Origin of the sequence: Actinomadura darangshiensis (genome assembly GCF_004349235.1) — a bacterium.
In the GTDB taxonomy this organism is placed as follows: domain Bacteria; phylum Actinomycetota; class Actinomycetes; order Streptosporangiales; family Streptosporangiaceae; genus Spirillospora; species Spirillospora darangshiensis.
In genome coordinates, this window is sequence record NZ_SMKY01000008.1 from 1 (window position 1) to 54,904 (window position 54,904).

Here is a 54,904-nt window from a genome sequence, read left to right on the forward strand (position 1 = left end):
GTCCCCCGGACCCGCGCCGTACTCGCCCCTGTCCGCCGTCATGCACTGCCCCCCGGACGTCCCGCGCTGCCCGGCCCCCTTCGACCGGCGCGGCTCGTGAACAACGGTGCGCCACATTACGGTCGGCGACGGCCCGATCACCGGGACGACACACCCGGGAACGGGTTGATGGCTGCTCCGCGAAGGAGTTTGGAACGTCCCTTGACGTGCGGAAGGCCCGATCGGCCCGGACGGCGGAACGCCGGGGCCGGGGGTCGCCCTCCGGCCGGGCGGCGCGCATAATGGCGGTCACAGTCCGTGGCGGCAGTGCCACGGACGGGTGGCCAGGCGGGTGCGAATCGTATGGCGACGCTCAATCCGGCGACCAGGGACCCAGTGCGGGCCGCTCTCGCGCCACTGCTCGCCGCGCATCGCGCCGCCCACCCGGGTTCCGCCCTCCCCGGCTCCGCGGAGGCCGAGCTGCGGCACGGGTACGCGGTCGCCGAGCGGCTGCACCGCGGTCAGCTCCGCAAGTCCGGCGCACCGTACATCACCCATCCGCTGGCCGTCGCGCTGATCCTCGCCGGGATGGGCCTCGACACGACGACGCTCGTCGCCGCGCTCCTGCACGACACCGTCGAGGACACCCCGTACACGCTCGGCGAGGTCCGGGCCGAGTTCGGCGACGAGATCGCGGTGCTGGTGGACGGCGTCACCAAACTGGACGGCAGGCGCTGGGGCGACCGCGCCGAGGCCGAGACGCTCCGCAAGATCGTGCTGGCCGCGGCGGCCGACCTGCGCGTCCTGGTGATCAAGCTGGCGGACCGGCTGCACAACCTGCGGACGCTGCGCCACCAGCCCGAGCACAAGCGGGCCCGGTACGCCAAGGCGTCCCACGAGCTGCTGGTCCCGTTCGCCGACCGGCTCGGCATCCACGTCCTCAAGCGGGAGATGGACGACCTGGCCTTCGCCGCCCGCCACCCCGCGGCGCACGAGGCGACCCGGCGGGCCGTCCGGACGGCGCTCGGCCAGGCCGGCCGGACGTTCGGGCCCGCGACGGCGCTGCTGCGCACCTCGCTCGCCGAGCACGGCGTGAAGGCCCGCACCCAGCTCAGGCAGTCCCACCTGTACGCGGTGCACCAGTCGTTCGGCGGCGACCTGGCGGGGCTACGGCCGTGCGAGGCGGCGCGGCTCCTCCTGCTGGTGGACGGCGGCGAGAGCGACTGCTACATCGCGCTCGGCGCCGTGCACGCCGCGCTGCACCCGGTGGCCGGGCAGGTCCGCGACTTCATCGCGACGCCCAAGGACAACATGTACCGGTCGCTGCACACCCGGGTGATCGGCCCGGCCGGCGACCCGTTCGAGGTGATCATCCGCAGCGAGGCGATGCACCCGGTCGCCGAGTACGGCATCGTCGCGCACATCCGGGACGCGGGCGGCGACCCCGCCACCGCCGTCGCCGGCCGCCGCGACCTGGTGTGGCTCAGCCGGCTGCTGGCCTGGCAGCCGGACGCGCCGTCCGCCGAGTTCCTGGACCGGCTGCGCGCCGACCTCGCCGCCGGGCACGTCGCCGCGTTCACCACCCGCGGCGCCATGGTCCCGCTGCCCGCGGGCGCGACCGCGCTCGACTTCGCCTACGCGCTCGGCCCCGGCACCGGCGACCGCTGCATCGGCGCCGTCGTCAACGGGCGGCTGGCGCCCATGTCGGTGCAGATCCGCAGCGGCAACGTCGTCGAGGTCCTCACCGACCCGGCGGGCGCCCCGTCCGAGGACTGGCTCGGCATCGCCGTGTCGGTGCCCGCCCGCGTCCACATCCAGCAGCGGCTCGCCCTGCGCCGTGCCGAGGAGGACGCCGACGCCGGCCGGCGCCGCCTCGTCCAGGCCCTGGCGGAACGGGGCGTCGACCTGCTCGCGGCCGAGGCCCGCGGCGACTCCCTCGCCGTCGCCCGCGACCTCGGCCACACCGAGATCGACGAGATGTACGCGGCGCTGAGCACCGGCGCGGTCGGCCTCGGCGACCTGCTGGCCCGCTTCACCGGGCCCTGACCCGGTGGCTACGCTGGGCGCGGGGTGATCGGATGGGACCTTTCGAGTACGGCGTCGACGGGCCGAAGGTGATCGTCGCGGGCGTGGACGGCTCCGAGACGTCGCTGCGCGCGGGCGCGTACGCGTGGGGTCTCGCGCGCCGCGGCAGCGCCCGGCTCATCGTCGTGCACGTGGCGCAGGTCGCCGCGCTGAGCACCCTCACCCCCGGCGGCGCCGCCGCCGTGCGGGAGACCGCCGACGAGATCGCCGCGGAGCTCCGCCGGGAACTGGAGGCGGCCTCCGGGCGCGAGCGGGGCGACTACGAGTTCGTCACCGAGACCGGCGACCCCTACTCCGTGCTGGCCCGCATCGCCGACGAGTCCCGCGCGGACGCCGTGATCGTCGGCGCGTCGGCGCAGGCCGGGCACCGGCTCATCGGGTCCGTCGCCGTCCGGCTGGTCCGGACGGGACGGTGGCCGGTGACCGTGGTGCCCTGACCGCTCCTGGTTCGGACACCGGGATCCAGGGAACGGGCTTCACAGGACATAGCAGGACGAGCCGGAGGCGGCGATGTCGGATCCATGCCTGACGGAGGTCGGCTGGACGGGGTCCGCGCTCCGGCTCGCCGGGCGGCTCAAGCCCAACGGCGCCGTCCCCGAGATCGAACTGCTGCTGCGCGAGCGCGACGGCGACGGCCTGCTGCGCATGCCCGCCTCGGTGGAGCGGGGGGAGGGCCACGTCCTGTTCAAGGCGCAGGTCGACGTCTCGTGCGCCGTGGGCGGGGACCCGCTGCCCGGCGGGCTCTGGGAGGCGGCGCTGTCGATCGGCGCGCCGATGGAGCGGTCCGTCGTCCCGCTCGGCCGCGACCGCGCCCCCGGCCTGGACGCCTCGCCCCGGCGGCGGTTCCTCCCCGGCTCCTGCACGGTGATCGTCTACTTCGGCGCCGACGGGGACCTGACGATCGACGTCGGCGGCCGCTCGCACGTCGCCGGGTCCGTCGCCGCGGACGCGCTGAGCTGGGACGAGCGGCGCGAAGAGATCATCGTCGGCGGGCACCTCGGCCTGCGGGAGCTCAGCGCGCCGGTCTCGGCGACGCTGATCCTCGCCGAGCGCCACTCGCGGCACACCTACGAGGTGATCGCCATGCTGGAGGACCGGCCCGGCCGGCTCGGCTACACCGCCGCGGTGCCGGTGACGCGGGCGTTCATCGACGACCCGCTGCCGCGCGGCACCTGGGACGTCTCGCTGTGCCTCGGCTTCTCCGGGATGCACCGCGAAATGCGGCTGCTGGCGCCCGGCGAGCCGGTGGACGTGCAGGTGTGGCGGCGGCTGCGGCACGTCCGGGTGGTCTCCACGTCCGCGCCCGGCCCGCTGACGATCACCGTCGGGCGCGTCTGAACGGGCCGTCCCACGGGAACGCCCGGGAGGCCGCGACCACGGCGGCGAGCAGCACCACCACGGCCGTCCCGCCGGCCAGGTTGATGCCGGCCGTCGCCAGTGCCGCGTCGAACGGGCCGTGCAGCGTCAGCGGCAGGAGTGCCAGCAGCGCGACCGCCACCCCGCCGATCCACGCGAACGCCCGGACCGGGCGCGCCGCCGACGACAGCAGCAGATGCATCAGCGCCGTCGCCTGGATCGTCGCCGCCGTCGCGCACAGCGCGTAGCTGGTGGCCGCGGGCGCCGCGCCGGCGTGCTCGCCCGCGAAGACCGGCACCTCGACGCCGAACATCGTGCGCAGCCCGATCACCGCGGCGAACGCCAGCAGCCCGCCGAGCAGCGCGGCGGAGATCCCCGTCCACCACAGCGCGCGGTACGGCCGGCCGGAGCCTTCGGCGGAGACCTCCTCGTGCAGCGCGACGAAGTCCTCGTACCGCCTGGGCGGCGCCTCGACGGGACGCCGCCGCGCCGTGGAGGGACAGCGGAACGAGCGTTCCCAGGGCCGTGGCGCTGGGCGGCCGGCGTGCCTGCCGGGCAGGCCGCCGGAAGACCGCCCGAAGGGCGAATCGGGCATGTTCCCTCCCCCGGTGCGAACGTAGAGGTGCTACCCGGCACCGATGGGTGGAACTCGCCCAAGCCCACCATTTTGCAGATGTTTGGCCGCGTTCCCTGCTAAGGCAGACCCGGACGCACCCTGGGAGACCCGAACGCGAAGATCCCCGGGGGCGCGGCGCCCCCGGGGATCTCGCCGGACGGTCAGACCTGGCCGGCCTTCTCCAGCGCCGCGCAGCAGGTGCCCGTGATCAGGCGGGCCACCACGTACGGGTCGATGTTGGCGTTGGGACGGCGGTCCTCGATGTAGCCGCGCTTGTCGACCTCGACCTGCCACGGGATCCGCACCGAGGCGCCGCGGTCCGACACGCCGTAGCTGAACTCGCTCCACGGGGCCGTCTCGTGCATGCCGGTCAGCCGCCGCTCGATGTCGGCGCCGTACCCGGCGACGTGCTCCCGCACCTTCTCGGCGAGCGCCTCGCACGCCGTGATGATCGCGTCGTAGCCCTCGCGCATCGCCTTGGTCGAGAAGTTGGTGTGCGCGCCGGCGCCGTTCCAGTCGCCCTCGACCGGCTTCGGGTCGAGGGTCGCGGACACGTCGAAGTCCTCGGCGATGCGGTACAGCAGCCACCGGGCGATCCACATGTGGTCGCCGACCTCGACCGGGCCCGCCGGGCCGATCTGGAACTCCCACTGGCCCGGCATGACCTCGGCGTTGATGCCGGAGATCTTCAGGCCCGCGTCCAGGCAGGCGTCCATGTGCCGCTCGACGATGTCGCGCCCGAACACCTCGTCGGCGCCCACACCGCAGTAGTAGAAGCCCTGCGGGGCCGGGTAGCCGCGCTCGGGGAAGCCCAGCGGGCGCCCGTCCTTGAAGAACGTGTACTCCTGCTCGATCCCGTACCAGGAGTCCTGCGCCTCGTACTGCTCGGCGACGGGACGCAGCGTGGCGCGCGTGTTGGTCTCGTGGGGCGTCCCGTCCACGAGGAAGACCTCGCACAGGACCAGCTTGCTGCTCCCGCCGCGGATCGGGTCGGGGCAGGAGAAGACCGGCTTCAGCACGCAGTCCGAGTGGTCGCCGGGCGCCTGGTTGGTGCTGGACCCGTCGAAGCCCCAGTCCGGCAGGTCGGCGCCGTCGGCGAGGATCCTCGTCTTGGACCGCAGCCGCGCGGTCGGCTCGGTGCCGTCGATCCAGATGTACTCGGCCTTGTAGCTCAACGTCGGTCCCTTCGTCGCTGCCGGGCCTTGCGGGTTCGGCCTTACAGAACGTGCCAACCGGGCATTTCACCTCTGTTGCCCGTTTGTGAACGGCATGTAACACGCCACCTGACCTGCAGTGACGTGCGTCACGCCCGCGGGCCCGGCACGCTGGGCGCGGACCCCCGACGCCCGAGTTGCCCATTTCGTTTACCGGTGCCGAAAGATTGGCGCGAACCGGCCATTCTGTTTGCCTGCCTCACCGCCTGACCAGGTGCGGACATAAACGATCATACGCCGCTCAGAATGCGGCGTGTACCGGCAAATGGCCCGGGTAAGGCAGAAACCCTCTCAACAAGAGACGCAATATCGAAAAGGAGGAATGCGTCTATGAAAAGGGTTGTGCTCAGCCTGTCCGCGCTCATGGTCGCGCTGCTGACAGCGCTCGCGTTCACCGTCGTGCCCGCCTCGGCCCAGCAGGCCGCGGCCCCGCCCCCGCTGGACAGCGTCCCCGTCTCCGGGACCACCGAGGACGGATCGACGTTCACCGGCACCGTGGTGCCGACCGCCTTCACCTCGCAAGGCCGGCAACTGCTCCTCAACGGCACGCTGACCGGGACGATGCGCGACGCCTCCGGCGCCACCACCGGCACCGTCAGCGACACGCCGGTCTCCCTCCCGGTCGCGCTCCCCTCGGGCATCTGCCCGATCCTGCACCTGACCCTGGGCCCGCTGGACCTCAACCTCCTCGGCCTCAAGGTGCACCTGGACCGGGTCGTCCTGGACATCACGGCGATCTCCGGCCCGGGGAACCTCCTGGGCAACCTGCTGTGCGCCATCGCCGGGATCCTCGACGGAACGGGCGATCTGGCCCTGCTCCCCGGGCTCCTCGCCCAGCTGAACGCCCTTCTCGGCCTGGGCCGCTGACCCGCTCCCGGTAAGGGCCCGCCCCGTCCGGCTCCGTTCCACGGCATTTTCCGGAACGGGGCCGGACGGCGTTTGCCGAAATGCCCCCCGACTGTTTACTCCACCGGCATCCGCGGATTACACCGGCCGTTCCAAGATGATCGAGGAATACCGTCCGGCGCATGCCGCGACGTCCGGAAGAACAGAACGGGAGAAAAGGAATGAGGCGAATTTTGGGGGCCTCGCTGAGCACGGTCGTCGTGCTGGCGGGACTCGCCTCCCTGGCACCGGCGAGCCAGGCCGACGCGCGGAAGGGCCGCACGCATGTCGTCAAGCCCGGCCACTCGGTCCAGGCGGCCGTCGACCGCGCCAAGCCCGGCGACACCATCCGGCTCAAGGCGGGCCACTACGCGGGCGGGATCCTCGTCCGCAAGCGCCTCACCATCCGGGGCGAGGGCAACAAGACCGTCGTCAGCCCCGGCCACCGCGACCACTGCGCCAAGGCCGGCGCGGCGGGCATGGGCATCTGCGTGATCGGCCGGGCGAAGCACCCGGTCAAGGGAGTGACGATCCGGAACCTGACCGTCCGGGACTTCAAGGGCACCGGCGTGCACGGCATGTACACCGACCGGCTCGCCGTCATGGCCGTCCTGGCCAAGAAGAACGGCGAGTACGGCATCGCGGAGTACCGCTCCACCCGCGGCAGCTTCCGCTGGAACTGGACCCTCGACAACGCCGAGGACGCCGGCCTGTACGTCGGGGACACCGCCAACGCGCACGGGACGGCCGTCGCCTGGAACCACTCGTCCGGCAACACGCTCGGCGTCCTCGTCCGGCACGCCCACCACGTCAAGGTGCACGACAACGAGATCACCGCCAACTGCGTCGGGGTCGCACTGATCGACGACGGGCAGAAGGGCGGGCAGGGCCAGAACACGGTCTGGAAGAACAAGATCTCCAAGAACAACCGGAAGTGCGGCGCGCACGGCCCCGTCCCGCCTTTCAGCGGCACCGGGATCCTGCTCTTCGGCGGCAGCCGCAACACGGTCGAGAAGAACACCGTCAAGGGCAACCGGGGCAAGCTGCCCTACTCCGGCGGCATCGTCCTGTTCCCGGGCGTTGCCCCCGAGCACGGCTCCGCCCGCCCCGCCCGGCACAACCTGATCAAGGCCAACACCGTCCGCGGCAACGCCCCGTACGACTTGGTCGACAAGAGCGGCAGCAAGACGAACCGCTTCCACCACAACAAGTGCAAGACCTCCAGCCCCAGGTCCCTCTGCCACCGCTGACGGCACGGAACCCCGTCCCCGGCCAGGGGACGGGGTCCTCGGCGTTCAGGAATCGCCTCCACGGCGCAGAAACCGCTCCCCGAGCGGCGTCAGCGCGTGATGGACCGTCTTGCCCCGGCGCTCGCTGGTGATGAGGCCGGCGCCGCGCAACGCCGTCGCATGCTGGGACGCGGACGCCGCGCTGACCCCGAGCCGGGCCGCCAGCGCCCCGGTCGTGAGCTCACCGTCCGCGCCGACCAGCTGGATCACGGCCGCACGCGTCCGGCCGAACACCTGGGGCAGGGCGTCGAGGGCGCTCGTCCCGGCGAACGGCCGGGACACGGGAACCACCACGGCCGCCGGGCCGTCACCGGAGATCAGGACACGCGGCCCGGTGACGAACAGCGAGGGCATGAGCAGGAGCCCGCGTCCGCCGAGGCGGACGTCGCCGCCGCGCAGCGTCTCGACCTCCAGAACCGGGGACGCCCACCGGATGCCGGCGTGCAGGCTGCCCAGCAGGCCGCCGACCCCTTTGCCGGCCATCGTCCGGGCGTGACCGGACGCTTCCGCGGACAGATGAGCGCCCAGGTCCGGCCACAGATCCGCGAGCGCGACCCGATGGAGATCACGCAGCCCGCAGACCAGCGTCCGCATGGTCTCCCGGTCCCCGGCGGCGAGGCGGGGCAGCCACGGGGCCGGCGGCCGCGGCCCGAAGGACCGCTCCAGCTCGGCGCGGATCCGTTTGGCGGGCGTCGAGGCGACGGCGTCGAGCTCCGACTCGAATCCGGGCACCTCCGTGTACGGCGTCAGGAAGTCGGGGACCCAGCGCCCCGGCGGCACCAGGTCGAGCAGCAGACGGGACGCGCCGGTGAGCCGCGTGCGCGTGCGCGCCCGCCACGGCCCGGGGATCGGCTCCGGTCCCGCCCCGCGCAGCGCCTGGGCGCCGAGAACGGTCTGGGCGATCGGCGAGAGGCCGGAGATGATGCGGATCCGGGCGAGGTCCTCGTAGTCGAGCCAGAGCCGCAGCATGGCCGAAACATATGACATTTAGGCTATTTCCGAAATCATTGCACCCCGCCCGGAGCCTCGGCGAAGGTGCCGGTCATGAACCGACTCCGCCTGCTCTGCCGCGCCGTCCCGCTGATGGTGTTCGCCGCCGCGACCGCGGTCGCGCTGCCCGCCCGCGCAGACATCGACGGGGTTCCCTACCGCGTCGAGGTCCCCGCCCACTGGAACGGAACGCTCCTCCTGTGGAGCCACGGCGCGTACAGCCTGGAGTCCCCACCGCCGTCCGACGTCGAGCTGACGAACCACCCGGCCACGGAGAAATGGCTGCTCGACCACGGCTACGCGCTGGCGGCCTCCCAGTTCCGCGTGCCGCGCGGCTGGGGTGTGGTCGAGTCGGGCCTGAAGGACCAGATCGACCTGCTCGACTGGTTCACCGCGCACATCGGCCGTCCTCGGCGCACCATCTCGGCGGGCGCGTCCGCCGGCGGCCTCACCGCCGTCCTCCTCGCGGAACGCAACCCCGCCCGCTTCACCGGCGTCGCCTCTCTCTGCGGCGTGGTCGGCGGCACAACGGGCCACTTCAACAGCGCCCTGGACTCCAACTTCGCGATCAAGACACTCCTGGCACCGGACCTCGACCTGGTGCGCATCAAGGACCCGCAGACGAACACGACCAACGCCCGCCGAGCACTGGGTACCGCCCTGGACACCGCACCGGGACGCGCCCGCCTCGCCTTGGCCGCCGCGCTGGCCGACATCCCCGGCCGCTACACCTCACGCGCGCCCGCCCCGAACACCACCGCCGGCCAGATCGAGCAGCAGACCTACTACGCCGCCTACGATCGGGGCGCCTTCTGGGGCCTCAACCGCACCGACATCGAGCAGCGCGCCGGCGGCAACCCGTCCTGGAACACGGGTGTGGACTACCGGACGCTCCTGTCCCGCTCCACCCAGAAGAACCTGGTGAAACGCGCCTACCGCGAGGCGGGCATGAGCCTCCGCGAGGACCTGGCCCGCCTCAACGCGGCACCAAGAATCAAGGCGGACCCGGCGGCCGTCCGCTACCTCAACCGATACGGCACCCCCACCGGCCGCACCCCCTGGCCGGTGGTCACCCTGCACTCAACAGGAGACGGCAACGTCCCCCCGGAAAACCAGCGCCGCTACGCCACCAAGGTGCGCAACCCGGCGAACCTGAAGCAGCTCTACGTCGACCGCGGCTACCACTGCACGTTCACGGCCTCCGAAGAGCTCGTAACCCTGCGGACCCTCCTCACCCGCATGGACACCGGCCACTGGCCCAACACCCGACCGGCGACCCTCAACAACACCGCGGCCACGCTCGGCCCCGATTACCAGACCGTGTTCGACACCGACCCCGAACCGGGCCTGCACCCGGCAACCCCGTCCTTCACCCACCACCGCCCAGGCCCCTACCTACGCCCATGACCACCGGTCAGAGACCATGGTCCGCGGGGGCGAACCATGGCCTCTGACCTTCTTCCCAGGTGAGTTCGGCCAGAGACCGATGAGTTCGGTGGACCTACACGGTCTACACCTGCAAACCACGAACCTCGGAGGAGACCATGACAGCCAAGGCACTGCCGCCCGTCGTCGACGCCCGAACCTGGCAACACCACCTCGACGAACTGCGCACCCGCGAGAAGGCCGCGACCCGCGAACTGGACGCGATCGCCGCCCAGCGCCGCCGGATGCCCATGGTCGAGATGCCCGAGTACACCCTCGAAGGCGAGGAAGGCCCGGTCAGCCTGGCAGACATCTTCGACGGCAAGTCCCAGCTCATCGTCTACAACCACATGTGGTTCCCGGGCGAGAAGTGGCAGTGCCCAGGCTGCACGGGCTTCACATCGCAGTTCACGCGCCTGGAATTCCTGGACGCCTACGACGCCAGGTTCGTCATCGTCACCCAAGGCCCGATCGACGAAGCCCTCGCCTACAAACACCAGGTCGGAAACAAGATGACCTGGTACTCCACCGCCAACAGCCCCTTCGGCACCGACGTAGGCGCACCCCCCAACGCCGGCTTCGCCGTCAACGTCTTCCTACGCGACGGCGACACCGTCTACCGCACCTGGCACACCGACGGCCGAGGCACCGAGCAACTCAGCCACACCTTCCCCTTGATCGACCTACTCCCCTACGGCCGCCAGGAGGAATGGCAGGACTCCCCAGAAGGCTGGCCCCAGTCCCCCACCTACACCCGCTGGCAGGGCTCCGAAGAAGTAGCCGCCCACTACGGCCCCCACACGTAAACCCGGAGGAGGCTTGCCGGTGTGACCAGGTGGTGATGAACTGCAGGCGATCATTGGTAGCGCCAAGATCCGGACTGGGGCCAACGTGATGAAGGACAAGGAACCTTCGACCACGGGCACATGCGCGGCATGCAGGCGCACCTTTGAGTTTGATCCTCAGAGCGTCTCGACCGTCCTCATCGACCCGGACACCGGCCTGCCGCCGGGCATGACCGTCCTGGCCACGCTGCGACAAGCGACACCAGAGGCCGTCGCCAGATCAACCGACGAGCCGATCTGCCCGCAGTGCGTCACCAGGGCACAACAGTTCCAGGCAGAGAGCGCCTCCACACCCACCTGGGACACGTGGCCGTGAACTCCTCGGCTCGCCCCAGCCCCAAGACTGTTCCATGATCGGAAGCAGAGTCCTCCACAGGTGGGCGCGGACGGTTTCGAACCGCCGACTCCTCGCTTGTAAGGCGAGTGCTCTACCCCTGAGCTACGCGCCCGCGTGCTCGTTGCCCGGAAAGCGTACCGGGTTCGGTGGGGCGATCGCGAAGCGGTTTCGGCGGGGGCGGTGGTCAGGGAGCCCGTGGGCCGTCGCATGGAGGACGTCACACGGGTAACGTCGAAGTAGCCAGGCGGAGACGCGCTCCCACCCGGACAGGCGGGCAGTGGACGACAGGATGCGGGCAGCGGACGTCCAGGCGGCGATCGAGAACCTTGCCCGTGCGGACGGGGCGTCGCCGCCGCTGATCAATCACGTGTGCCTGACCTGCGTGCAGAGCGTCGGTGCGGTGGGAGTGTGCACTTCGGTGCGGGGTCCGACCGGCCTGTACGAGCCCTTGTGCGCGGTCGGACCGGCCGGTGAGGCGCTGGCGGAGTTGCAGGTCACCGTGGGCGAGGGGCCCGGGTGGGAGACGGTGGACGGGGACCGGCCGGTGCTCATCCGCGACCTGGACGCGGTCAGCGCCCAGCGGCGGTGGCCGTTGTTCGCGGCGGCGGCGGCCGGGCTGGGGACGGCGACCGTGTTCGCGTTCCCGCTGCTGGTCGGAGTGGTCGCGGTCGGTGCCCTGGAGATCTACTGGGCGCGGCGCCCGCTGAGCAACACGGCGTTCGCCGACGGGCTGCTGTTCGCCGACGCGGCGCTGCTGACCCTGATGACGGGAATCACGCCGGACGGAGACGGCGCGGACCCGGCCGATGACGGCTTTCGCGCCGGAGGCCCGGGCGACCCGTTCTTGGATCGGTGGCCCCAGGTGCATCAGGCGGCGGGAATGGTGTCAGTGCAGTTGCAGGTAGAGCCGGCCGAGGCGTACGCACGGTTGCGCGCCCACGCCTACGCCAACGATCAAAGCTTGCGTGAGGTGGCCCGCCGGGTTGTCGAGCGAACGTTGACTTTCTCCCCGGACCGGGACTCGGAGTGAATCGCACCATGGAAGAGATGGCCCTCGTCATTGGAGGTGGTGGCCGACATGCTGGAGCGACGACTAGGTGAGATGTTCGTTGAACTGGCCGATACGCTGGTCGCCGGATTCGACGTCATCGAGCTCCTGCACTCGTTGTGCGAGCGGTGTGTGGAGTTGCTGGAGGTGGACGCGGCCGGTGTCCTGCTGGCCGACACGCGCGGCGCGCTGACTTTGGCGGCCGCGTCTACCGAGCAGGTCAGGCTGTTGGAGCTGTTCCAGTTGCAGGACGAGGAAGGCCCGTGCCTGGACTGCTTCCACAGCGGCGTCCAGGTGGCGTCCAGCGATCTCGGGGTGGAGCCTCAGCGCTGGCCCCGCTTCAGTGCCGCCGCCCGCGACTGCGGGTTCACGGCGGTGACCGCGCTGCCGCTGCGGCTGCGGGACGAACGGCTCGGCGCGATGAACCTCTTCCGCAGCGACGCCGGGGCCTTGGACGAGGAGATGGTGAGGGTCGCCCAGGCGCTCGCCGACGTGGCGGCCATCGGGATCGTGCACGAGCGGGCCTTCGGGCGCAGCGAGCTGGTCGTGGAGCAGCTGCAGGGTGCTCTCAACAGCCGTACCGTCATCGAACAGGCCAAGGGCGTCCTTGCCGAACGCGGACGGATCGATGTCAGCGACGCGTTCGCGGTGATGCGCAGCTACGCCCGGGACAACAACCGGCTGTTGTCGGAGGTCGCCCGTGCGGTCGTCCTGCAGGCGCCCGAGGTCGCCGACATGCTCTCGACGAAGACTCGGTCCGACTCCTGAACCCCGGCATCTTCGCCAGGACTCCGCATGAGGGCCTTGCCAGGCCTGGCGCCGAGACTTACGTTGTGCTTTACGGGCCTATGCCTGCCCCGCTGGCGTAACGCGCTTCGATCGGCGGGGCGGGGTCCTGACGGATCGGCCACCCCGGACCCTGGTGGCACGTCGTCCCTTCGACGCGCACCCGGGAGCCATGATGACCGTTCCACGCCCGTCTGCACCGCGATCCGCGCCGCCCCCCGATTCCGTCGCCGTCCCTGACGAGGGCGACGTGCCCGAGGACCTGGGCGCCTTGGCTCTGCGGTCCCAGAGCCGGTCCGACGACCGGGCGGCGAGCATGCTCGAGCAGATGGCCGACTCCGACCCGCTGATGCGCGGCCACCACCTGGCGGCGGCGGCACGGTTCCGGCAGCGCGCCGGCCTCTGCCGGGACCAGGTGGACGATCAGCACCCCGTCCCGGCGGACGACACGGATGGCGACGGTGCGGTCTCCGGAAGGGTCAGGACGCGGGGGTGAGACGGGTCAGCGCGGCGGCCAGCCGGTCGGAGGCACCGCGGCCGCGCGGCGCGGGCAGCCCGCCGACCGCCTGGAGGGCGAAACGCATCAGGGATGGGTGGGAGAGGCCGTGGCGGGTGGCCAGGCGCATGATGCGCGGGTCTTCCAGGGCTCGGGTGAAGGCGCGGCCGAGGGTGAAGGGGCTGCCGTTCGCGCGTTGGACGGCGTCCGGGTAGCGGCGGAGGACGTGTTCGGGGAACGGGGAGTGGAACGCGGCGGTTATGACCTCGGCGGCGATGCGGCCCGCCTCCAGGGCGTAGGCGATGCCCTCGCCGTTGGACGGGTTGACCATGCCGCCGGAGTCGCCGGCCAGGAGGCAGCCCGGCAGGTAGTGGGGGCGGCGGCTGAAGCCCATCGGCAGGGCCGCGCCGCGTAGTGGGCCTTCGGCGTTCTCCTCTGTGAAGCCCCAGGTGGTGGGCAGCGAGGCTAGCCAGCGGGAGCACAGGCTGTGGTAGTCGGGGTGTTGGCTGCGCAGGAGGGCGACGCCTACGTTGCAGGTGCCGTCGCCCATGCCGAAGACCCATCCGTATCCGGCGGGCGCCAGGTCCAGCCAGACTTCGAGGTGGGCGTCGTCGTGGCGGGGGCTGCGGAAGTAGCGGCGGCCCGCGATTCCGATGGGACGGTCCCGGCGCGGGCGCAGGCCGAGTGCGACGCTGAACCGGGACGAGGCACCGTCCGCCGCGATGACCAGGCGGGCCTTGTGCGTCTCGTCGGCCGTCCGTACGCCCGACACCCGGCCGTTGGCCAGTAGCGGGGCGGTGACCTTGGTGTTCTCCCGCAGGGTCGCGCCGGCGGAGACGGCCTGGCGCGCCAGGATCTCGTCGAAGTCGGCGCGGGTGCGGGTCAGGCCGGTGCCGGACGGCCACGGCAGTTCCAGGGTGCGTCCCGCGCCGATGAGGCGGATGCCCTTGTTCGGGAACCAGCCAGGGCCGGAGGTGTCGATGCCCAGAGAGTGAAGCTCCTGGACGGCCCGCGGTGTCAGCCCGTCCCCGCAGATCTTCTCGCGCGGGAACGACGTCTTCTCCAGGACCAGGACGTCGAGCCCCGAACGGGCGAGGTGGTTCGCGACCGAAGATCCCGCGGGGCCGGCGCCCACCACGATGACGTCGCGCATCACAGATGCCGGTTGAACCAGTCGGCGGCCTGCATGGTGACCTCCTCCAGCGCCCCCGGCTCCTCGAAGAGGTGGCTCGCGCCGGAGATCACGTGCACCTCGGACGTGTCGAGCTCCTTGCGGGCCCGCTCGTTCAGCTCCAGTACCTCGGTGTCCCTGCCGCCGACGATGAGCAGGACGGGCGCCTGCACGCGGGCGAGGCAGGGGCCCGCCAGGTCGGGGCGTCCGCCGCGGGAGACGACCGCGGCGATCGTGGGGCGGGCGGCAGCGGCGGCGAGGGCGGCAGCGGCGCCGGTGCTGGCGCCGAACAGGCCGATGGGGAGGCCGGCGGTGTGCGGGGCCGATTCGAGGCCCTCCGTCAGCCTGTCGATGGCGCCGATGAGCCGGAGCGTGAACAGTTCGATGTCGAAGCGGAGGGTGGCGGTGACGCGGTCGACCTCGTCCTCGTGCTCGGTGAGGAGGTCGATGAGGAGGGTGCCGATCCCGGCGGCGTTCAGGCCGCCGGCGACGGCGCGGTTGCGGGGGCTGTGCCGGGAGCTGCCGCTGCCGTGCGCGAAGAGGACGACGCCCGTGGCGCCGTCCGGGATGGCGAGGTCGCCGGCGAGTTCGGCGTCCGGCAGCTTCAGCGTGATCATGTGTTGGGCGGTTCCGCGCTGATGTCGGCGAGGGCGGAGCGCTCGTCGCGCTGGACGGCGAGGTCGCCGATGGACACCATGCCGATGGGCCGGTCGCCGTCCACGACGGGGACCCGGCGGACGGCGTGCCGCCGCATCAGCCGCACGGCCGCCTCGGCGTCCTCGTCGGGCGCGACCGTGATCATGTTGGTGCTGCAGATGTCGGCGACGGTGGTGCCGGACATGTCGCGGTGCGCGGCGACGGCGCGGACGACGATGTCCCGGTCGGTGACGAGGCCGCGCAGCCGTCCCTCGTGGACGACGAGGACGTCGCCGATGCCGTGCTGCCGCATGAGGACGCCGATCTCGACGAGGCTGGTGTCCGGCGACACCGCGACGGGCACCGGCGTCATCACCTCGTTCACCTTCTGGGCCATGCGAAACTCCCCCTCGGGGCGTCGCCTACCCAGCGGCGGACGGGATATGTCTACCCGGCCGGGTCGGGCCCCTCCCGCTCGGCGAGGAACTGCTCGAACTGGGCGCCGAGCTCGTCGGCGGTGGGCATGTCCTGCGATTCGGCGAGCAGGTTGTCGCGCTCGGCGGCGCCCGCGAAGGCGTCGTACTGCTGCTCCAGCGCCTGGACGACCTTCTCGACCTCGTCGTTGCCGTCCACCTGCTCGGCGATGTCGGCGTCGGTGGCGGCGGCCGCGTCGCGGAGCCGGTCGACGGGCAGCACGAGCCCGGTGGCGCCGACGACGGCCTCCAGCGCGGCGACGGCGGCGGCCGGGTAGGCGGACTGGGCCAGGTAGTGCGGGACGTGCACCGCGAACCCGACGGCGTCGCGGCCCGCCTCGCCGAGCCGCAGCTCCAGCAGCCCGGCGGCGCTGCCGGGCACCTGGACCTTGTCGAACCAGGAGTTCCGGGTGATCAGCTCGGGCCGGGTGGCGTGCGCGGTGGTGCCCACGGGGCGGGTGTGCGGCACGCCCATCGGGATGCCGTGGAAGCCGACGACCAGTTCGACGCCGAGCCGCTTCACGAGGTGCAGCACCGCGGCGGTGAACCCCTCCCACAGCCGGTCGGGCTCCGGCCCGGACAGCATCAGGAACGGGCTGCCGGCCTCGTCGCGCAGCAGCCGGACGACCAGTTCGGGCTCCTCGTAGGACGCCCAGTGGTCGCGGTCGAACGTCATCGGCGGCCGGCGCGCCCGGTAGTCGATCAGCGAGTCGGCGTCGAAGCGGGCGATGACGCGGTGCTCAAGTGACTCAAGGAGGTGCTCCCGCACGAGCTGCCCGGTGGACCCGGCGTCCACGAAGCCGTCGAGGCTGTGCAGCAGCACCGGACCCGTCATCTCCGGCAGGTCGGCGTCGAGCTCGTACAGATCCTCTGGGTTAAGCAACTTCTCCCCCACCTCCGCATGTCCTATGGCCAACATTAGGACATGCGGAGCGGAATCCCCGGATCGGACGTGACACCGGTCACGTGAACACGCGGCTGTTCAGGAAGTCTTCAGGGTGGAGGGTGGTGAGGGCTTCGCGGTCCACTTCCGCGCCGGCGGCGAGGAGCCGGTTGGCGTGGCGGAGGCGGGCGCGTTCGATGGCGTTGCGGACGGACCGGGCGTTGGCGAAGCGGGGCTGGGCGCGGCGCCGGGTGAGGTAGTCGCGGAAGACCGGTTCGGTCTCGGGGGCGAGGCCGTAGCCCTCGCGGTCCATCATCAGGCGGCCGATGGCCTCCAGCTCGTCCGGCTCGTAGTCGGGGAAGTCGATGTGGTGGGCGATGCGGGAGCTCATGCCCGGGTTGGACGTGAAGAAGGAGTCCATGCGGTCCTTGTAGCCGGCGAGGACGACGACCAGGTCGTCGCGCTGGTTCTCCATGACCTGGAGGAGGATCTCGATGGCCTCCTGCCCGTAGTCGCGTTCGTTCTCGGCCCGGTACAGGTAGTACGCCTCGTCGATGAACAGGACGCCGCCCATCGCCCGTTTCAGGACCTCCTTGGTCTTGGGCGCGGTGTGGCCGACGTACTGGCCGACGAGGTCGTCGCGGGTGGCGGAGACGAGGTGTCCGCGCCGGATGTAGCCGAGGCGGTGCAGCAGTTCGGCGAGCCGCACCGCCACGGAGGTCTTGCCCGTCCCCGGGCTGCCGGTGAAGCACATGTGCAGGTTGGGGCGTCCCGAGTCGATGCCGAAGCGGGCCCGGACGCGGTCGACGAGCAGCAGCGCGGCGATCTCGCGGATGCGGGTCTTGACCGGGGCGAGGCCGACGAGTTCGGCGTCGAGGGCGTCCAGGACGGAGTCGGCCTGGGAGTCGGAGCGTTCTTTGGCGAGGTCGACGCGGGCGCCGGGAGGGAGCGGCTCCCCGGTGGCGGCAGCTTGGGAAGAGTCCACCGGGGAGCCGTTCTGGCGCATCCCGAAGCCGGGGCGTTCGGTCAACGTCCCGCCCCGTAGCGGTCGCCCTCGGGACGGTCGAGCGCGTACGGGTGCATCGTGTACCGGACGCGCCGGTCGGACGTCTCGGTGCGGTCGAGCCGGAAGCCGGGCTCCTCGGCCGGGCGCTGCACGATGAACTGGAGGGCGGTCGTCTGCCGTCCGTAGCGGGCGTCGTAGGCGTTCAGCCGGATGTAGTGGCCCGGGTAGGCCTTGCGGCACTCGTTGACCTCGTACAGGACGCCGGCGGGGTCGGTGAGGTCGAACATCGGCAGCCCCCACATCTCCCAGTAGGAGTTGCGCGGGTGCGGGTCGTCGGTGAACTCGACGGAGCACGGCCAGCCCTGGTCGAGCGCGTAGGCGACCTGCTTGGTGATGTCGGCGTCGGTGAGGTCGGGCAGGTACGAGAAGGTGCCTTGGGTGATCCGCATCAGACGCTCACAGGTGTTTCGACGACGTCGGGCGTGTCGGTGGATTCGTAGGTGAAGGTGATGTCGCCCCAGGTGGAGAGGGCGATGTCCAGCTCGCGGCTGTGCTTGGCGGCGGCGCGGAGGATGTCGGGGCCCTCTGCGAGGTAGTCGCGGCCCTCGTTCCGCGCCTTGATCATCGCTTCGAGCGCGACGCGGTTGGCGGCGGCGCCGGCGGAGATGCCCATGGGGTGGCCGATCGTCCCGCCGCCGAACTGGAGGATCGAGTCCTCGCCCAGGTAGTGCAGGAGCTGGTGCATCTGCCCGGCGTGGATGCCGCCGGACGCGACGGGCATCGTCCCAGGCATCGACGCCCATTCCTGGTCGAAGTACAGGCCCTTCACTGGGTCGGCCTCCACCTTGTCCAGGCGGAGCGTGTCGTAGTAGCCGCGGACGCTGTTCGGGTCGCCCTCCAGCTTGCCGACGACCGTCCCCGCGTGGATGTGGTCGACGCCCGCTAGGCGCATCCACTTGGCGATGACGCGGAAGTTCACGCCGTGCGACTTCTGCCGCGTATAGGTGGAGTGCCCTGCGCGATGCAGGTGCAGGATGACGCCGTTCCTACGCGCCCACTTGGCCATCGACTGGATCGCCGTGTAGCCGATGGTGAGGTCGATCATCACGATGACGCTGCCCAGGTCCCTGGCGAATTCGGCGCGCTCGTACATGTCCTCCATCGTCGCGGCGGTGACGTTGAGGTAGTGGCCCTTCACCTCGCCGGTCGCGGCCTGCGCGCGCTGGACGCCCTCCATGCAGTAGAGGAACCGGTCGCGCCAGCGCATGAACGGCTGGGAGTTGATGTTCTCGTCGTCCTTGGTGAAGTCGAGGCCGCCGCGGAGGGCTTCGTAGACGACGCGTCCGTAGTTGCGGGCCGACAGGCCGAGCTTGGGTTTGACGGTCGCGCCCAGGAGGGGACGGCCGAACTTGCCCAGGTACTCGCGCTCCATGACGATGCCGTGCGCCGGCCCCTGGAACGTCTTCACGTAGTGGGTGGGGATGCGCATGTCCTCCAGGCGCAGCGCCTTCAGCGCCTTGAACCCGAAGACGTTCCCGATGATGGACGACGTCAGGTTCGCGATCGACCCTTCCTCGAACAGGTCGAGGTCGTAGGCGATGTAGGCGATGAACTGGTTGTCCTGCCCGGGGACGGGCTCCACCTTGTAGCACTTGCCCTGGTAGTTCTCGTAGGACGTGAGCCGGTCCGTCCACACGACCGTCCAGGTGGCGGTGGACGACTCCCCCGCGACGGCCGCGCCGGCCTCCTCCGGCGGCACGCCCTTCTGCGGCGTGATCCGGAAGGCGGCGAGGATGTCGCTGTCCTTCGGCTCGTAGTCCGGACGCCAGTAGCCCATCTCCGCGTAGGGGATCACGCCCGCCGACCATCTGCCCGCGCTCATCGCCGCTCTCCTTCAGCCGAAGCCCGACCCGGGACGCGGCGCCGCGCCCCGGTGGAGGACGGCATGTCCCAGGGGGTGGGGCGGAGCGCCGCGTCCCGGTCCACGTGGAACCGTGACGGGTCGAGCTTCACCTTCCGACACTTGCGATGTCCATCAAGTGTTCTACGGTGACTCTTGAGCATTCACTTGACTGCGGAGGCCAGGACGTGACCGAGGCGCGGCTGCGGACGTTCGTCGCGCTCGCCGACACCGGCTCCGTCCGGGCGGCGGCGCGGCGGCTGTACGTGACCGAGTCGGCGGTGTCGGCGGCGGTGGCGGCGCTGACCCGCGATCTCGGCGTCCCGCTCGTCCGGAAGGCCGGGCGCGGCATCGGCCTGACCGCCGCAGGGACCGTGTACGCCGGGTACGCGCGGCAGGTGCTCGGCCTCCTGGAGGAGGGGCGGGCGGCGGCGCGCGGCGCGGCCGATCCGGGACGCGGGCCGCTGCGGCTGGCGGCCGTGACGACGGCCGCCGACCAGCTCCTTCCCGAGTTGCTCGCCTCATTCCGGACCCGCTGGCCGGACGTGGAGCTGGCCCTGGAGGTGGGGCCGCGCCGCCAGGTGTGGAGCAGCCTCGCCGCGCACGAGGCCGACCTCGTCCTGGCCGGGCGCCCGCCCGCCGAGGCCGCGGCGACCGTGCTGGCCAGGCGTCCGAACGAGCTGGTCGTCGTGGGCGCGCCGGCGCTCGCGGACGGTTTCGCCCTCGCCCGCACGCCGTGGGTGATGCGCGAGCCCGGGTCGGGGACGCGGGCGAGCGCCGACGCCTACCTGGCCGAGCGGGAGGCCGCGCCGCCCCGGCTCGTCCTCGGCTCGAACGGCGCGGTGATCGCGGGCGCGGCGGCCGGGCTCGGGGTGGCGCTGGTGTCGCGGGACGCCGTCGGCGCGGAGCTGGACGCGGGCCGCCTCGTGGTGATCGGCGCGCCGGGGATGCCGCTGGACCGGCCCTGGCACGCCGTCGCCGGCGCCGCGCCGACCCCGACGACGCTGCTGTTCGTCCGGCACCTGCTGGACGCGCCCGGCTGGCGGCCCGCTACGGCAGGCTCCACAGCGGCACCGACAGCAGGCCCAGGCTGACCGCGATCAACGCCATCGCGACGGAGCGTCCGCCCTCGTCGCTCTGGACGGTCCCCTTGCGGATGACCAGCACCAGGAAGAACGCGAAGAATCCCGCGGCGACGACGTCCATCGCCACGGCGAGCCCGGTCACGCGACCACCATCCGCATCATCGGAGAAACCTTAGAGGAGTGCGGTCCCGCACAGTGCGGTCCCTCACAAACGCGTCCCGTTACATCCGCCCGCCCCTGGACACGACAGAATCATATTCGGAACCCCTGCGATCCACCACCGCGGAAAGGGGCATCATGACCGCCGACCGCCCGTACGACATCGTTCTGTTCGGCGCCACCGGCTTCACCGGCGCCCTCACGGCCGAGTATCTGGCCGAGCACGCCGATTCCGGGACGCGCTGGGCGCTGGCCGGACGCAACCAGGCGAAACTGGCGGCCGTCCGCGACCGGCCGGCGAAGCTGAACCCGGCCTGCGCCGACCTTCCGCTGCTGCACGCCGACACCACCGACGCCGCATCGATCGAGGAGATCGCGCAGTCGGCGCGGGTCGTCATCACCACGGTCGGCCCCTACGTCAAGTACGGCGAGCCCTTGGTGGCGGCGTGCGCGCGCGCCGGCACGGACTATGTCGACCTCACCGGAGAGCCCACATTCGTCGACCGGATGTACGTGAAGTACCACGAGGAGGCGGTGCGCAGCGGCGCCCGCATCGTGCACGCCTGCGGGTTCGACTCGATCCCGCACGACCTCGGCGCCTACTTCACGGTCAAGCAGCTCCCCGAGGGCGTCCCGCTGCACGTCGAGGGGTTCCTGCGCGTGCGCGGGGACGCGTCCGGCGGCACCCTGCACTCGGCGGTCGGCATCTTCGGCGACGCCGCGGGGATGATGCGCGCCGAACGCGAGCGCCGGCGGGTCGAGGAGCCTCCCGCCGGCCGCACGGTGCGGATCTCCCGCCGGCCCGCCCCGAAGGCCCGCATCGGGGACGGCTGGACGCTCCCGCTCCCCACCATCGACCCGCAGATCGTCGCCCGGTCGGCCGCGGCCCTCGACCGCTACGGGCCGGACTTCTCCTACGGCCACTACATCGCCGTCAAGCGCCTCGCCACCGCGGCCGGGATGGCGGGCGGCGCCGGCGCCCTGCTGGCGCTCGCCACGCTCCCGCCCACCCGCAACCTGCTGCTGCGGATGCGCGCGTCGGGCGAAGGCCCGTCCGAGGAGCGCCGTGCGCGCAACTGGTTCAGCGTGAAGTTCGTCGGCGAGGGCGGCGGCGAGCGCGTCGTGACCGAGGTCGCGGGCGGCGACCCCGGCTACGGCGAGACGGCGAAGATGCTCGCCGAGTCGGCGCTGTGCCTCGCCCACGACGACCTGCCCGCGGCGTCCGGGCAGCTGACGACGGCCGCGGCGATGGGGGACGCGCTGATCGACCGCCTCGTCAAGGCCGGCATCACCTTCCGGGTCCTCGACCCGGCGTGACCCGGCGGCGGCCGGGGATGGGGATGACGGCCTCGACGGTCGTCCCGGCGCCGGGGCGGCTCGTCACCGCGACGCGTCCGCCGAGCAGCTCGGCGCGCTCCCGCATGCCGCGCAGCCCGTAGGAATCGGGACGGCGGCCCCGCGCGAGGACGTCCCGGATCGAGAAGCCCGCCCCGTCGTCGGCGACCGTCAGCCGGACGCGGTCGGACGAGTGCTCCAGCAGCAGGTCGACGTGGTCCGCGGACGCGTGCCGCAGGCTGTTGCCGACCGCCTCCTGCGCGATCCGGTACAGCGCGGTCTGCACGTGGTCGGGCAGCTCGTCCTCGAGCTCGCCCTCGACGGTCACCGTCACGTCGATCGCGCCGGACGGGGCGCCCGCCTCCCGGGCGAGGGTGGCGAGCGCCGCCGAAAGGCCGAGGTCGTCCAGGACGGGCGGGCGCAGCCCCCCGATCGCCGCGCGGGTCTCGGCCGCGGCCAGTTCGCACAGCCGCCGCGCCATCATGATCTGCGCCAGCCCCTCGGGATGGTGCTCGGGCAGCGCCCGCTCGGCCGCCGACAGGTGGAAGCCCAGGCTGGCGAGCCGCTGCGCGATGCCGTCGTGGATCTCCCGGCTCAGCCGCGACCACTCGGCCTCCTGCGCCTCGACGGCCCGCTCGGCGAACCGCTCGGCGGCGTGCTCGCGCTCGCGGGCCGTGCGCAGCCGCCGGCACGACGACAGCACCGGCGCGAACAGCCCGGCGAGCGCGGTGACGAGCGCGAGGTCGTCGGGCGGGCACGGGCCGGCGGACCGGACGTCCACGACCGCGATCACGATCCCGTCGCCGTGCACGGGGATCGCGGCGCCGCGCCCGTCCGGGTGCGGGCGGGAGCGGCCGTGCGCGGCGACCCAGCCGGCGTCGCCCTCCCCCAGCGGGACGGGCGGGCGGCCCGGCCCTTCGAGGACGCGCTCCTCCTCGTCCAGGACGTACACGTCGCAGAACGTCAGCGCCCGCGCCGACCGGACGACCAGCTCGGCCAGCCTCTCGGCCATCGGCGGCAGCTCGCGGCCCGAGCAGGCGACGTCCGCGATCCGGACGAGGAGGTCGGTCCCCCGCCCGGCGAGCAGTTCCAGCGGCGCGGTCACCGGAACAGGCCCTCGCGCAGCGCGACCGCGATCGCCGCCGACCGGTCGGTCACCTCCAGCTTGCGGTAGAGGGCGCGCAGGTGGCTCTTGACCGTCTCCTCGCTCAGCACGAGCCGCGCCGCGATCGCCTTGTTCGACAGGCCGCCGACGAGCAGCGACAGCACCTCGCTCTCGCGCTGGGTGAGCCCCCGGTTGGCGCCGGGCCAGAACTCGCCGCGGGTGAGCCGGGCCGCGGTCACCGCCATCCGGCCGGCGAGGGTCGGGTCGACGACCGTCTCGCCCTGTGCGACCTCCTCCAGCCGCCGGACGAGCTCCGGGCCGTCCACCCGCTTGAGCAGGTAGCCGCCCGCCCCCGCGCGCAGCGCCTCGAAGACGTACTGCTCGTCGTCGTACACCGACAGGAACACCACGCGCGCCTCCGGGACCCGGCCGGTGATCAGCCGGCACAGGTCGAGGCCGCTCTCCGGGCCGAGCCGGACGTCCAGCAGGACGACGTCCGGGCGCAGCGTGGTGACCAGCCGGGCCGCCTCGTCCCCCGTCCCCGCCTGGCCGACGACGCGCACCCGGCCGGCGAACCCGGCCAGCATCGCCTGCAGCCCGGCGAGGATCATCTCGTGGTCGTCCACCAGGACGACGCGTACGGGGGCACCCATCCCGGCACGATAACAACAGAGGCTACTCGCCAGTAGCCCCCGCCCGGCGGCGCCTCCCGCCGGTTCACCCCCGGTCTCCCCTGATTGGGGGACGACCGGCCCGCCGGGCCCGCCTACGCTGCACTACGAAAACTGAATTCCGCAGGACGGAGGAGCCAGGTGCCCCATCGGATCGTGCATATGCTCCGGGCGCGCGGCGCGGGCCGCCGCCCCGTCATGCTCGCCATCGCGGGGGACAGCGCGGCGGGCAAGACCACCCTGACCAAGGGGCTTGTACGGTGTCTCGGGGCCGACCGGATGACCGCGGTCTGCGTGGACGACTACCACCGCTACGACCGCGCCGAACGGGCCGGCAAGCCGTTCACGGCGCTGCACCCCGACTGCAACCACATCGACATCATGGAGCAGCACCTCCAGCTGCTGTCGATGGGCGAGCCGATCCTCAAGCCGGTCTACGACCACGCGACCGGCGAGCTGGTCCGGCCGGAGCTGGTCGAGCCGCGCGACTTCGTGATCGTCGAGGGGCTGCTCCCGCTGCACACCCGGCTCGCCCGCGCCTGCTTCGACATCACCGTCTACCTCGACCCGCCCGAGCCGCTGCGGCACTCCTGGAAGGTCCGCCGCGACTGCGAGAAGCGCGGGTACGACCCCGAGCAGGTCATGGCGGAGCTGGCCCGGCGCGAACCGGAGAGCGCCGCCTACATCCGGCCGCAGCGCAAGCACGCCGACATCGTCGTCCGGTTCGCGCCCGTCGCGGGCCGCCTCGACCCGCCCGGCACCCCGCTGTCCGCCGAACTGCTGCTCCGCCCGACGATCGACCACCCCGAGCTGGCGGACGTCCTGGACGGCGGCACCGGCGACGCCGGGACCGCCATGCACCTGCGCCTGCACCGCGACACCGACGGCCGTCCCGTCGACGCCCTGCACGTGCACGGGTACGTCTCCCCCGAGGAGTCGCAGGTGGTGAAGAAGGCCATCTGGGAGCGCCTGGGCGCCGGCACGGCCCCACCCGACCAGAACGCCCTGGGCCGCCTAGGCGAAGGCGACACCAGCGACCCCTTGGCGATCACCCAGCTACTCCTCCTCTACCACCTGCTGGACGCCGACCACCGCCAAGCCGCCTGACGCACGTTGACTTGGGCTCCGCGTGCGCGCGGGGAGGCCCCGGGGCCTCGGACCTGTGCCCCGGGCCGCGCGACCGCGGCCGCCGGGAGAGCGCCCTCAGCGGGCGCGAGGGGCGCTCTCCCGGCACTTCACAGCTCCTGCCAAGGGATCTGCGGACGGCTGGACGCCACCACGGCGAGCGACTGGCCGCCGCGGATCTTCTCGTCCGGCTCGGCCACGAGCCGGAAGCGCGCGGTCGGGTGGTCCGACTCGCCGACGGCCAGCAGGGTGCTGCCGCGGCGGAGCAGGAAGACGGCGACGTCGATGCGGGGCCGCTCGCCCACGTCCTTGGGCACGTCCACCCGGTAGAGCGTCCCGTCGCTGTCGAGCGTGCTGGCGAGGTTGTGGTAGATCGCCGCGATGCCCGGGTTGCGGATCGCGGCGGCGGTCACGGCGGGATCGTCGATGTCGACCGGCTCGATGTTCTCGCCGACGAGCCGGAGCGCCTCGGTGATCTCCGCGCGGCGCCCGCCGTCGTGCAGCCCGGCCAGCAGATGGACGGGCGGGTCGCCCGCGCGCCGCAGGTAGGCCTCCACCGCCAGCATCACCCGGACGGTCTCGTCGTCGGTGCGGCCGACCACCACGATGGTGCGCGCGTGTTCCAGGCAGGCCCGCGCGTAGGCGGACTCGTCGAACGCGACCACGTCGTACAGGTCGGGATCGGGGTTCTCCCCCGCCAGCTCGCCCGGCCAGAAGATCGTCACGACCGGGGTCTTGGTGAACTCCCGGTCGGCGCGCAGCTGGTCGATGATGGCCCGCAGGCCCTCCCGGTCGTACCCGACCATCACGATGTGGCGCCGCACATGCAGGTGCGCCCGGCCGTTGGCCTGCATCGCCCGTCCCCTCCCCATCCAGAGCGTCAGCTCGGCGAACATCATGAGCCCCGCGGTGAGGCCCGCCACGATGATGATCACGCCGCCGATGCGCCCGCCGACCGTCTCCGGCGACAGGTCGCCGTACCCGGTCGTCGTGCCGCTGACCAGGAAGTACCAGACGTAGTCGTACGGCCTCCTGATCTCGGCCCCGGGCTCCTCGAACACCGCGATCAGCAGCCAGCCCAGCAGGAAGGCGGCGAGGAGGACGAGCGCCGGGGCACGCCAGGACCGTCTCGTGATCCGGTTGACCAGGTGCATCAGCACGATCGGCATCCGCGCAGCGTTGCAGGGTGCAATTGACCACGTCAAGCCGGGAATGTCCGGCATGGGGTCACGTTCGGTGACGGTTGCCGACCGGACGTGGCCACGGGCCCGTCAGAAGGCCGGGCCCCGCTCGTCAGGTGGCCGGTCCCCGTCTCAGGACGCGCGACAGCGCCGCCTCGACCTCCGCGGACAGACCTCCGTCGGGAGACGGCCGCCCGCCCGAATGCACGAGGCCGGCGGCGCCCGGATCGTCCCGGACGGCGTCGCGGGTGTGGCCGCACTCGCGGCACTCCACCTCGCCGAGCCGGCACACCAGGGCGGCCGAGCCGCACGCCGAGCAGCGGTCCAGCTCGTCCGCCCAGTCGTGGGCGGTCTGGCAGCCGGGGCAGATCAGCACCTGGCGGTCGGCCCGGACCCCGCGCTTCCACGGGCTCGCGCCGCGCACCGGGTCGGTCTGCCGCGCCCCGCAGCGGAAGCAGGGCATCACACCTCCAAGGGTGCGAGGGCCGGTTCCGGCCATCCGTTCCGGATGGTCATGGACGGTGCCGGAACCGGTCCGTTTCGCTCAGAGGTCGGCGAGCGCCTTCCGGTACTCGCCGATGTCACGTGCGTCCGGGATGGCGTTCACGACCTTCCAGCGGACCACGCCCTCGGTGTCGATGACGAAGGTGCCGCGCAGAGCCAGCCCCTTGGCGTCGTCGAACACGCCGTAGCGCTGTGCCGTCCCGCCGTGCGGCCAGAAGTCCGCGAGCAGCGGGAACCCATATCCCTCCTGGTCGGACCAGGCCCGCAGCGCGAACATCGAGTCGACCGAGACCGCGAGCACCTGCACGTCGTCCGGGTCGCCGAGACTCGGCAGCTCGTCCCGGATCGCGCACAGCTCGCCGGTGCACACACCGCTGAACGCCAGCGGATAGAACACCAGGACGACGTTCTTGTCGCCGCGGAAGCCCGACAGCCTCACCGGGGTGCCGTGCTGGTCCTTCAGCTCGAAGTCCGGTGCGGCCTCGCCTGCATTGACGGCCAAAGTCTCTCCAGCCCGGCTCTACTTGTGGCCCTTGGGCGCGACCAGCCGCGTGCCGGACCACTCCTTGGCGGCGCTGACGCTGCTGGTCTGCGACAGGCCGGCCGTCTGCGCGGCCTCGCCGATGTCGCTCGGCTCCACATGCCCGTCGCGACCCGCCTTCGGCGTCAGCAGCCAGATGTTGCCGCCGCCGGTGAGCGGGATCATCGCGTCGGTCAGGCCCTCGAACAGGTCGCCGTCCTCCTCGCGCCACCACAGCAGCACGATGTCGACCACGTCCTCGTAGTCCTCGTCGACCAGCTCGCTCCCCGTAACGGCCTCGACGGAGTCCCGGAGCTCCTCGTCGACATCGTCGTCGTAGCCGATCTCCTGCACCACCTGGCCCGCCTTGAGGCCGAGCCGTTCGGCCAGGCTGCGCTCAGACTGCGCCTGACCCGCGGTCGCGCTCACGAAAGTCCTCCCATTGTCGTCAGTCCGCACGGTGCCGTGCTGATGTCCTCTCGACCCCCCGAGACGGGTGGCCCGCCCGCACCTGCGCGGTGTTTGCGGGACAGTCCACACAAGTGAGGGCCCCTTGCGCAAGTGTCTGCCCGGCTTTTGGTGGGCTCATTGGCCCGAATACGGAGATCACCGTCACAGGGCGTCCACACAGCGTGACGACCCACGGTCATCCCTTGAGAAAAGACAGCCGAACCTGACGGTCCGGGTTGTCGATGTTGAGATCGACGAGGGCCACCGACTGCCAGGTGCCGAGCGCGAGCCGCCCGCCCACGACCGGCAGGGTCGCGAACGGCGGGACGAGGGCGGGCATCACGTGCGACCGCCCGTGCCCCCGCGACCCGTGCGCGTGCCGCCAGCGGTCGTCCGCCGGCAGCAGGTCCCCCAGCGCCGCCAGCAGGTCGTCGTCGCTGCCGGACCCGAGTTCGAGGATCGCCACGCCGGCGGTCGCGTGCGGGACGAACACGTGCAGCAGCCCGTCACCGCCCGCCGACGCGGCGAACCGCTCGCATTCGGCCGTGATGTCGTGCACGGCCTCGCTCGTACCGGTGGCCACCCGGACCACGGTGCTCTCCATGGTCCCGTGTCTACCCCATCCCCGGCACTGGACGCATCCGTGCCGGCACGGATGGTCCCGGCCGGGCGCCGGTCAGCACGCCGATCACGCTGGTCAGCGCGCCCGTCAGTGCGAAACCCCCTCGCGGGGCTCGATGACGCAGTCCGGCCCGGGGTAGACCATCCCCTCGTGGCCGTCGTCGAAGCGGACGACGTACGGCGGGCCGCCGGCCTCGCCGCGCACCTCGATGATGCGGCCCATCCGGTCGGGCTGGCCCACGACGTTGCCGTGCACGTGCAGGCGATCTCCGATGTCAGCTTGCATCTCTCCCCCAAGCTCGTTCGTCCGCCGCCCGGGCGGATCATGCCGGGCACTGTGGGTGTCGCTTCCACCCTCATACGTTCCCCGGGCCCCGTCGAGGGGAATCTCCCCCGGTCCGTGAAAAAACGGGCCTCTCGGGGGTCGGTACCCCCGTTGACCGGGGACAATGGTTACTGGTTGGTAGAGATGCGTTAGCCGTCATAAACGGCGACGATGGATCACGAACTGAGGCGACGAACAGTCTGCCGGGGACCGGCCGCCTCCCGCACCGCGGCGAGCTGGTCTCACCTGCAAGGACGGTAAGGACAGAGGGGACCCCGTGGCTTCCGGACGTCAACGCTTTTCGATCATCAGCGACGGCCTGCCGAGCCAGCTGCCCGACATCAACCCGGACGAGACCCGGGAGTGGCTGGAATCGCTGGACACGGTCATCAAGACCGAAGGCCGAGGCAGGGCGCGCTACGTGATGCTCCGGCTCCTGGAGAGGGCGCGGGAGCTGCAGGTCGGGGTGCCCGGCCTGCGCAGCACCGACTTCATCAACACGATCCCGCCGGAGTCCGAGCCCTGGTTCCCCGGCGACGAGCATGTGGAGCGGCGCATCCGCGCCTACATCCGGTGGAACGCGGCGATCATGGTGTCGCGGGCGAACCGCCCGGAGATCGGCGTCGGCGGCCACATCGCCACCTACGCGTCCGCCGCCTCGCTGTACGAGGTCGGCTTCAACCACTTCTTCCGCGGCAAGGACCACGGCGAGTCCGGCGACCAGGTCTTCATCCAGGGCCACGCCTCACCCGGCATCTACGCCCGCGCCTACCTCGAAGGGCGGCTGCCGGAGGACAAGCTCGACGGGTTCCGCCAGGAGCACTCGCACCCGGGCGGCGGCCTGTCGTCCTACCCGCACCCGCGGCTCATGCCGGACTTCTGGGAGTTCCCCACGGTGTCCATGGGCCTGACCGCGATCGACTCGGTGTACCAGGCCCGGTTCAACCGCTACCTCTACAGCCGCAAGATCAAGGACACGTCCCGGTCGCACGTGTGGGCGTTCCTCGGCGACGGCGAGATGGGCGAGCCCGAGTCGCTCGGCGCGATCGGCCTCGCCGCCCGCGAGGAGCTCGACAACCTCACCTTCGTCGTCAACTGCAACCTCCAGCAGCTGGACGGCCCGGTGCGCGGCAACGGCAAGATCATCCAGGAGCTGGAGTCGTACTTCCGCGGCGCCGGCTGGAACGTCATCAAGGTCATCTGGGGCCGCGACTGGGACCCGCTGCTCGCCCAGGACGTCGACGGCGTGCTGGTCAACAAGATGAACACCACCCCCGACGGCCAGTTCCAGACGTTCTCCGTCGAGGCCGGCGACTACATCCGGGAGAAGTTCTTCGGCGAGGACCCGCGGCTCCGCAAGATCGTCCAGCATCTGCCGGACGACGACCTGCGCAAGCTGTCGCGCGGCGGGCACGACTACCGCAAGGTGTACGCGGCGTTCAAGTCGGCCCGCGAGCACGTCGGGCAGCCGACCGTGATCCTCGCGCACACCATCAAGGGCTGGACGCTCGGCTCCGACTTCGAGGCCCGCAACGCCACCCACCAGATGAAGAAGCTCACCAAGGCCGAGCTGAAGGAGTTCCGGGACCGGCTCTACCTGGACATCCCCGACTCGGCGCTGGAGCAGCCGCTGCCGCCCTACTACCACCCGGGCGAGGACTCCGACGAGATCCAGTACATGCGCGAGCGCCGCGCCGCCCTCGGCGGGTTCCTGCCGAAGCGGGTCGTGCGGGCCAAACCGCTCAAGCTGCCCGGCGACCCCGTCTACAGCGAGCTGAAGAAGGGCTCCGGCAAGCAGAACGTCGCCACGACCATGGCGTTCGTCCGGCTGCTCAAGGACCTGATCAAGGACGAGAACATCGGCGCCCGGTTCGTGCCGATCGCCCCGGACGAGTACCGCACGTTCGGCATGGACTCGCTGTTCCCCACGTCCAAGATCTACTCGCCGCACGGGCAGACCTACGACGCGGTCGACCGCAAGCTGCTGCTGTCCTACAAGGAGTCCGAGAGCGGCCAGATGCTGCACGAGGGCATCAGCGAGGCCGGCTCGATGGCCTCCACGATGGCCGCGGGCACCGCGTACGCCACGCACGGCGAGCACATGATCCCGGTGTACATCTTCTACTCGATGTTCGGGTTCCAGCGGACCGGCGACCAGATGTGGGCGCTCGGCGACCAGATGGGCCGCGGGTTCCTGCTCGGCGCCACCGCCGGCCGCACCACCCTCACCGGTGAGGGCCTGCAGCACGCCGACGGCCACTCCCCGCTGCTCGCCGCGACGAACCCGGCCTGCGTCCACTACGACCCGACGTGGGCGTTCGAGCTGGCGCACATCGTCAAGGACGCGCTGCGCCGCATGTACGGGACGTCCGGCGAGCACCCGGACGGCGAGGACGTCTTCTACTACCTCACCATCTACAACGAGCCGTACCAGCAGCCGGCCGAGCCCGAGAGCGTCGACGTCGACGGCCTCCTCAAGGGCCTGTACCGGTACCGGACGGCGCCGGAGGTCTCGTCCGGGAACGGGGAGGCGCCCCGGGCGCAGATCCTCGCGTCCGGCGTCGGCGGCCGGTGGGCGCTGGAGGCGCAGCGGCTCCTCGCCGAGGACTGGGGCGTCGCCGCGGACGTGTGGTCGGCCACGTCGTGGAACGAGCTGGCCCGCGAGGCCCGCGCGTGCGACGACTGGAACCTGCTGAACCCGGACGCCGAGCAGCGCGTCCCCTACGTGTCCCGGACGCTCGACAACGTCGCCGGGCCGATCGTCGCGGTATCGGACTTCATGCGCGCCGTACCCGACCAGATCGGCCCGTGGGTCCACGGCGACTTCGTCTCGCTCGGCACCGACGGGTTCGGCTTCTCCGACACCCGCGCCGCCGCCCGCCGGTTCTTCAACGTGGACGCCGCGTCGGTCGTCCTCGCGGTGCTCACCCGGCTCGCCCGGCACGGCGAGGTGAAGCCGGAGACCCTTTCCCAGGCGATCTCCCGCTACCGGCTGGACGCGCAGGTCAGCGACGTCTTCGCCGGCGGCGTCGGCAGCGCCGAGAGCAACACCGGCGGCGAGAGCTGACCCGGTGATCGCGGAGGTGTAGGCCGCGATCACGGACGAAGGGCCCCGAGGTTCGCCTCGGGGCCCTTTCGCGCACGGGTCAGGGGGCCGGCGTGAAGACCGCGAACTCGTTGCCGGACGGGTCCTTCAGGTGGGCGAACTTCAGGCCGTTGCCCGTCGTGACGGCGGGCCCCGCGGCCTTGCCGCCGTGCTTCTCGGCCTCGGCGCAGGCGGCGTCCACGTCCTGCACGAGGACGTAGAAGATCGCGTGGTTCCCGGACGCGTCCGGGACCTGCGCGATGCCGCCGCTCGGCACGTCGGCGCCCGGGTAGCTGACCAGGTCGTAGCCCTCGCTGTTCGGGTCGGACGTGAACTGCCAGCCGAACATGTCGCCGTAGAACCGGCGGGCCGCCTCCGGCGCGTCGGTGCCGACCTGGAACCACGCGACGGTATTGAACGCGGGAACACTCATGGATTTCCTCCTTCGAACGCTGCTGGCACTAGAGTCCTGGAGCACTCCGACAGCCCCCTGTCGGTGTTTCCGGACGACTTCACTCCGAACTCCGCCCACACGACAGTGCGGGCCCCATCCGCCCGGAACCCCCAGTCGTCCGATAGGGCCTCCACGATCCGCAACCCGCGCCCGCTCTCGGCACAGGTCTCCGCCTTGGGTACCAGACGCCTGCCGCCCGCACCGTCGTCGGCGACCTCCAGGCGGTAGACGTCCCCTCCAGCCAGCAGGCTGACCGTCACCCGCCCGCCATCCCCCGAGTCCGTGTGGGCGATGGCGTTGGTGACGGTCTCGCTCCCGACCGTCACGAGGTCGTCCAGCCGGGGGTGCGCCTCGGGCACCATGTCCCGCAGGAACCGCCGCGCATAGGCGACGGACCTGCGGACGCCCGGAAGCGTGAGCGCGCCGACCACGACGAGCCCGCCGCTCATCACAGCGCCGTCCACGACACACCGTGCCGGACGGCCGGAGGGGTCCTTCTCGTTCCGGGCGCTCCCATGCGGCGCCTCCTTTCGATTCGGAGTCGCCCGCCACATTCGCCGCCCGATGCGCTTGTGTCCCCCACCCTGAACGTTTCCAGATTGAACGTTCAATGCGTGTACGGCCGACCACCCTCGGTGACACGCTTGAGGAATGCCTTCCGGGAACGCCCCCACCGTTCGCCAGCGCCGGATCGGCTCGGCGCTCCGCAAAGCCCGCGACCACCACAGCCTGACCGTCGCCACCGTCGCCCGCCGCTTCGGCCGCTCCCAGGGCTGGATGAGCATGGTCGAGAACGGCCTCCAGGTCATAGCCCCCGACGAACTAGCCGACCTCCTAGACTTCTACGCCATCGAAGACGGCCCCCTCCGCGACTCCCTCCTCCACCTAGCCACCCACAAACCCGGGACATGGAAGCGGGCGTACGAATACCGGATCTCCGCCGCCGCCCTCGACCTTGCCAGCCTGGAAGAGGACGCCGCTGAGATCCGCACCTTCCAGCCCAACATCATCCCGGGACTCCTCCAGATCCCCGCTTACACGTGGAAGCTCATGTCCGTCAGCCCCGCTAGGAACTCGCGCAACGCCAGAACGCTGGTTGAATTCCGAATGTCTCGCCAGCAGGTGCTGAGCCGCAGCGATCCGCCCCGATACACACCGATCATCGCTGAGGCAGTCCTCGGCAACCAGGTCGGCGGCGATCCCGAGATCCTGCGCGCACAGATACAGCGGCTGGCGGAAGTCGCCCGGCACGAACACGTGGACCTGCGTATTCTTCCCCGCACGGCCAGCGAGTACCTCTGGCTCATCACCCCGTGTCATCTCATCTCCCTGCGCCCGCCTGGGCGGCTCACCGTGACCGTGGGCGACCACTACAACAAGAGCACCTTTGTGGAGGACGAGGACGAAGTCGCATCTCACGAGGAGATCTTTGACCTGCTGCTCTCAGCGACACTGAGCAGAACGGCCTCGATGGGACTCATCGACGAGATAGCGTCCCAATCATGAACACCCCCGAACCGTCCCGAGCCCATTGGCGGAAGAGCACGTACAGCGGCGGCAACGAAGGCGAGTGCGTCGAAATCGCCGACATCAACGGCCACATCGCCATCCGCGACAGCAAGACCCCCGCCGCCGGACGCCTCACCCTCACCCGCAGGGGCTTCGCCACCCTCCTCACCCAACTGACAGCGCTGAGGTAGGAGGCGGTGAGTGGCAAGTGGACGAGGGCTACTCGTCGCGGGCATGGGCGCGGCTACCACCTTGGCTTTGACGGGGGGAGCAGTCCGCTAAGCCGTCACGTACCAACCTTTGAAGATTGAGGAGTCGAGCGTCGCGGTGATCCTGCCTGACGGCACGGTCGATCGCCCAGGTAGTGACCACCTCGTACACCTTCCTCAAGGCGCACTCCACTGCTCACCTCCCGTTGAAGGCGCAGTATTCGCTGGTAAGAGCGGCATCCTGTGGCACTGCATCGCGATCGGCGGGCCCGATCATGTTGATCCGCACTGATCGCATGTTCCACGTCCAAGATCAATGACCTTGATGGTCCGCCATGCGGGACGGCTTCAGGGGCCGCTGGGCGGATGGTCGACCTTGACGAGGTCGTGGCCGGGTGGGCGATGCGGCGGGGGCCTTGTCGGAGTGGTGATCGTCTTGGGTTCGACCCACCAGGGGTCCGGGGGCCGGCCGCCGGGGAGCCGGGACGCCCGGGAGCGAAGGCGGTAGGTGTGGCGGCCGTCCGCTGTCCGGGTGATGTGGATCTGGTGGGGGCTGGTGGCCTTGAACCTGTTATGCCAGCCGCACGTGAGGGTGAGTTGGTCGATGTCGGTCGGTGAGCCGAGGGCCCAGCCGTTCACATGATCGACTTCGCAGAGGGTGCCGGGGACTTCGCAGCCCTGGACCGCGCAGGTGGGGTTGAGCGCTTCCAGGACGCGGCGCTGCGCGGGACTGGCGAAGCGCTCGGTACGCCCCAGGTAGAGGGGGAGGCCACCGGAACCGAGCAGCAGCGTTGACACACCGGCCGACAGAGCGATGCGGCGCGCCTGCTCAGCCGGGATCGGGGTGCCGTCGGGGAGCCGGGCGGGGATGGTGCCGCCGGTGAGGGTGTCCAGGTCGCAGATGACGGTGATCTTGGTAGCGCGGTGTCCGCCGGACAGAACGGAGGCCAGTGCGGCTGCGGTGCGTTCGGACAGGTCGCGGTGGTCGTCGGTTCCGGCGGGTTTGGCCAATGGGCCGAGGGTGCCGTCCCAGATGGCGGCGTCTTCGGTGTTGAGCCAGCCTTTGATGTAGCGGCCACCGTCGAGGGAGCGGGTGGAGTCGATCCAGGAGCGCTCATAACCGCGCCTGGCGTCTCCGGGGGCCGGCCCGGTGTCGTCGCGTTCGGCGATCACATCACGGATCCGCCGCCCGAACGAGGCCACTTTTCCGGCGGAGAAGTTCTGATCGACCATCCCGAGCAGGATCTCTTCGGCCACAGGGCAGTCGTCGTCGTCCAAGCGGGCGACCGCACCAGCGATGGTGGCGGCGTACCCGTAGGACAGGCTGCCCGCGACCCAGCGTTCGGTGACCTGGGTGAGGCGGCTGCGCTGGCGGGCCAGGGCGAGGCGTTCCTTGGCGCGAGCGTCCCGCATGCCGAGGCGATTGCGCAGCCATGACCGTGTGGACGGAAAGCCCCACCGCTGGACCTCCCGGCCGTTATCGACCACACCGATGAGTCCGGCGAGGGCGGCCTCGTGCATGTCGACGGCGGCGGCGAGGGTCTCGGTGAGTTCCACGCACACGGCCGCCGATTCGGGGGCGTTTCGGCGGGCGAGTTCGGCCGCGATCACGGAAGCGGCGTTCACCAATTCCACGGTGGACGCCGCATCAAGATCGACCGCGACTTCATTCACACCTCCATTCTACGCGACCCGGATCGCTCAATGATTTCGTGACGGGTTGGAATATTGTCACCACCCGGACACGTCGGAATTCATGAACTTCGGAGACCCATCCCAAAATCTTCCCTGCCCATCAATCTGCCCGCGGACTCCGGTACGGAATTTCCTCGTCGCCCGCGCATTCCTTTGTTCACCTCTTGGATGTGTTCGTTTATTGGCTCTTGGAGGGCGGCCCCGTACGCTGCCCCGCCACCGGTGCGCGGATGTCAGGTGGGCTGGTGGGTTTCGTTCATCTCTCGTGAGATGGCACGTGCGGCGGCGCGGACGGCCGGCACGTAGACCGCTGCGTCGAAATCCATGCTGGGTGCCACCACGGACACGGCGGCTACGACGCCGTCCGCGTCGCGGACCGGTGCCGCCACCGTGGTGTGCGGACGGGGCTCGGCCTGGCTGGCGATGGCATAGCCGCCCCGCCTGACCTCGGCGAGGACGCGGCGCAGATCCTCGGCGGTGCGCATCCCGTCCACGTCATGCCCCGGCTCGAAGCGCCCGAGGATCTGCTCCTGCACATCGGCGGGGGCGTGGGCAAGCAGGACCAGACCGACACCGGTCCGGGCCAGGGGCATGCGGCCCCCGACGCGATAAAGGGCAGGGCCGGCGTCGTGTGCGGACAGCCGCTCCACGAGCAGGGCCTCGGCGCCGTCGCGTACCGCCAGCACGATGTGCTGGCGTGTGACGTGGAAGAGGTCCTCCAGGTAGGGCATCGCCACAGCTCGCAGCCCGTGCCCGCGCGGGGCGAGCGAGGCGATCTCCAGCAGCCGCAGTCCGATGACGTAGCGGCCGTCGTCTAGGCGCTCCAGCGCCCCGGCCTCGGTCAGTTTGCGGGCCAGGCGCAGGGCGGTGCTGCGGGGCAGACCGGTGCGCTGGGCGAGGCGCGTCAAGGGCAGGACGCGGTGGTCGGCGTCGAAGGCGCTCAGCACGGCGAAGGCTCGGTCGATCACCGCCTCGCCCGCCTTGGGCGGGTCCGTTGTCGGCACCACATCTCCGTTTCACTCAGTGGCATGTCTGATGCCGTTGAATGGCTCGCCTGCCTAGCGTAGACGTGCACCTCCGTCACAGCACGCCCGACCGGGAGGAGACAGCGATGAGTACGCAAGGTCTGGTCGACTTTCACGCCCACTTCACCACCGCGCGCTACATCGAGGCAGCCAAAGCAGGCGGCCATGTGCAGCCCGACGGCATGCCCGAGGACTACTGGCCGCGGTGGACCGCCGACGAGCATCTGGCGTTCATGGACGAGGCCGGTATCGCGAAAGCGATGCTGTCGCTGTCCTCGCCCGGCACCCACTTCGGAGACGATCGGGCCGCCCGCTCCCTGACCCGCGAGATCAACGAGTTCTGTGCCGAGGAGGTGCGAGGACATCCGGACAGGTTCGGGCAGTTCGCCACCCTGCCGCTGCCCGATGTGGACGGCGCGCTGGCGGAGATCGCCTACAGCTTCGACGAACTCGGTGCCGACGGCGTGGCACTGCTGTCCAACCACGCGGGAATCCGGCTCGCCGACGAGCGGTTCACACCGCTACTCGCCGAACTCGACCGGCGAGCGGCGGTCGTCCTGCTGCACCCGACCAGCTGCGCGGGCCATGAGGAACTGTCGTCAGGACGGCCGCGGCCGATGATCGAGTTCCTCTTCGAGACCGCCCGTACGGTCATCGACCTCATCCTCAGCGGCGCGGCGACGAGGTTCTCCCGCATCCGCCTGATCGTGCCCCACCTCGGCGGAGTGCTGCCGCTGCTCACCGAGCGCGTCGAAGCGTTCCGCACGATCAGTGGTGAGGCGGCCGGCCGTGCCACGGTCGCCGACATCCTCGGCCGGTTCTACTACGACCTCGCCGGCATGCCGTCGAAGCAGCAGATCGCCGCGCTCGCCGGCATCGCCAGGCCGGAGCGGCTGCTCTACGGCAGCGACTACGCCTGGACGCAGCGCGACCTCGCCCTGCGCCTGCTGACGACACTCGACTCGGCGCTGGCCGACGCACACCGGGACTGGCAGTCCCTCACCACGCGCAACGCCGAGCTTCTCCTCAGCCGAGAGCCTGAACGCCGGTGCGACACGGATGTCACCAGCTGATCTTGGCCACTACCGGTAGGTGGTCGCTGCCGGTGGACGGGAGCGTCCGCGAGCTCACTGGCTTTACGCCTCTGACCAGGATCTGGTCGATCCGCACCATCGGGAACGAGGCCGGCCAGGTGAAGCCGAAGCCGTCGCCGGACGTGTCCTGGGCCGAGTGCATCTGCGGAGTGATGCCGGCGAACGCGCGGTCGTCCATGGTGCCGTTCAGGTCGCCGAGCAGCACCACCCGCTCGTTCCGCTCGGCGGCGATGGCCTTGCTGAGAGCCTGCACGCCTCTGTCCCGCTGGGCCGTCCCAAAACCCGCCCGGGGATTCACCCGTACGGACGCCAGGTGGGCCACATAGACCACCAACTTCCCCTGGTCCGTTGCCACCGTGGCGCGCAACGCCCGGGCGCCGTCGACGTCGACCGGCTTGGATTCCGCCAGCGGCCCGTAGTCCATCTCGGTGTCGACCGGCCGGGCGTCCGCCAGCGGTAGCTTGCTCCACAGCCCGACCGTGCCCTGAACTGAGTGGTGCGGATACGCCTTCGCCAGCTCCTTCTCGTATGTGCCCCTGGCCTGCTGGGACAGCTCCTCCAGGGCCAGTACGTCCGCCCCTGAAGCGGCCAGGGCGCGGGCGGTGCCGACCGGGTCGGGGTTGTCGGCGCCGACGTTGTGGCTGGCCACGGTGAGGTCTCCGCCCGGTCCGGATTTGTCGCTGAGCAGCCCGCCGAAGAGGTTCAGCCACACCACGGCCGGGAGCACCAGCGCGGTCACCGCGGAGGCAGAGCGGCGCCACAGTGCCCCGGCCAGCAGCACAGGGACCACCAGGCCGAACCATGGCAGGAACGTCTCCACCAGGCTGCCGAGGTGCCCGATCCGGTTCGGGATCTGCGCGTGGAGCAGCATGAACAGGCCGAGCAGCAACGCCAGCGCTGCCAGGACCAGGCCGCGCTTCCAGGGGCCCGGCTGCGAGGCGCTGCGGATCACCCGGCGGATGCGCGTGCGCCAGGTCGCGGCATCGGTATCGCGGCGGTCGGCGGTGCGCTGGTCGGTCTCCGCCGTGTCCATCTGTCCCGACTCGCTGCCTGCGGTGATCACTTGGCCTTGCCACGGGCGATGTAGAGGTTCATGGCGGTGAAGTCGAGGGTGATGTTGAAGGGCTTAAAGAAGCAGTGGGCGAAGTGGCCGATCGAGTCGAACCCCGGGCCGTAGGGCCAGGGCACGTTGACCGGCATGTTCGGGTCCGACTCGCAGAAGACCTCCTTGGCGACGGCGTCGCCGAGGCGGATCTCCTCCGGGTAGCAGGGATAGGTGGTGGTCGCATGGCTGTGGGCGAAGGTCTCGAACGGGCGGTCGCGGTCGGTGCGGACGTCCAGCCGCTCGGCCACCTCCCCGGGCATGCCCGCGGCGGTCGCGCCGCTGCTGCCGCCGAAGTTCACGCCCATCACCCGCGGCCCGGAGCCGGCGATGCTCCCGATGCTGCTGACATCGTGGTCGCGGGACAGCCACATCGGCAGGCGCTTGGCGCCCGCCTGTACCTTTCTGGACGCCTCAGGCGTCGGACGGCGCAGGATCAGCGATCGGCCTGCGTAGTCGAAGGTGGTCAGCAGGTGGTAGAAGACCCATGTGCCGATCATGCCGTCGCTGTCGGTGCCGACGTCTCCGCCCGACTCCGTCGACGACCAGCCCACGGGGACGTTCCGCAGTTCGATGCCGCCCAGATCGAAGGAGTCCAGCACCCCGTAGTACACCCAGATGGTGACGCCCTCGAAGTCGGTCTTCTCCTTGTACACGGGGCTCAGCCCGGCTTCCTCGGCCACCGACGCGGTCAGTTGCAGATTCGGGGCGCCGGTGTAGAACGTGAAGCGCTTCGGCGGCCCGCCGTTGACCGAGGCCTCCACCAGCGGCACCGGGTCCATCTGCTGCCATGGCACACGGCCGATGTCACCGTGGACCTGATACGGCTCGCCGCGGACCGCCGCGAACCATTCGGCGTAGCCCTTCTCGCCGGCCGCTCGCCAGCGCGGTACGGAGAGGGAGAGTTTGTCCTGCCGGATGTAGCAGTCGCCCAGCAGCCCGTTGGTCTCCTTGTCGTCGGGCGCCAGTTCGAGGGCCATCGTGAGGTACTTCTCCGCGTCGGGGAACTTGTTGGCCAGGAGCCCGACATAGCCGCGCCGGCGCGCGGCGCGCAGGTTCGTGGGGTCTTTCTTCAGAACCTCCTCGTACGCGCGGCCGGCCTGCTCGAACTTCCCGGCCTTGAACAACGCGTCCGCGTCACTCCCGTCGGCGTGTGCCATGCCCGGCTTGCCGAGCAGTGGTGTGGCCGCGGCGGCCCCGGCCGCCACTGCCGCGCCCCGCAACAGTGAGCGCCGGTCCCATTCTCTGTCGCTGGCCACGGCCTTCTCCTCTGTGAATCACCTTTCGAGGCCAGGGCACCGTGCCCCCGGCACGGACCGCTGCGGTCCGTGCCTCCATCGAAGACGGGCGACCGTTGCGAGGGCGTATGCGTTTTTCGATACGCCCGCGATATGCCTAGCCGTGGTCCGGTGAACGGGGCAGCCGCAGGACGAAGGTCGCGCCGCGGCCGGGCTCACTGCGCACCGCCGCGGATCCGCCGTGCGCCTCGGCGAGCTGCCGCACGATGGCGAGGCCCAGTCCGCTGCCGCCGCTCTGCCGGCTGCGCGACTTCTCGGCCCGCCAGAACCGGTCGAAGACGTGCGGCAGGTGCTCGGGCTCGATGCCCGGCCCGGTGTCGGACACCTCGATCAGCACCTCGTCGCCGTCGGCGTACGCACGCAGGCTCACCCGCCCGCCGGACGGGGTGTAGCGGACCGCGTTGGCGAGCAGGTTGCCGACCGCCTGCCGCAGCCGTACCGGATCGGCGTCCAGGCGGGGACGGCCGGTCACCTCGACGGTCAGCACCAGCTCGGCGGCCTCGGCCGCGGCACGGTAGACGGTCGCGATCTGCTCGACCAGGTCGGCCGCGTCGACCGGCTCGGGGTGGAGCCGCAGCCTGCCCACGTCGGCGAGCGCGAGCTGCTGCAGGTCGTCGACGATGTGCTGCAGCAGCGTGGCCTCCTCGACCAGCGAAGCGGTCAGCGCCGGGCCCAGGTCGGCCACGCCGTCCTGGGCGGCCTCCAGCCAGCCGCGGATGTTGCTCAGCGGCGTGCGCAGCTCATGCGACACGTCGCTGACCATCGCCTTGCGCTGCCGCTCCATGCGGTCCAGGTGCTCGGACATCTCGTTGAACGCGGCGCCCAGCTCGCCCACCTCGCCCTTGGCGCGCACCGCGACCCGCGCCGAGCCGTCGCCGGCCCGCATCCGGCGGGCCGCCGCGGTCACCGCCCGCACCGGCCGCGCCAGGCGGGTGGCGACGAGCACGCTGACCCCGGCCGCCAGGACGAGGATCACCGCGGTGACCCCCGCGATGCCGTACGGGTCGATGGCCGGCCTACGGTCCTCCGGCGAGCCGATGTAGAGCAGCGCGGCCGGCGCGACGTACGACTTCAGCTGGGTGCGGCGCGCGGTGGCCAGGCACTCGGCGGCCGACGCCGGGGCGGCCGGCGTGCCGGTCTCGTCCAGCCACACGTCGACCTTGCTTCCGCGGCACTGCCGGACCAGGGCGGCGAGCTGGTTGAGCGCGCGCTTCTCGGTGCTGGTCGGCCCTGGCGCGTCCGGCGAGCACGACGCGGGCCGCACCTCGGGGTCCGGCGACACCGTGGGGCTCGGCGTCGCGGCCGGGTTCGGCGTCGCGGCGGGCCGGTCCGCCGGCCTCTCCCCGGGCACGGCGGTCGGCTCGCCGGGCGCGGTCCCCGTCCGCGGCGACCTTCCGCCCGGGTCCGTAGGCGCGGCGGGTTCCAGCGTCGTCGCGACCGCGACCGCGACCGGCCGCGTCCCGGCGCCGGTGAGCCGCACCGCTTCGGCACCGACCGAACGCGGTGTGGAAGGGCGTTGTCCGGACGGCGCGCCGACGGGCGGGCGAGGGCGGCTCATGCCCGGTGCCGGGTTGCTCGGACCGCCCTCGCGGCGGAGGTAAGGGCGGCCGCCGGGCCCGACGACGACCGTGGCGCGCTGGCCCTCGCGGCGCAGGCACGCCGCCTGCGCGTCGACCTCCCCGCGCAGCCGCACCCGCTCGGACTCCGGCAGCCGGAACGGCCCGGCCGCGCGCGCGTCGATCCGGTCGGTGGCCGCGCCGGGCACCAGCGAGACGTCGACGGCGAGCGGGTCGACGACGGCCGATGGACGCGCCGGCAGCGGCGGCCGGCCCGCCGCCGAGTCCGCGATCCGGGTGCCGCCCTCGGTCGCCAGCGCGACCCGCTGGTCGCTCTCCCGGGCCAGCCCGCGCACGGTCTCCGCGACGCCGTCCCACCGCGGGTGGCTCGCCGCGTAGCCGAGCAGCGCGTCGTTGACGCGGGCGTCGCGGGCGAGCGTCCGGCCCTGCTGGTGCCGGATCTCACCGGACGTGCTGCGCGCCGCCAGCCACGCGGTCGCCACGATCGAGCACACCGCGATCAGCACCGAGCCGGCGACCAGCCGCGCGAGCAGGCTGTCGAAGAGGCTAGGGCGCACGGTCGCCGACCAGCTTGTACCCGACGCCGTACACGGTGCACAGCCGGACCGGGCGCCGCGGCTGCGGCTCGATCTTCTTGCGCAGGTTCTTCACGTGCACGTCGACCGTGCGCTCGGTGATGAACCGGTCGAAGCCGTGCAGGTGCTCCAGCAGCTGCGCCCGGGTGAGGACCCGCTCCGGCCGCGCGGCCAGTGCCTCCAGGATGCGGAACTCCGCGGGCGTGCACTCGACCTCGCGCCCGTCCGCGAGCACCGTGTGCCGCTCGGGGTCCACCGTGATGCCGCCGACCCGGTACACCCGCTCGCCGTTCCCGGCCCGCCGCAGCAGCGTGCGCACCCGGGCCATCAGCTCGCGCGGGCTGTACGGCTTGGTGACGTAGTCGTCGGCGCCGAGGTCGAGGCCGAGCAGCAGGTCGTCCTCGGTCGACCGGGCGGTCAGCATCAGCACCGGCACATCGGACTCGGCGCGCAGCCCCCGGCACACGTCGAGGCCGTCGACGCCCGGCATCATCACGTCGAGCAGGACGAGGTCGGGGCGGCACGCGCGGGCCTCGTCGATCGCGGCCCGCCCGTCGTGGACGACGACCACGGAGTGCCCCTCGCGCTGGAGATAGCGGCGCAGCAGCTCCGCCTGTTTGGTGTCGTCCTCCGCGACCAGGACATTCGCGCACATGACCCCCGAGCGTAGGCGACCCGTGACCGGCACCACGGGATCATCACATCGGGCTCACAGGTTCTTCACACTCCTCGGCCAGCATCTCGCGGCATGCGCCAAGTCAAGATTCACACCGGCGCCCTGCTCGCCGCCGGCCTGATCGCCGGACTGGCCGGCTGCGGCTCGTCGGACGACGGCGGCTCGGGGAACGGCCCGCCCGAGGCGGCCCACCCGGCGGCCGCCGCCCAGCCGCAGCAGCAGGGCGGCGCCGAGATAGCGACCGTGCGCGGCCGCCGGATCGCCGTCCACAAGCGGAAGGGCGACGGTGCGGCTTGGAAGACGCTGTCCAGCCCCAACGAGATGGGCGCGACCCGGGTCTTCCTCGTCGACGCCAAGGACGGCGACTGGCTCAAGGTGCTGCTGCCGATCCGGCCCAACGGCAGCACCGGCTGGGTCAAGGCGTCCGACGTCAAGCTGTCGTCGACACCCCACCGCGTGGAGATCGATCCGAAGGCGTTCACGTTCACGGTCTTCGACGGCGGCAAGGTGCTGCGCACCGGCAAGGTCGCCACCGGCGAGGGCGGCACCCCGACCCCGGCCGGCCGCTTCTACTTCACCGAGCTGGTCGAACCGCCGGACCCGAACGGCGGCTACGGCGCCTACGCCTTCGGGTTGAGCGGCTTCTCGCCGACGCTGAAGACCTTCGCCGGCGGCCCAGGACAGCTCGCCGTACACGGCACGAACAAGGCGTCGGCGCTGGGCGGCAAGGCCAGCCACGGCTGCGTGCGGGTCGGCAACGACGACATCACCTGGATGGCCAAGAACCTGGCGATCGGCACACCTGTCGTCGTCAAGAAATGAAACAGCACCGGAAGGAACATCGATGCGCCTGAAACCCCTCATCGCAGCCGTCGCGCTGGGCGTCGGCCTGGCCGGCACCGGCATGGCCGCCGCCGAGGCCGCCACCACCACGCCCAGCCCGACCGCCTCACCCGCTGACCCGAACCCCACCGACCGCCCCGGGGAGCTGATCCCGACCCAGCGTCCGGGCGAGCCGAACCCGAGCCGCCGCCCCGGCGCCGTCCGGCCCAAGCCCGGCGAGCCGTCGATCGCCAGGCCCATCCCCAAGGCGCCGAACTACACCGGCTGACCGCGACCCGCAGGCCCGCACGTCTTCCGCCGTGCGGGCCTGCCGCATCTCCGAGCGGGTGTCGTCAGACGAATTCCAGGGGGCGGACGACGTAGTCGGGCGGGAGGTCGTCGTGCACGGCCTCGGCGGCGCGATCGGGGGCGGTCTCCTCCAGCAGGGCGGCGCGGCGGACCCGGTCGGTGCGGAACACGCGGCGGCCGCCCCGCTTCCGGCACCAGGCGGTCAGGTACCAGCCCTCGTCGGACGCGGTGAAGGTGACGGGCTCGACGTCGCGTTCGGTCTCGGTGCCCGCCCGGTCGACGTAGGTGAGGCGGACCACCCGGCGGGTCAGGACGGCCTCCTCCAGCACGGCCGGCACGGACGCCGGATCGTCGTCCCCGGCGGGGGCCAGGAAGCGGATGCGGGCGGCCAACTCGCGGGCCGAGGCGCCGTCGTCCGCCGACATCGCGGCGACGATCTTGTGCAGGGCGGTGCGGGCGGAGCGGGAGTACGGCGAGCCGCCCGCCCGGGACAGGGTGATCGCGACGGCGACGGCCTCGGCGGGCGTGAAGTTGAGCGGCGGCAGTGTGCGGCTCTTGTCGAGGGTGTAGCCGCCGGAACGGCCGACGTCCGCGAAGATCGGCACGCCGGCCTGCTGGAGCGCGCTGATGTCGCGCTCGATCGTGCGGGCGCTCACCTCGTAGCGCGCGGCCAGCTCGCGCGCGGCGAGCCGGCGCGGCGCGCAGGCGCGTAGTTCCTCCACCAGGGCGTACAAGCGGTCGGTCCGGTTCACGCGGCGACCGTACCCGCCGGCTCCGACAGTCTCCGCGTGCTAGAGCGAGCGGAGGAAGGCGAGCAGGGCCTCGTTGACCTCGGCGGGGCGTTCCTGCTGCGTCCAGTGGCCGCATCCGGACAGCCACACCGTGTCGCGGAGGTTCGGGACGAAGTCGGTCATGGAGTCGATGGCCGCGCGGGCGCCGACGGCGACGATGTCGCGGTCGCCGGCGATGTACAGGGCGGGCGGGCCGATCGGGGCGCGGTGCCAGGCGGCCGTGAGCTCCCAGTTCCGGTCGAGGTTGCGGTACCAGTTGACCGGCCCGGTGAAGCCGCTGCCCGCGTACTCCTCGACGTAGGTGGCGATGTCGTCGTCGGTGAGCCACCGCGGGAGCTTCTCCGGCTCCGGGAGGACGTCGAGGAGGCCGCCGCCCTCGGGGGCGATCATCGGCGAGGCGGGGCCGTCGCCCGAGACGCCGTAGAACATGCGGCGGAACGTGGCGGCCGGATCGCGGCCGAGTTCGGCCTCCGGGACGTCCGGCTGCTGGAAGCGCACCATGTAGAAGCCCTCGCCGAACAGGCGGCGCATGGCCTCGACCGGCGGCCCGCTGCTGCGCGGACGGTGCGGAACCGATATCCCGGCCACGCCGCGCACCTTGTCGGGGCGCATCTGCGCGACGGCCCAGGCGACCGGTGCGCCCCAGTCGTGACCGGCGACGACGGCGCGGTCGGCGCCGAGGGCGTCGATCAGCCCGACCGCGTCCCCGGCGAGGTGCAGGATCGAGTACCGCCCGGCCTCCGCCGGGCCGCCCGTCCGAGCGTAGCCGCGCTGGTCGGGGGCGACGGCGTGGAAACCGGCGTCGGCGAGCGCGGTGAGCTGGTGCCGCCAGGAGTACCAACATTCGGGGAAGCCGTGCAGGAGCAGCACCAGCGGCCCCTCGCCCGCCTCGGCGACGTGCATGCGGAGCCCGCTGCCCGACCGGACGAAGCGATGCGTGATCTCGGTCATCGGAACCCTTCGGGTGGCGCGGGCCTGTCGGCCAACGCTATCCCGCGCCGGACGGCGTTCTTGATCACAAAAACGGGAAATCTGCTGGAACGGTCCCAGCACATGCGCCCGGACCTGCGACACTGCTCAGCCGGATCGAACACGCGGGCGAACCCGCACACCGGCGAGGAGCGGAGCACGGATGTACGACGGCAGCCACGCAGGCGGGCAGGCACAGGCGGGCGCGACGCCCGGGCACCTTCCGGCGGTGGGGGCGGGCAACACCCTCACCCTCAACTATCGGGACGCCCAGGGCGAGGAGGTCTATCTGTCCAAGGTCTCCGGGCCCGGGCTCCCGAGTCCCTTCTGGCAGGCGTGGGAGGAGCTCCAGCGGCTCGGGATCCCCGCGGAGAACGTGACGGCGGCCTTCTCCGAGATCGAGCCGTGCCGTCTTCCCGGGTGCTACTGCGACCCGCTCCTGCGTGACTTCGCCTTCCCCCGCGCCGAGATCTCGTTCGGGCGGCCCTATGGCGCCACCGCGCGGGAGCGGGCCGCCGCGGTAGCGGCCAACTCCGAGCAGGCGGCGGCGCTGGCCCAGATGATGGGCCAGCCGGCGCCGCCCGCGGCGTCGCCCGTCCCGCTGCCCGCCGGCGCGCCGCCGGCGCCGCCGCTGGATCCCGCGCGGCTCGCGCAGGTGCTGGCATCGGCGTTCGGCGCCGCGCAGGTGCGCCGCTACGAGGCGAACGACCTCCAGGCGCTCGGGGTGCCGCCCGCGCAGGCGGCCGTGCTCACGGCGGCCGGGCTCCCCGCGCAGGTCCCGCACATCTTCCACGCCTGGCCGGCCAGGCCCATGCCGGACCAGCTCCGCACCCGCCGCAGCCCGCTCTCCGCCGAGAAGGTGAACGACCTCGCCTCGCTCGTCAGCATCGGCGGGGACGGGCACTGCATGATCGGCCTGCTGGTCTCCGGCCCGCCGCACGTGCTGGGCGGGGTGTGGGCCGTGGACCCCGACCGGGGGACGACCCGGTTCGTCAACAGCGGAGCGGGCGAGTTCGCCCGCTCGCTCACGCTGCTGTCGCACGGGCGGCGGCGGATGCAGGGCAAGGACGCCCACGGCGCCGGAGAGATCGTCGAGCGGATCCAGGCGCAACTCGCCTCCGTCGACCCGGACGCCTTCCACGGCGAGGACCGCTGGTGGCCCCTCGTCGTCGAGCAGATGTGGAACGGGCTGCTGTGACCCGGCCGGCGTAAGGCGATCCATACCGTCCGGCGCCGGATTGTGTGCGCGCGCCACATGGGAGGGCGGGTGCGCGCTTCGTAGGTTCTGCGCATGACGAGCGTGACACCGCGGCCTGCCGCGGGGACTTCGGGGACGCTGGATCTGGCGGGCCGGCGCGCCCTGGTCACCGGCGGCGCGAGCGGCATCGGCCGGGCCTGCGCCCGGCGGCTCGCCGCGGCGGGCGCCGAGGTGGTGGTGGCCGACATAGACGGGGACGCGGCGGAGCGGACGGCGGCCGAGTTCGGCGGCGTCCCCCTGCTCGCCGACCTGGCCGACATGGACGCGCTCGACGGGCTGGCGGCCGGGGCCGACATCCTGGTCAACAACGCGGGCATCCAGCATGTGGCGCCCGTCCACGACTTCCCGCCGGAGACGTTCGCGCGGATCCTGCGGCTGATGGTGGAGGCGCCGTTCCGGCTCGTCCGGGACGCGCTGCCCGGCATGTACGAGCGGGGCTGGGGGCGCATCGTCAACATCTCGTCCGTGCACGGGCTGCGAGCATCACCGTTCAAGTCGGCCTATGTGACGGCGAAACACGGTCTGGAGGGGCTGTCCAAGGTGATCGCACTGGAGGGCGCCGAGCACGGCGTGACGTCCAACTGCGTCAACCCCGCCTATGTCCGCACCCCACTGGTGGAGAGGCAGATAGCCGACCAGGCGCGCGCGCACGGCATGCCCGAGGACGAGGTCGTCGAGCGCGTCATGCTGGACCACGCGGCCGTGAAGCGCCTGATCGAGCCGGACGAAGTGGCGGAACTCGTCGGATATCTGTGCTCGCCGCCCGCGTCGATGGTGACCGGCGCGTCCCTGGCCCTCGACGGCGGCTGGACGGCGCACTGAGATTGGACCTTCAATGGGCCGTATGACCTGCGGCGTCTTCCTCGAACTGCTGGCCCGTGAGGCCTCCCCCGTCGAGTTCGAGGGCCCCCTCGTCCAGGCGCGGGCCGACGGCGCGCCACCGGCCGTCCTGGAGGAACTGGAGGCGGCCAAGCTGGCGGCGCTCCGGGTCCGGATGATCATGCGGCGGCACGCCCGGCGGGAGAACGAGCTGGCGGCGCTGTTCGACACCGCGGGCGACCTCGCCGGGCTCCGCGACCTGGACGCCGTCCTGGAGGCGATCACCCGCCGCGCCCGCCGGCTGCTGAACGCCGACATCGCCTACCTGACGCTGAACGACGACGAGCGCGGCGACACCTACATGCGGGTGACGGACGGGTCGGTGTCGGCGGCGTTCCGGCGGCTGCGGCTGCCGATGGGCACCGGGCTCGTCGGCCTGGTCGCGCAGACCGCGATGCCCTACAACAGCGCCCACTACCTGGGGGACGCGCAGTTCCAGCACCGCGGCTTCATCGACGACGCGGTCGCCGAGGAGGGCCTGGTCGCCATCCTCGGCGTTCCGATGAGGCTGGGCAGCCGGGTCATCGGCGTCCTGACGGCGGCGAACCGGAGCGAGCGCCCGTTCGACCAGGAGGAGGTGGCGCTGCTCGGCTCCCTGGCCGCGCACGCCGCGATCGCCATCGACAACGCCCGCCTCCTGGAAGAGACCCGCACCGCCCTGGACGAGCTCAGCACCGCCAACGAGGAGGTCAAGGCGCGCAGCGCGTCCGTGGAGCGGGCGGCGCGCGCGCACGACCGGATGACCGCCGTGGTGGTCCGGGGCGGCGGCGTGGAGGACGTCGGCGCCGTCGTGACCGAACTGCTGGGCGGCACCCTGCACGTCCTCGACGCGGAGGGCCGCAAGATGGCGACCACCGGAACCGCGTCGGCGCCCCTCAGGGACGACGAACTGGCCGGGATCTCGGCCTCGGCCCACTCTGCGCGCGCCCAAGGCCGGACGGTCAGGCGCGGCGATCTGTGGATCGCGTCCGTGTCCACCGGAGACGAGATGCTCGGCACGCTCGTGCTGCGGACCTCCGACGAGGTGGACGACGCCGACCAGCGGATCCTGGAGCGCGCCGCGCTCGTCACCGCGCTGCTGCTGCTGTTCCAGCGCAGCGTCACCGAGGCGGAGGGCCGCGTGCGCGGCGAGCTGCTGGACGACCTGCTGTCCGGCCGCCCGGCCGGCACCGAGGCGCTGACGGCCCGCGCGCGGCGCGTGAACGTCGACCTGAACGCCCCGCACGTGGTGCTGTGCGCGAAGTACGACACCGGCGAGCACCGGCAGCGGGCCGCGTTCTGGGGGTCGTCGTTCGCGGCCGTGGAGCACGGGCTGGCCGCCGCGCGGGCGGACGAGATCGTCCTGCTGCTGCCGGGCGACCGGCCGGGCGACGCGGCGCGCCGGGTCGCCAAGGAGCTGGGCGCCTCGCTCGGCGGGCCCGCCACGGTCGGCGCGGCCGGTCCCGTCCATGGACCGGCCGAGGTCGCGGCCACGCACCGGGAGGCGCAGCGCTGCGCCGACGCCCTGCTGGCCCTCGGACGCCGCGGCGACGGGGCCGGCGCGTCCGAGCTCGGCTTCGTCGGCCTGCTGATCGGCGACGACCGGGACGTGTCGGGCTTCCTCGGGAGCGCGCTCGGGCCCGTCCTGGACTACGACGACCGGCGCGGCACGGCCCTCGTCCAGACCCTTGAGGCGTACTTCGGGACCGGCGGCAGCCTGTCGCGGACGGCCGACCGCCTGCACATCCACGTCAACACCGTCAGCCAGCGCCTGGACCGCATAGCCCGCCTCCTGGACGACGACTGGCAGACCCCGGAACGCGCGCTGGAACTCCAACTGGCCCTACGCCTGCACCGCCTCTCACGCTGAACGCGGCGCGCCGCCTGTGGACGGCACGCCGCGTTCCCGCGCCCAAGGTCAGACGGGGGCCCCGACCTTGGCGTCGTTGGTCTCGGGGGCGGGACGCCCACGAGAGGTGCGGGCGGAGATCAGGTCGCGGGCCGTGCCCCAGACGCCGCGGCGGAACAGCAGCACGACCAGGATGAAGATCGCGCCCGTGATGATCCCGGTCTCCTCGAACCCGGCCGTGGCCAGGTAGTCGTTCAGCTCCACGACCAGCGCGGCGCCGATGGCCCCGCCCCACAGCGTGCCGATGCCGCCGAGGACGACCATCATCACGGCCTGGCCCGAGGTCGTCCAGTACACGCCCTGCAAGGACGCGAAGCCGTGCCCGACGGTGAACAGGCCCCCGGCCAGCCCCGACAGGACGGCCGACAGGACGAAAGCGAGCAGCTTGTAGCGGTCGATGCTGTAGCCGAGTGCCCGCGCCCTGTTCGGGTTGTCGCGGATGGACATCAGCACCCGTCCGAACGGGGAGCGGACGATGCGCCACGCGATGAAGAGCCCGACCAGCACGAAAGGCAGCGCCGCGTAGTAGAAGAAGAACGGGTCGGACAGGTCGACCCCGAAGAACTCCCTGGGGATGCCTTGCAGGCCGTTCTCTCCCCCGGTCGCGTCCCTCCACTGATTGGCGACGAAGTACACCATCTGCGCGAAGGCCAGGGTCACCATGGCGAAGTAGATGCCGCGCAACCGGACCGACAGGAAACCGATCGGAACGGCGAGAACCCCCGCGAATATGGCACCGCCCAGAACTGCCACGGGGAAAGGCAGCCCGGAGTGCAGCGCGATCAGCCCGGTGCAGTAGGCCGACCCGCCCCAGAAGGCGGCGTGCCCGAACGACAGGAGCCCGGTGAAGCCGAGCAGCAGGTCGACGGCGGCGGCGAACAGCGCCCAGCAGGCGATGTCCAGCGCGACCGGCGGGTAGATGAACCACGGCAGGACGAGCGCCACCACGAGCCCGATGGCCAGCAGGAACGGCCGTCCGGCCAGCTTGGACAGGATCACAGTGCGGCCTCCTCGCGTCCGAACAGGCCGGCCGGGCGCCACAGCAGCACGGCGGCCATCAGGATGAACACCAGCGTCTGCGAGAGCGACGGGACGTAGTAGTTGCCGAGCGCGGAGACGAGCCCGACCGCGAATCCGGCGGCGACCGAGCCGAACACCGACCCCAGGCCGCCGATCACCACCACGGCGAACACCGTGATGATCAGGTCGGAGCCCATCAGCGGGTTGACGGCCCGCATCGGCGCGGCCAGCACACCGGCGAAGGCCGCGAGCGCGATGCCGAACCCGAACACGGGCGTCACCCAGCGGGCGACGTCGATGCCGAGGGCGCGCGACAGCTCCGGCCGCTCCGTCGCCGCCCGGACGATCATGCCGACGCGCGTCCGGGTGAGGATCACCCACACGGCCCCGCACAGCACCACCGACACGCCCAGCACGAACACCTGGTAGGCCGGGTAGGTGAACAGGCCCAGGTCGATCGACCCGCCCAGCGCGGACGGACGCGGATACGGCTGCGACTGCACGCCGTACTGCCGCTTGACCAGGTCTTGCAGGATGAGCGCCAGCCCGAAGGTGAACAGGAAGTTGTAGAGCGGGTCCAGGGGCGCCAGGCGGTGGATGAACAGCCGCTCCAGCACCACCCCCACGACGCCCAGCACGACGGGGACGATCGGCAGCGCCAGCCAAAAGCTGACGCCGAACGAGTCGAGCAGGACGTAGGAGCCGAACGCGCCGAGCATGTAGAACGCGCCGTGCGCGAAGTTGACCACGCCCAGCATCCCGAAGATGACGGCCAGGCCGAGGGCGAGCAGGGCGTAGAACGCCCCGCCCACCAGCCCGTTGAAAGCCTGTTGCAGCACGTGGACGGCCCGCCTAGAGGTTGCAGGCCGCGTCGGGCTGCTGGAACGCCTCCGCCGCCGGGATCGTCTTGACGATCTTCTCGTAGTCCCACGGCTCCTTGACCTCGTTCGCCTTCTTCACCTCGGCGACGTAGGCGTCGTGGACGAGAAGGTGGTCCTCGGCCCGGATCGTCCCGGTGGAGGTGAACATGTCGTTGACCTTGTGGCCTTCGAGCTGCTTCACCACGTCGTCGGACTTGTCGGTGCCGCCGCGCTGCACGGCCTCCAGGTACTGCAGGGCGGCCGAGTAGTCGCCCGCGTGCACGGCCGTGGGGCGGGCGCCCGTCTTGGCCTTGAACTTGTCCGCCCAGGCGCGGTTGCCCTGGTTGGCGTTCCAGTACCAGAAGTCGGTGAAGCGCGTCCCGGCGAGGGCCTCCGCGCCGAGCGAGTGGATGTCGGTCAGGAACATCAGCCCCACCGCGAGGCCCACGCCCTTGTCGCGCAGCTTGTACTCGTTGTACTGCTTCACCAGGTTGACCAGGTCACCGCCCGCCTGCATGGCGCCGATCACCTGCGGCTTGGGGTCGAGGCCCGGCGCCTTCAGCAGGAACGTGGAGAAGTTGTCGTTCGGGAACGGCGTCGGGTCGCTCTTCACGACGTTGCCGCCGGCGCCCTTCACGGCCGCCGTGAACGTCTTCTGCATGTCCTGCCCGAACGCGTAGTCCGGGTAGACGATGTACCAGTTCTTGGCGCCGTCCTTCGTCACCCCGGTGCCGGTGCCGTGCGCCAGCATGTAGCTGTTGTAGCCGTAGTGGAAGGTGTACTTGTTGCACTGCTTGCCTTCCAGCTCCGTCGTCGCGCCGCCGACGTCGATGAACACCTTCTTCTTGTTCTTGGCGACGGTGGCGACGGCGAGCGCGGCCGACGACGTGGGCACGTCCACGATCATGTCGGCCTTCTTACGGTCGTAGAGCTCCTGCGCCTTGGAGTTGGCGACCTCGGGCTTGTTCTGGTGGTCGGCCGAGATGACCTCGATCTCGTCGGTCACCGCCTTGTCGCCGTACTTGGCCTTGAAGTCGGCGACGGCCATCTTCACCGCCTCGACGGCGTTCTTGCCCGACAGGTCCGCGTACACGCCGGACTGGTCGGTCAGCACCGCCAGCACGAGCTTGTCGTCGCTGATCTTGCCTCCGCCCCCGCCGGGTCCGCCCGCGCAGCCGGCCAGCAGCGCTCCGGCGGTCGCGAGCGCGGCCGAGCGTCCCAAAACTCTCATGGGGGTCTCCCTAGATTCCGAGGTACTGGAGGAGTTCGTCTTCGCGGGCGCGGACCTCGTCGTTGTCCATGGACTCGACGATCCGGCCCTCGGCGAGCAGGTGGTGGCGGTCGGCGACGGTCGCGGCGAAGTGCACGTTCTGCTCGATGAGCAGGACGGTGACCCCGGCCGCCTTGACCTCGCGCAGGATCTCCCCGATCTGCTGAACGATCAGCGGCGACAGCCCTTCGGTGGGCTCGTCGCACAGCAGCAGGCGGGCGCCGGTCCGCAGCACGCGTGCCAGGGCGAGCATCTGCTGCTCACCGCCCGACAGCTTCGTCCCGGGGAAGCGGCGCCGCTCCTTGAGGCGCGGGAACGTCTCGTAGACCCGCTCCAGGGACCAAGGGTCAGGGCCCATGCCAGGCGGCAGGGTCAGGTTCTCTTCCACGGAGAGCGTGGCGAAGATGCCGCGGTCGTCCGGGACGTAACCCAGGCCGCGGCGGGCCCGCTTGTGGGGGTTCAGGGCGGAGATGTCCTCGTCCATGAAGCGGACCGTTCCGGACGTCCCGTGGTGGAGGCCCATGAGGCTGCGCAAGAGCGTGGTCTTGCCCGCGCCATTGCGCCCGACGAGAGTGACGATCTCGCCCTTGTCCACGTGCAGCGACACATCGCGCAGGGCTTGCGCCTCGCCGTACCAGGCGGACAGTCCGTCAATGCGCAGCATTGGAGTCTCCGAGGTAGGCGGTGACGACGCGGGGGTCGTGGCGGATCTCCGCGTACGGGCCCTCGACGAGGACCTGGCCGTGCTGCAGGACGGTCACCCGGTCGGCGAGGCTGGAGACGACGCTCATGTTGTGCTCGACCAGCACGACCGTCCGCCCTGCCCGGACCTTCTTGATGAGGTCGACGGTGCGGCCGACGTCCTCGACGCCCATGCCGGCGGTCGGCTCGTCCAGCAGCAGGACCTTCGGGTCGAGCGCCAGCGCCAGCGCCAGTTCGAGCGCGCGTTTGCGGCCGTAGGCCAGGGCGCCCGCCGGGACGTCGGCGTGCTCGCCGAGCCCGACCTGCCCGAGCAGCTCCGCGGCCCGTCCGGAATAGCGCCCGAGCGCCTTGTCGGACCGCCAGAACCGCCAGCCCAGCCCGGTGCGCCCGGCCAGCGCCAGCTCCACGTGCTGCCGCGGCGTCAGCTCCGCGAACAGGCTCGTGATCTGGAACGACCGTGCGAGCCCGAGCTTCGCGATGCGCTCGGGCCGGCGCCCCGCCAGCTCGTGCTCGCCCAGCCGGACGCTGCCCGCCGTCGGCTTCAGGAACCCGGTGAGCAGGTTGAACAGCGTCGTCTTGCCCGCGCCGTTCGGGCCCACCAGCGCGTGGACGGAGCCCTCCGCGATGTCGAGGTCCACGCCGTCCACGGCCCGGAACCCGCGGAACTCCCGCACCAGGCCCCGTGCCTTCAGGACGGGCGCGTCGAGAACCGGGGCCTCCCGGACGGGGTCGCCCATGCGCCCTCCTCCCTCGTCATCGGCCGCCCGGACCGCACCGGGCCGCCGTGACCGGGAACGCTAGGTCGCACCCGCTGACCGGACCATGTGAGCGACCTCCACATTCGGATGTCCGGATACGGGTGTGAGCCACATCACGCGCAGGTCACGACCACGGGCACATGACGTGCTTCGCCGATATGTGGACGCGCCACGTGGTCGCGGTCACAAGGCGGGCTCACGATGGCGGGCACCTGACGTCCGTCCCCGAGGAGCCGGAATGCCGATCGTCCGCACCGCCTTCACCGCCGGCGCGCTCACCGCCGCCCTCGCCGCCGCCCTCGCCGCGCCGGCGCACGCGCAGGGCAGCCCCGGTTGCGCGCCCCGGCCGGCCGTCCCGGGGGCGGAGAAGCAGGTGGCCGCCTGCCTGGACGATCTCACCACCGCGGGCACGGTCGGCTCGGGCCACACCGTCCCCGCCGACTTCGCCGGACTGCACGCCGCCGGAACGCGGAACCCGTCCGGGGTCCCGGGCATCCAGCTGGACGGCTACTTCCCGGACACCTCCACGACCAACACCAACAACGGCTGGAACCACGACGCACAGTTCGTCATTCGCC

Annotated in this window: 58 protein-coding genes and 1 tRNA gene (1 of these 59 cut by a window edge); 24 read left to right on the top strand and 35 right to left on the bottom strand. The window is 71.6% G+C overall.

Annotated features, from left to right (window positions below; genetic code table 11):
- Window positions 1–342 precede the first annotated feature (342 nt).
- From E1293_RS03245 to E1293_RS03255, 3 genes are all read left to right on the top strand, one after another.
- Window positions 343–2,025 carry a RelA/SpoT family protein gene (locus E1293_RS03245; RefSeq protein WP_132193618.1) on the top strand — a complete coding sequence of 561 codons (1,683 nt, stop codon included), beginning with the start codon at window positions 343–345 and terminating at the stop codon, window positions 2,023–2,025.
- A 32-nt stretch (window positions 2,026–2,057) separates the two neighbouring features.
- Window positions 2,058–2,501, top strand: coding sequence for a universal stress protein (locus tag E1293_RS03250; protein WP_132193620.1), 444 nt, complete (start codon window positions 2,058–2,060; stop codon window positions 2,499–2,501).
- 73 nt (window positions 2,502–2,574) lie between these two features.
- On the top strand, window positions 2,575–3,402 hold the full coding sequence (locus E1293_RS03255) for a hypothetical protein (protein ID WP_132193622.1): 828 nt from the start codon (window positions 2,575–2,577) through the stop codon (window positions 3,400–3,402).
- On the opposite strand, the gene E1293_RS03260 is transcribed toward E1293_RS03255, so the two are convergent.
- Window positions 3,383–4,015 carry a hypothetical protein gene (locus tag E1293_RS03260; protein ID WP_132193624.1) on the bottom strand — a complete coding sequence of 211 codons (633 nt, stop codon included), beginning with the start codon at window positions 4,013–4,015 and terminating at the stop codon, window positions 3,383–3,385. The two genes, E1293_RS03255 and E1293_RS03260, sit on opposite strands and share 20 nt — an antisense overlap.
- A gap of 182 nt (window positions 4,016–4,197) precedes the next feature.
- Window positions 4,198–5,211, bottom strand: coding sequence for a glutamine synthetase (gene glnII, locus E1293_RS03265; RefSeq protein WP_132193626.1), 1,014 nt, complete (start codon window positions 5,209–5,211; stop codon window positions 4,198–4,200).
- Between the two features lie 369 nt (window positions 5,212–5,580).
- Between glnII and E1293_RS03270 the strand changes: the two genes are divergently transcribed.
- Both E1293_RS03270 and E1293_RS03275 read left to right on the top strand, forming a co-directional pair.
- Window positions 5,581–6,117 carry a hypothetical protein gene (locus tag E1293_RS03270; protein WP_132193628.1) on the top strand — a complete coding sequence of 179 codons (537 nt, stop codon included), beginning with the start codon at window positions 5,581–5,583 and terminating at the stop codon, window positions 6,115–6,117.
- A gap of 200 nt (window positions 6,118–6,317) precedes the next feature.
- Window positions 6,318–7,385, top strand: a complete 1,068-nt coding sequence (locus E1293_RS03275) for a right-handed parallel beta-helix repeat-containing protein (RefSeq protein ID WP_165978056.1) — start codon at window positions 6,318–6,320, stop codon at window positions 7,383–7,385.
- 45 nt (window positions 7,386–7,430) lie between these two features.
- Here the strand turns inward: E1293_RS03275 and E1293_RS03280 are convergent, their stop codons facing one another.
- Entirely contained in the window at window positions 7,431–8,393 is a 963-nt protein-coding gene (locus E1293_RS03280; RefSeq protein WP_165978057.1) for an ArsR/SmtB family transcription factor, read from the bottom strand.
- 75 nt (window positions 8,394–8,468) lie between these two features.
- On the opposite strand from E1293_RS03280, the gene E1293_RS03285 reads away from it, so the two are divergent.
- The 3 genes from E1293_RS03285 to E1293_RS03295 all read left to right on the top strand — a co-directional run bounded on the left by E1293_RS03285 (window position 8,469) and on the right by E1293_RS03295 (window position 11,000).
- Window positions 8,469–9,821: an alpha/beta hydrolase family protein gene (locus tag E1293_RS03285; protein WP_132193634.1), complete on the top strand. Its 1,353-nt coding sequence runs from the start codon at window positions 8,469–8,471 to the stop codon at window positions 9,819–9,821.
- Between the two features lie 137 nt (window positions 9,822–9,958).
- Window positions 9,959–10,645, top strand: a complete 687-nt coding sequence (locus E1293_RS03290; protein ID WP_132193636.1) for a DUF899 domain-containing protein — start codon at window positions 9,959–9,961, stop codon at window positions 10,643–10,645.
- Between the two features lie 85 nt (window positions 10,646–10,730).
- Window positions 10,731–11,000 (top strand): hypothetical protein, encoded by a 270-nt coding sequence (locus E1293_RS03295; protein ID WP_165978058.1) that lies wholly within the window; start codon window positions 10,731–10,733, stop codon window positions 10,998–11,000.
- Between the two features lie 61 nt (window positions 11,001–11,061).
- Here the strand turns inward: E1293_RS03295 and E1293_RS03300 are convergent.
- A tRNA-Val gene (locus tag E1293_RS03300) sits at window positions 11,062–11,133 on the bottom strand.
- A 177-nt stretch (window positions 11,134–11,310) separates the two neighbouring features.
- Between E1293_RS03300 and E1293_RS03305 the strand changes: the two genes are divergently transcribed.
- The 3 genes from E1293_RS03305 to E1293_RS03315 all read left to right on the top strand — a co-directional run bounded on the left by E1293_RS03305 (window position 11,311) and on the right by E1293_RS03315 (window position 13,351).
- Window positions 11,311–12,051, top strand: a complete 741-nt coding sequence (locus E1293_RS03305; RefSeq protein WP_132193640.1) for an ANTAR domain-containing protein — start codon at window positions 11,311–11,313, stop codon at window positions 12,049–12,051.
- Between the two features lie 72 nt (window positions 12,052–12,123).
- Window positions 12,124–12,837: a GAF and ANTAR domain-containing protein gene (locus E1293_RS03310; protein WP_243715980.1), complete on the top strand. Its 714-nt coding sequence runs from the start codon at window positions 12,124–12,126 to the stop codon at window positions 12,835–12,837.
- Between the two features lie 268 nt (window positions 12,838–13,105).
- Entirely contained in the window at window positions 13,106–13,351 is a 246-nt protein-coding gene (locus tag E1293_RS03315; protein ID WP_132193644.1) for a hypothetical protein, read from the top strand.
- Here the strand turns inward: E1293_RS03315 and E1293_RS03320 are convergent.
- From E1293_RS03320 to E1293_RS03350, 7 genes are all read right to left on the bottom strand, one after another.
- Window positions 13,335–14,504 carry a geranylgeranyl reductase family protein gene (locus E1293_RS03320; RefSeq protein WP_132193646.1) on the bottom strand — a complete coding sequence of 390 codons (1,170 nt, stop codon included), beginning with the start codon at window positions 14,502–14,504 and terminating at the stop codon, window positions 13,335–13,337. The two genes, E1293_RS03315 and E1293_RS03320, sit on opposite strands and share 17 nt — an antisense overlap.
- Complete coding sequence (locus E1293_RS03325; RefSeq protein WP_132193648.1) at window positions 14,504–15,139, bottom strand: dienelactone hydrolase family protein; 636 nt, start codon at window positions 15,137–15,139, stop codon at window positions 14,504–14,506. The genes E1293_RS03320 and E1293_RS03325 overlap by 1 nt, the downstream gene beginning before the upstream one ends.
- The gene (locus E1293_RS03330; protein WP_132193650.1) at window positions 15,136–15,555 is read right to left on the bottom strand and encodes a CBS domain-containing protein; all 420 of its coding nucleotides are present in this window, start codon (window positions 15,553–15,555) and stop codon (window positions 15,136–15,138) included. The genes E1293_RS03325 and E1293_RS03330 overlap by 4 nt, the downstream gene beginning before the upstream one ends.
- Before the next feature lie 50 nt (window positions 15,556–15,605).
- Window positions 15,606–16,514 (bottom strand): PAC2 family protein, encoded by a 909-nt coding sequence (locus E1293_RS03335; protein WP_132193652.1) that lies wholly within the window; start codon window positions 16,512–16,514, stop codon window positions 15,606–15,608.
- 79 nt (window positions 16,515–16,593) lie between these two features.
- On the bottom strand, window positions 16,594–17,544 hold the full coding sequence (gene cbbX / locus E1293_RS03340; protein ID WP_243715981.1) for a CbbX protein: 951 nt from the start codon (window positions 17,542–17,544) through the stop codon (window positions 16,594–16,596).
- Entirely contained in the window at window positions 17,541–17,969 is a 429-nt protein-coding gene (locus tag E1293_RS03345) for a ribulose bisphosphate carboxylase small subunit (RefSeq protein ID WP_132193654.1), read from the bottom strand. The genes cbbX and E1293_RS03345 overlap by 4 nt, the downstream gene beginning before the upstream one ends.
- Window positions 17,969–19,402, bottom strand: coding sequence for a form I ribulose bisphosphate carboxylase large subunit (locus tag E1293_RS03350; RefSeq protein ID WP_132193656.1), 1,434 nt, complete (start codon window positions 19,400–19,402; stop codon window positions 17,969–17,971). Before E1293_RS03350 ends, E1293_RS03345 begins: the two co-directional genes overlap by 1 nt.
- A gap of 206 nt (window positions 19,403–19,608) precedes the next feature.
- Here E1293_RS03350 and E1293_RS03355 point away from each other — a divergent pair, with 206 nt between their 5' ends.
- The gene (locus tag E1293_RS03355; RefSeq protein WP_132193658.1) at window positions 19,609–20,514 is read left to right on the top strand and encodes a LysR substrate-binding domain-containing protein; all 906 of its coding nucleotides are present in this window, start codon (window positions 19,609–19,611) and stop codon (window positions 20,512–20,514) included.
- On the opposite strand, the gene E1293_RS47250 is transcribed toward E1293_RS03355, so the two are convergent.
- Complete coding sequence (locus E1293_RS47250) at window positions 20,471–20,647, bottom strand: hypothetical protein (protein WP_165978060.1); 177 nt, start codon at window positions 20,645–20,647, stop codon at window positions 20,471–20,473. The two genes, E1293_RS03355 and E1293_RS47250, sit on opposite strands and share 44 nt — an antisense overlap.
- A gap of 155 nt (window positions 20,648–20,802) precedes the next feature.
- Between E1293_RS47250 and E1293_RS03360 the strand changes: the two genes are divergently transcribed.
- Entirely contained in the window at window positions 20,803–21,981 is a 1,179-nt protein-coding gene (locus E1293_RS03360) for a saccharopine dehydrogenase family protein (RefSeq protein WP_132193661.1), read from the top strand.
- On the opposite strand, the gene E1293_RS03365 is transcribed toward E1293_RS03360, so the two are convergent.
- A complete protein-coding gene (locus E1293_RS03365; RefSeq protein WP_132193663.1) occupies window positions 21,953–23,104 on the bottom strand; it encodes a GAF domain-containing sensor histidine kinase in 1,152 nt (383 codons plus the stop codon). The two genes, E1293_RS03360 and E1293_RS03365, sit on opposite strands and share 29 nt — an antisense overlap.
- Complete coding sequence (locus tag E1293_RS03370; protein WP_132193665.1) at window positions 23,101–23,757, bottom strand: response regulator; 657 nt, start codon at window positions 23,755–23,757, stop codon at window positions 23,101–23,103. Before E1293_RS03370 ends, E1293_RS03365 begins: the two co-directional genes overlap by 4 nt.
- Before the next feature lie 180 nt (window positions 23,758–23,937).
- Between E1293_RS03370 and E1293_RS03375 the strand changes: the two genes are divergently transcribed.
- The gene (locus E1293_RS03375; RefSeq protein ID WP_132193762.1) at window positions 23,938–24,882 is read left to right on the top strand and encodes a phosphoribulokinase; all 945 of its coding nucleotides are present in this window, start codon (window positions 23,938–23,940) and stop codon (window positions 24,880–24,882) included.
- Window positions 24,883–25,010: 128 nt separating this feature from the next.
- Here E1293_RS03375 and E1293_RS03380 read toward each other — a convergent pair whose 3' ends face one another.
- From E1293_RS03380 to E1293_RS03405, 6 genes are all read right to left on the bottom strand, one after another.
- Window positions 25,011–26,069, bottom strand: coding sequence for a two pore domain potassium channel family protein (locus E1293_RS03380; protein WP_165978061.1), 1,059 nt, complete (start codon window positions 26,067–26,069; stop codon window positions 25,011–25,013).
- Between the two features lie 124 nt (window positions 26,070–26,193).
- A complete protein-coding gene (locus E1293_RS03385; protein WP_132193669.1) occupies window positions 26,194–26,544 on the bottom strand; it encodes a hypothetical protein in 351 nt (116 codons plus the stop codon).
- Window positions 26,545–26,625: 81 nt separating this feature from the next.
- A complete protein-coding gene (locus E1293_RS03390; RefSeq protein WP_132193671.1) occupies window positions 26,626–27,087 on the bottom strand; it encodes a peroxiredoxin in 462 nt (153 codons plus the stop codon).
- 18 nt (window positions 27,088–27,105) lie between these two features.
- Complete coding sequence (locus tag E1293_RS03395) at window positions 27,106–27,534, bottom strand: DUF3052 domain-containing protein (RefSeq protein ID WP_132193673.1); 429 nt, start codon at window positions 27,532–27,534, stop codon at window positions 27,106–27,108.
- Between the two features lie 217 nt (window positions 27,535–27,751).
- Window positions 27,752–28,159: a secondary thiamine-phosphate synthase enzyme YjbQ gene (locus E1293_RS03400; protein WP_132193675.1), complete on the bottom strand. Its 408-nt coding sequence runs from the start codon at window positions 28,157–28,159 to the stop codon at window positions 27,752–27,754.
- A 105-nt stretch (window positions 28,160–28,264) separates the two neighbouring features.
- On the bottom strand, window positions 28,265–28,462 hold the full coding sequence (locus E1293_RS03405; protein WP_132193677.1) for a DUF1918 domain-containing protein: 198 nt from the start codon (window positions 28,460–28,462) through the stop codon (window positions 28,265–28,267).
- Window positions 28,463–28,778: 316 nt separating this feature from the next.
- Between E1293_RS03405 and aceE the strand changes: the two genes are divergently transcribed.
- Entirely contained in the window at window positions 28,779–31,568 is a 2,790-nt protein-coding gene (gene aceE / locus E1293_RS03410) for a pyruvate dehydrogenase (acetyl-transferring), homodimeric type (RefSeq protein WP_132193679.1), read from the top strand.
- Between the two features lie 79 nt (window positions 31,569–31,647).
- On the opposite strand, the gene E1293_RS03415 is transcribed toward aceE, so the two are convergent.
- Both E1293_RS03415 and E1293_RS47255 read right to left on the bottom strand, forming a co-directional pair.
- Window positions 31,648–32,019 (bottom strand): VOC family protein, encoded by a 372-nt coding sequence (locus E1293_RS03415; protein ID WP_132193681.1) that lies wholly within the window; start codon window positions 32,017–32,019, stop codon window positions 31,648–31,650.
- Window positions 32,016–32,504: an ATP-binding protein gene (locus E1293_RS47255; protein ID WP_165978062.1), complete on the bottom strand. Its 489-nt coding sequence runs from the start codon at window positions 32,502–32,504 to the stop codon at window positions 32,016–32,018. The genes E1293_RS03415 and E1293_RS47255 overlap by 4 nt, the downstream gene beginning before the upstream one ends.
- Window positions 32,505–32,691: 187 nt before the next feature.
- Here E1293_RS47255 and E1293_RS03425 point away from each other — a divergent pair, with 187 nt between their 5' ends.
- Window positions 32,692–33,546 (top strand): helix-turn-helix domain-containing protein, encoded by an 855-nt coding sequence (locus tag E1293_RS03425; protein ID WP_132193684.1) that lies wholly within the window; start codon window positions 32,692–32,694, stop codon window positions 33,544–33,546.
- A complete protein-coding gene (locus E1293_RS03430; protein ID WP_132193686.1) occupies window positions 33,543–33,740 on the top strand; it encodes a DUF397 domain-containing protein in 198 nt (65 codons plus the stop codon). The genes E1293_RS03425 and E1293_RS03430 overlap by 4 nt, the downstream gene beginning before the upstream one ends.
- Window positions 33,741–34,106: 366 nt before the next feature.
- On the opposite strand, the gene E1293_RS03435 is transcribed toward E1293_RS03430, so the two are convergent.
- Both E1293_RS03435 and E1293_RS03440 read right to left on the bottom strand, forming a co-directional pair.
- A complete protein-coding gene (locus E1293_RS03435) occupies window positions 34,107–35,432 on the bottom strand; it encodes an HNH endonuclease signature motif containing protein (protein WP_132193688.1) in 1,326 nt (441 codons plus the stop codon).
- Between the two features lie 254 nt (window positions 35,433–35,686).
- Window positions 35,687–36,457: an IclR family transcriptional regulator gene (locus tag E1293_RS03440; protein ID WP_243715982.1), complete on the bottom strand. Its 771-nt coding sequence runs from the start codon at window positions 36,455–36,457 to the stop codon at window positions 35,687–35,689.
- A 107-nt stretch (window positions 36,458–36,564) separates the two neighbouring features.
- Here E1293_RS03440 and E1293_RS03445 point away from each other — a divergent pair, with 107 nt between their 5' ends.
- Window positions 36,565–37,551: an amidohydrolase family protein gene (locus tag E1293_RS03445; RefSeq protein ID WP_132193690.1), complete on the top strand. Its 987-nt coding sequence runs from the start codon at window positions 36,565–36,567 to the stop codon at window positions 37,549–37,551.
- Here E1293_RS03445 and E1293_RS03450 read toward each other — a convergent pair.
- The 4 genes from E1293_RS03450 to E1293_RS03465 all read right to left on the bottom strand — a co-directional run bounded on the left by E1293_RS03450 (window position 37,541) and on the right by E1293_RS03465 (window position 42,779).
- Complete coding sequence (locus tag E1293_RS03450) at window positions 37,541–38,605, bottom strand: endonuclease/exonuclease/phosphatase family protein (RefSeq protein WP_132193692.1); 1,065 nt, start codon at window positions 38,603–38,605, stop codon at window positions 37,541–37,543. The two genes, E1293_RS03445 and E1293_RS03450, sit on opposite strands and share 11 nt — an antisense overlap.
- A 26-nt stretch (window positions 38,606–38,631) precedes the next feature.
- Complete coding sequence (locus tag E1293_RS03455) at window positions 38,632–39,933, bottom strand: tetratricopeptide repeat protein (RefSeq protein ID WP_132193694.1); 1,302 nt, start codon at window positions 39,931–39,933, stop codon at window positions 38,632–38,634.
- Between the two features lie 136 nt (window positions 39,934–40,069).
- A complete protein-coding gene (locus E1293_RS03460; RefSeq protein ID WP_132193696.1) occupies window positions 40,070–42,106 on the bottom strand; it encodes a sensor histidine kinase in 2,037 nt (678 codons plus the stop codon).
- The gene (locus tag E1293_RS03465; protein ID WP_132193698.1) at window positions 42,096–42,779 is read right to left on the bottom strand and encodes a response regulator transcription factor; all 684 of its coding nucleotides are present in this window, start codon (window positions 42,777–42,779) and stop codon (window positions 42,096–42,098) included. Before E1293_RS03465 ends, E1293_RS03460 begins: the two co-directional genes overlap by 11 nt.
- Before the next feature lie 93 nt (window positions 42,780–42,872).
- On the opposite strand from E1293_RS03465, the gene E1293_RS03470 reads away from it, so the two are divergent.
- On the top strand, window positions 42,873–43,622 hold the full coding sequence (locus tag E1293_RS03470) for a L,D-transpeptidase (RefSeq protein ID WP_132193700.1): 750 nt from the start codon (window positions 42,873–42,875) through the stop codon (window positions 43,620–43,622).
- Between the two features lie 22 nt (window positions 43,623–43,644).
- Window positions 43,645–43,911 carry a hypothetical protein gene (locus tag E1293_RS03475; RefSeq protein ID WP_132193702.1) on the top strand — a complete coding sequence of 89 codons (267 nt, stop codon included), beginning with the start codon at window positions 43,645–43,647 and terminating at the stop codon, window positions 43,909–43,911.
- Between the two features lie 64 nt (window positions 43,912–43,975).
- On the opposite strand, the gene E1293_RS03480 is transcribed toward E1293_RS03475, so the two are convergent.
- The gene (locus tag E1293_RS03480) at window positions 43,976–44,683 is read right to left on the bottom strand and encodes a helix-turn-helix transcriptional regulator (protein WP_132193704.1); all 708 of its coding nucleotides are present in this window, start codon (window positions 44,681–44,683) and stop codon (window positions 43,976–43,978) included.
- Window positions 44,684–44,722: 39 nt separating this feature from the next.
- Window positions 44,723–45,673 (bottom strand): alpha/beta fold hydrolase, encoded by a 951-nt coding sequence (locus E1293_RS03485; RefSeq protein WP_132193706.1) that lies wholly within the window; start codon window positions 45,671–45,673, stop codon window positions 44,723–44,725.
- Between the two features lie 181 nt (window positions 45,674–45,854).
- Here E1293_RS03485 and E1293_RS03490 point away from each other — a divergent pair, with 181 nt between their 5' ends.
- From E1293_RS03490 to E1293_RS03500, 3 genes are all read left to right on the top strand, one after another.
- Window positions 45,855–46,889: an SUKH-4 family immunity protein gene (locus E1293_RS03490; protein ID WP_132193708.1), complete on the top strand. Its 1,035-nt coding sequence runs from the start codon at window positions 45,855–45,857 to the stop codon at window positions 46,887–46,889.
- A gap of 93 nt (window positions 46,890–46,982) precedes the next feature.
- Window positions 46,983–47,771, top strand: a complete 789-nt coding sequence (locus tag E1293_RS03495; protein ID WP_132193710.1) for a 3-hydroxybutyrate dehydrogenase — start codon at window positions 46,983–46,985, stop codon at window positions 47,769–47,771.
- Window positions 47,772–47,793: 22 nt separating this feature from the next.
- Complete coding sequence (locus E1293_RS03500; protein ID WP_243715983.1) at window positions 47,794–49,677, top strand: helix-turn-helix domain-containing protein; 1,884 nt, start codon at window positions 47,794–47,796, stop codon at window positions 49,675–49,677.
- Between the two features lie 48 nt (window positions 49,678–49,725).
- On the opposite strand, the gene E1293_RS03505 is transcribed toward E1293_RS03500, so the two are convergent.
- The 5 genes from E1293_RS03505 to E1293_RS03525 are packed head-to-tail and all read right to left on the bottom strand — an operon-like array spanning window position 49,726 to window position 54,305.
- Complete coding sequence (locus E1293_RS03505; protein ID WP_207938644.1) at window positions 49,726–50,715, bottom strand: branched-chain amino acid ABC transporter permease; 990 nt, start codon at window positions 50,713–50,715, stop codon at window positions 49,726–49,728.
- Entirely contained in the window at window positions 50,712–51,575 is an 864-nt protein-coding gene (locus E1293_RS03510; protein ID WP_132193716.1) for a branched-chain amino acid ABC transporter permease, read from the bottom strand. The genes E1293_RS03505 and E1293_RS03510 overlap by 4 nt, the downstream gene beginning before the upstream one ends.
- A gap of 13 nt (window positions 51,576–51,588) precedes the next feature.
- Complete coding sequence (locus E1293_RS03515) at window positions 51,589–52,827, bottom strand: ABC transporter substrate-binding protein (RefSeq protein ID WP_132193718.1); 1,239 nt, start codon at window positions 52,825–52,827, stop codon at window positions 51,589–51,591.
- A 10-nt stretch (window positions 52,828–52,837) separates the two neighbouring features.
- Entirely contained in the window at window positions 52,838–53,530 is a 693-nt protein-coding gene (locus tag E1293_RS03520) for an ABC transporter ATP-binding protein (protein ID WP_132193720.1), read from the bottom strand.
- Window positions 53,517–54,305 (bottom strand): ABC transporter ATP-binding protein, encoded by a 789-nt coding sequence (locus E1293_RS03525; protein ID WP_132193722.1) that lies wholly within the window; start codon window positions 54,303–54,305, stop codon window positions 53,517–53,519. Before E1293_RS03525 ends, E1293_RS03520 begins: the two co-directional genes overlap by 14 nt.
- A 259-nt stretch (window positions 54,306–54,564) precedes the next feature.
- Here E1293_RS03525 and E1293_RS03530 point away from each other — a divergent pair, with 259 nt between their 5' ends.
- Window positions 54,565–54,904, top strand: the 5' portion of a protein-coding gene (locus E1293_RS03530; protein ID WP_132193724.1) for a tannase/feruloyl esterase family alpha/beta hydrolase. It continues 980 nt past the right edge of the window; the window shows 340 of its 1,320 coding nt (coding positions 1–340); it begins with the start codon at window positions 54,565–54,567; its stop codon lies off the right edge, out of view.

Excerpts from the sequence above, each read along its gene's own strand:
- E1293_RS03405 (WP_132193677.1), bottom strand. The coding sequence starts at position 28,462 with ATGCAAGCTGACATCGGAGATCGCCTGCACGTGCACGGCAACGTCGTG.
- E1293_RS03350 (WP_132193656.1), bottom strand. The coding sequence starts at position 19,402 with ATGAGCGCGGGCAGATGGTCGGCGGGCGTGATCCCCTACGCGGAGATG.
- E1293_RS03260 (WP_132193624.1), bottom strand. The coding sequence starts at position 4,015 with ATGCCCGATTCGCCCTTCGGGCGGTCTTCCGGCGGCCTGCCCGGCAGG.
- E1293_RS03520 (WP_132193720.1), bottom strand. The coding sequence starts at position 53,530 with ATGCTGCGCATTGACGGACTGTCCGCCTGGTACGGCGAGGCGCAAGCC.
- E1293_RS03375 (WP_132193762.1), top strand. The coding sequence starts at position 23,938 with ATGCTCCGGGCGCGCGGCGCGGGCCGCCGCCCCGTCATGCTCGCCATC.
- E1293_RS03445 (WP_132193690.1), top strand. The coding sequence starts at position 36,565 with ATGAGTACGCAAGGTCTGGTCGACTTTCACGCCCACTTCACCACCGCG.
- E1293_RS03385 (WP_132193669.1), bottom strand. The coding sequence starts at position 26,544 with ATGCCCTGCTTCCGCTGCGGGGCGCGGCAGACCGACCCGGTGCGCGGC.
- E1293_RS03370 (WP_132193665.1), bottom strand. The coding sequence starts at position 23,757 with ATGGGTGCCCCCGTACGCGTCGTCCTGGTGGACGACCACGAGATGATC.
- E1293_RS03490 (WP_132193708.1), top strand. The coding sequence starts at position 45,855 with ATGTACGACGGCAGCCACGCAGGCGGGCAGGCACAGGCGGGCGCGACG.
- E1293_RS03400 (WP_132193675.1), bottom strand. The coding sequence starts at position 28,159 with ATGGAGAGCACCGTGGTCCGGGTGGCCACCGGTACGAGCGAGGCCGTG.
- E1293_RS03325 (WP_132193648.1), bottom strand. The coding sequence starts at position 15,139 with ATGATCACGCTGAAGCTGCCGGACGCCGAACTCGCCGGCGACCTCGCC.
- E1293_RS03285 (WP_132193634.1), top strand. The coding sequence starts at position 8,469 with ATGAACCGACTCCGCCTGCTCTGCCGCGCCGTCCCGCTGATGGTGTTC.
- E1293_RS03500 (WP_243715983.1), top strand. The coding sequence starts at position 47,794 with ATGACCTGCGGCGTCTTCCTCGAACTGCTGGCCCGTGAGGCCTCCCCC.
- E1293_RS03425 (WP_132193684.1), top strand. The coding sequence starts at position 32,692 with ATGCCTTCCGGGAACGCCCCCACCGTTCGCCAGCGCCGGATCGGCTCG.
- E1293_RS03515 (WP_132193718.1), bottom strand. The coding sequence starts at position 52,827 with ATGAGAGTTTTGGGACGCTCGGCCGCGCTCGCGACCGCCGGAGCGCTG.
- E1293_RS03525 (WP_132193722.1), bottom strand. The coding sequence starts at position 54,305 with ATGGGCGACCCCGTCCGGGAGGCCCCGGTTCTCGACGCGCCCGTCCTG.
- E1293_RS03270 (WP_132193628.1), top strand. The coding sequence starts at position 5,581 with ATGAAAAGGGTTGTGCTCAGCCTGTCCGCGCTCATGGTCGCGCTGCTG.
- E1293_RS03250 (WP_132193620.1), top strand. The coding sequence starts at position 2,058 with ATGGGACCTTTCGAGTACGGCGTCGACGGGCCGAAGGTGATCGTCGCG.
- E1293_RS03470 (WP_132193700.1), top strand. The coding sequence starts at position 42,873 with ATGCGCCAAGTCAAGATTCACACCGGCGCCCTGCTCGCCGCCGGCCTG.
- E1293_RS03245 (WP_132193618.1), top strand. The coding sequence starts at position 343 with ATGGCGACGCTCAATCCGGCGACCAGGGACCCAGTGCGGGCCGCTCTC.
- E1293_RS03275 (WP_165978056.1), top strand. The coding sequence starts at position 6,318 with ATGAGGCGAATTTTGGGGGCCTCGCTGAGCACGGTCGTCGTGCTGGCG.
- E1293_RS03430 (WP_132193686.1), top strand. The coding sequence starts at position 33,543 with ATGAACACCCCCGAACCGTCCCGAGCCCATTGGCGGAAGAGCACGTAC.
- E1293_RS03345 (WP_132193654.1), bottom strand. The coding sequence starts at position 17,969 with ATGCGGATCACCCAAGGCACCTTCTCGTACCTGCCCGACCTCACCGAC.
- E1293_RS03415 (WP_132193681.1), bottom strand. The coding sequence starts at position 32,019 with ATGAGTGTTCCCGCGTTCAATACCGTCGCGTGGTTCCAGGTCGGCACC.
- E1293_RS03465 (WP_132193698.1), bottom strand. The coding sequence starts at position 42,779 with ATGTGCGCGAATGTCCTGGTCGCGGAGGACGACACCAAACAGGCGGAG.
- E1293_RS03360 (WP_132193661.1), top strand. The coding sequence starts at position 20,803 with ATGACCGCCGACCGCCCGTACGACATCGTTCTGTTCGGCGCCACCGGC.
- E1293_RS03475 (WP_132193702.1), top strand. The coding sequence starts at position 43,645 with ATGCGCCTGAAACCCCTCATCGCAGCCGTCGCGCTGGGCGTCGGCCTG.
- E1293_RS03380 (WP_165978061.1), bottom strand. The coding sequence starts at position 26,069 with ATGCCGATCGTGCTGATGCACCTGGTCAACCGGATCACGAGACGGTCC.
- E1293_RS03495 (WP_132193710.1), top strand. The coding sequence starts at position 46,983 with ATGACGAGCGTGACACCGCGGCCTGCCGCGGGGACTTCGGGGACGCTG.
- E1293_RS03450 (WP_132193692.1), bottom strand. The coding sequence starts at position 38,605 with ATGGACACGGCGGAGACCGACCAGCGCACCGCCGACCGCCGCGATACC.
- E1293_RS03485 (WP_132193706.1), bottom strand. The coding sequence starts at position 45,673 with ATGACCGAGATCACGCATCGCTTCGTCCGGTCGGGCAGCGGGCTCCGC.
- E1293_RS03290 (WP_132193636.1), top strand. The coding sequence starts at position 9,959 with ATGACAGCCAAGGCACTGCCGCCCGTCGTCGACGCCCGAACCTGGCAA.
- E1293_RS03255 (WP_132193622.1), top strand. The coding sequence starts at position 2,575 with ATGTCGGATCCATGCCTGACGGAGGTCGGCTGGACGGGGTCCGCGCTC.
- E1293_RS03330 (WP_132193650.1), bottom strand. The coding sequence starts at position 15,555 with ATGGCCCAGAAGGTGAACGAGGTGATGACGCCGGTGCCCGTCGCGGTG.
- E1293_RS03280 (WP_165978057.1), bottom strand. The coding sequence starts at position 8,393 with ATGCTGCGGCTCTGGCTCGACTACGAGGACCTCGCCCGGATCCGCATC.
- E1293_RS03310 (WP_243715980.1), top strand. The coding sequence starts at position 12,124 with ATGTTCGTTGAACTGGCCGATACGCTGGTCGCCGGATTCGACGTCATC.
- E1293_RS03320 (WP_132193646.1), bottom strand. The coding sequence starts at position 14,504 with ATGCGCGACGTCATCGTGGTGGGCGCCGGCCCCGCGGGATCTTCGGTC.
- E1293_RS03305 (WP_132193640.1), top strand. The coding sequence starts at position 11,311 with ATGCGGGCAGCGGACGTCCAGGCGGCGATCGAGAACCTTGCCCGTGCG.